This is a genomic window from Bythopirellula polymerisocia (assembly GCF_007860015.1).
Classification (GTDB): Bacteria; Planctomycetota; Planctomycetia; order Pirellulales; family Lacipirellulaceae; genus Bythopirellula; species Bythopirellula polymerisocia.
In genome coordinates, this window is record NZ_SJPS01000003.1 from 288,357 (window position 1) to 346,027 (window position 57,671).

General features: G+C 52.0%; 42 protein-coding genes, 1 tRNA gene and 1 pseudogene (2 of these 44 cut by a window edge). 23 read left to right on the top strand and 21 right to left on the bottom strand.

What is annotated here, in order from left to right; translation table 11 throughout:
* A protein-coding gene (locus Pla144_RS10700) for a hypothetical protein (protein WP_146450666.1) crosses the window boundary here: on the top strand, nucleotides 1-2,978 show its 3' portion. The gene continues 238 nt to the left of window position 1, outside the view; only the last 2,978 of its 3,216 coding nucleotides appear in the window; the start codon falls outside the window, past its left edge; its stop codon occupies nucleotides 2,976-2,978.
* A gap of 281 nt (nucleotides 2,979-3,259) precedes the next feature.
* Entirely contained in the window at nucleotides 3,260-3,643 is a 384-nt protein-coding gene (locus tag Pla144_RS10705) for a hypothetical protein (protein ID WP_146450667.1), read from the top strand.
* A 36-nt stretch (nucleotides 3,644-3,679) separates the two neighbouring features.
* On the opposite strand, the gene Pla144_RS10710 is transcribed toward Pla144_RS10705, so the two are convergent.
* A complete protein-coding gene (locus Pla144_RS10710) occupies nucleotides 3,680-3,973 on the bottom strand; it encodes a hypothetical protein (RefSeq protein WP_146450668.1) in 294 nt (97 codons plus the stop codon).
* A 147-nt stretch (nucleotides 3,974-4,120) separates the two neighbouring features.
* A complete protein-coding gene (locus Pla144_RS10715) occupies nucleotides 4,121-4,459 on the bottom strand; it encodes a hypothetical protein (protein WP_146450669.1) in 339 nt (112 codons plus the stop codon).
* Nucleotides 4,460-4,786: 327 nt separating this feature from the next.
* Here Pla144_RS10715 and Pla144_RS10720 point away from each other — a divergent pair.
* The 4 genes from Pla144_RS10720 (at nucleotide 4,787) to uxaC (ending at nucleotide 10,837) form a co-directional block, all read left to right on the top strand.
* A tRNA-Cys gene (locus Pla144_RS10720) sits at nucleotides 4,787-4,858 on the top strand.
* Nucleotides 4,859-5,255: 397 nt separating this feature from the next.
* On the top strand, nucleotides 5,256-7,550 hold the full coding sequence (locus Pla144_RS10725) for a mechanosensitive ion channel domain-containing protein (RefSeq protein ID WP_197530569.1): 2,295 nt from the start codon (nucleotides 5,256-5,258) through the stop codon (nucleotides 7,548-7,550).
* A 146-nt stretch (nucleotides 7,551-7,696) separates the two neighbouring features.
* Nucleotides 7,697-9,250, top strand: a complete 1,554-nt coding sequence (locus Pla144_RS10730; RefSeq protein ID WP_146450671.1) for an alpha/beta hydrolase — start codon at nucleotides 7,697-7,699, stop codon at nucleotides 9,248-9,250.
* A 180-nt stretch (nucleotides 9,251-9,430) separates the two neighbouring features.
* Nucleotides 9,431-10,837, top strand: a complete 1,407-nt coding sequence (gene uxaC, locus Pla144_RS10735; RefSeq protein ID WP_146450672.1) for a glucuronate isomerase — start codon at nucleotides 9,431-9,433, stop codon at nucleotides 10,835-10,837.
* Nucleotides 10,838-10,917: 80 nt separating this feature from the next.
* Here uxaC and Pla144_RS10745 read toward each other — a convergent pair whose 3' ends face one another.
* Nucleotides 10,918-11,745, bottom strand: coding sequence for a universal stress protein (locus Pla144_RS10745; protein WP_146450673.1), 828 nt, complete (start codon nucleotides 11,743-11,745; stop codon nucleotides 10,918-10,920).
* A gap of 127 nt (nucleotides 11,746-11,872) precedes the next feature.
* Between Pla144_RS10745 and Pla144_RS10750 the strand changes: the two genes are divergently transcribed.
* A complete protein-coding gene (locus Pla144_RS10750; RefSeq protein ID WP_146450674.1) occupies nucleotides 11,873-12,526 on the top strand; it encodes a bifunctional 4-hydroxy-2-oxoglutarate aldolase/2-dehydro-3-deoxy-phosphogluconate aldolase in 654 nt (217 codons plus the stop codon).
* Between the two features lie 3 nt (nucleotides 12,527-12,529).
* On the opposite strand, the gene Pla144_RS10755 is transcribed toward Pla144_RS10750, so the two are convergent.
* Both Pla144_RS10755 and Pla144_RS10760 read right to left on the bottom strand, forming a co-directional pair.
* Nucleotides 12,530-13,264 carry a hypothetical protein gene (locus Pla144_RS10755; RefSeq protein ID WP_146450675.1) on the bottom strand — a complete coding sequence of 245 codons (735 nt, stop codon included), beginning with the start codon at nucleotides 13,262-13,264 and terminating at the stop codon, nucleotides 12,530-12,532.
* A 357-nt stretch (nucleotides 13,265-13,621) separates the two neighbouring features.
* Nucleotides 13,622-14,104 (bottom strand): CBS domain-containing protein, encoded by a 483-nt coding sequence (locus tag Pla144_RS10760; RefSeq protein ID WP_146450676.1) that lies wholly within the window; start codon nucleotides 14,102-14,104, stop codon nucleotides 13,622-13,624.
* Nucleotides 14,105-14,380: 276 nt separating this feature from the next.
* On the opposite strand from Pla144_RS10760, the gene Pla144_RS10765 reads away from it, so the two are divergent.
* Nucleotides 14,381-15,886, top strand: coding sequence for a deoxyribodipyrimidine photolyase (locus Pla144_RS10765; protein ID WP_146450677.1), 1,506 nt, complete (start codon nucleotides 14,381-14,383; stop codon nucleotides 15,884-15,886).
* A 33-nt stretch (nucleotides 15,887-15,919) separates the two neighbouring features.
* Nucleotides 15,920-16,693 carry a DUF1295 domain-containing protein gene (locus Pla144_RS10770; protein WP_231936306.1) on the top strand — a complete coding sequence of 258 codons (774 nt, stop codon included), beginning with the start codon at nucleotides 15,920-15,922 and terminating at the stop codon, nucleotides 16,691-16,693.
* Nucleotides 16,694-16,734: 41 nt separating this feature from the next.
* On the opposite strand, the gene Pla144_RS10775 is transcribed toward Pla144_RS10770, so the two are convergent.
* The 5 genes from Pla144_RS10775 to Pla144_RS10795 are packed head-to-tail and all read right to left on the bottom strand — an operon-like array spanning nucleotide 16,735 to nucleotide 21,567.
* Nucleotides 16,735-17,790 (bottom strand): SAM-dependent methyltransferase, encoded by a 1,056-nt coding sequence (locus tag Pla144_RS10775; RefSeq protein ID WP_231936308.1) that lies wholly within the window; start codon nucleotides 17,788-17,790, stop codon nucleotides 16,735-16,737.
* Nucleotides 17,791-17,800: 10 nt separating this feature from the next.
* The gene (locus Pla144_RS10780; protein WP_197530570.1) at nucleotides 17,801-19,102 is read right to left on the bottom strand and encodes an SAM-dependent methyltransferase; all 1,302 of its coding nucleotides are present in this window, start codon (nucleotides 19,100-19,102) and stop codon (nucleotides 17,801-17,803) included.
* Nucleotides 19,042-19,818 carry a DUF1365 domain-containing protein gene (locus Pla144_RS10785; RefSeq protein WP_146450679.1) on the bottom strand — a complete coding sequence of 259 codons (777 nt, stop codon included), beginning with the start codon at nucleotides 19,816-19,818 and terminating at the stop codon, nucleotides 19,042-19,044. The genes Pla144_RS10780 and Pla144_RS10785 overlap by 61 nt, the downstream gene beginning before the upstream one ends.
* On the bottom strand, nucleotides 19,764-21,065 hold the full coding sequence (locus Pla144_RS10790; protein WP_146450680.1) for an NAD(P)/FAD-dependent oxidoreductase: 1,302 nt from the start codon (nucleotides 21,063-21,065) through the stop codon (nucleotides 19,764-19,766). The genes Pla144_RS10785 and Pla144_RS10790 overlap by 55 nt, the downstream gene beginning before the upstream one ends.
* Before the next feature lie 34 nt (nucleotides 21,066-21,099).
* The gene (locus Pla144_RS10795; protein ID WP_146450681.1) at nucleotides 21,100-21,567 is read right to left on the bottom strand and encodes an SRPBCC family protein; all 468 of its coding nucleotides are present in this window, start codon (nucleotides 21,565-21,567) and stop codon (nucleotides 21,100-21,102) included.
* Between the two features lie 280 nt (nucleotides 21,568-21,847).
* Between Pla144_RS10795 and Pla144_RS24545 the strand changes: the two genes are divergently transcribed.
* The 4 genes from Pla144_RS24545 (at nucleotide 21,848) to Pla144_RS10810 (ending at nucleotide 27,576) form a co-directional block, all read left to right on the top strand.
* Complete coding sequence (locus Pla144_RS24545; protein WP_197530571.1) at nucleotides 21,848-22,264, top strand: hypothetical protein; 417 nt, start codon at nucleotides 21,848-21,850, stop codon at nucleotides 22,262-22,264.
* A 159-nt stretch (nucleotides 22,265-22,423) separates the two neighbouring features.
* Nucleotides 22,424-23,806, top strand: coding sequence for an efflux RND transporter periplasmic adaptor subunit (locus Pla144_RS10800; RefSeq protein ID WP_146450682.1), 1,383 nt, complete (start codon nucleotides 22,424-22,426; stop codon nucleotides 23,804-23,806).
* Between the two features lie 24 nt (nucleotides 23,807-23,830).
* Nucleotides 23,831-27,001 (top strand): efflux RND transporter permease subunit, encoded by a 3,171-nt coding sequence (locus Pla144_RS10805; protein WP_146450683.1) that lies wholly within the window; start codon nucleotides 23,831-23,833, stop codon nucleotides 26,999-27,001.
* A 44-nt stretch (nucleotides 27,002-27,045) separates the two neighbouring features.
* Nucleotides 27,046-27,576 (top strand): hypothetical protein, encoded by a 531-nt coding sequence (locus Pla144_RS10810; protein WP_146450684.1) that lies wholly within the window; start codon nucleotides 27,046-27,048, stop codon nucleotides 27,574-27,576.
* A gap of 102 nt (nucleotides 27,577-27,678) precedes the next feature.
* Here the strand turns inward: Pla144_RS10810 and Pla144_RS25105 are convergent, their stop codons facing one another.
* Nucleotides 27,679-27,942: a hypothetical protein gene (locus tag Pla144_RS25105; protein WP_231936310.1), complete on the bottom strand. Its 264-nt coding sequence runs from the start codon at nucleotides 27,940-27,942 to the stop codon at nucleotides 27,679-27,681.
* 156 nt (nucleotides 27,943-28,098) lie between these two features.
* Here Pla144_RS25105 and Pla144_RS10815 point away from each other — a divergent pair, with 156 nt between their 5' ends.
* Nucleotides 28,099-29,724 (top strand): arylsulfatase, encoded by a 1,626-nt coding sequence (locus tag Pla144_RS10815; RefSeq protein ID WP_146450685.1) that lies wholly within the window; start codon nucleotides 28,099-28,101, stop codon nucleotides 29,722-29,724.
* 894 nt (nucleotides 29,725-30,618) lie between these two features.
* Nucleotides 30,619-31,200: pseudogene (locus tag Pla144_RS10820) on the top strand (3-keto-disaccharide hydrolase); the annotation flags it as partial.
* Between the two features lie 15 nt (nucleotides 31,201-31,215).
* On the opposite strand, the gene Pla144_RS10825 reads toward Pla144_RS10820, so the two are convergent.
* Nucleotides 31,216-33,300, bottom strand: a complete 2,085-nt coding sequence (locus Pla144_RS10825) for a thioredoxin domain-containing protein (RefSeq protein ID WP_146450687.1) — start codon at nucleotides 33,298-33,300, stop codon at nucleotides 31,216-31,218.
* Between the two features lie 353 nt (nucleotides 33,301-33,653).
* On the opposite strand from Pla144_RS10825, the gene Pla144_RS10830 reads away from it, so the two are divergent.
* Nucleotides 33,654-34,736, top strand: a complete 1,083-nt coding sequence (locus Pla144_RS10830; RefSeq protein WP_197530572.1) for an acyltransferase family protein — start codon at nucleotides 33,654-33,656, stop codon at nucleotides 34,734-34,736.
* 289 nt (nucleotides 34,737-35,025) lie between these two features.
* On the top strand, nucleotides 35,026-35,208 hold the full coding sequence (locus Pla144_RS10835; protein ID WP_146450689.1) for a hypothetical protein: 183 nt from the start codon (nucleotides 35,026-35,028) through the stop codon (nucleotides 35,206-35,208).
* Between the two features lie 202 nt (nucleotides 35,209-35,410).
* Here the strand turns inward: Pla144_RS10835 and Pla144_RS10840 are convergent, their stop codons facing one another.
* Complete coding sequence (locus Pla144_RS10840; RefSeq protein ID WP_146450690.1) at nucleotides 35,411-36,067, bottom strand: ATP-dependent zinc protease family protein; 657 nt, start codon at nucleotides 36,065-36,067, stop codon at nucleotides 35,411-35,413.
* Between the two features lie 210 nt (nucleotides 36,068-36,277).
* Here Pla144_RS10840 and Pla144_RS10845 point away from each other — a divergent pair, with 210 nt between their 5' ends.
* Nucleotides 36,278-38,053, top strand: coding sequence for an SLC13 family permease (locus tag Pla144_RS10845; RefSeq protein WP_146450691.1), 1,776 nt, complete (start codon nucleotides 36,278-36,280; stop codon nucleotides 38,051-38,053).
* Nucleotides 38,054-38,064: 11 nt separating this feature from the next.
* Here the strand turns inward: Pla144_RS10845 and Pla144_RS10850 are convergent, their stop codons facing one another.
* The 4 genes from Pla144_RS10850 to Pla144_RS10865 form a co-directional block, all read right to left on the bottom strand.
* Nucleotides 38,065-38,358 carry a hypothetical protein gene (locus Pla144_RS10850; RefSeq protein WP_146450692.1) on the bottom strand — a complete coding sequence of 98 codons (294 nt, stop codon included), beginning with the start codon at nucleotides 38,356-38,358 and terminating at the stop codon, nucleotides 38,065-38,067.
* Nucleotides 38,359-38,418: 60 nt separating this feature from the next.
* Nucleotides 38,419-39,360 carry an NAD(P)-dependent alcohol dehydrogenase gene (locus Pla144_RS10855; protein WP_146450693.1) on the bottom strand — a complete coding sequence of 314 codons (942 nt, stop codon included), beginning with the start codon at nucleotides 39,358-39,360 and terminating at the stop codon, nucleotides 38,419-38,421.
* A 38-nt stretch (nucleotides 39,361-39,398) separates the two neighbouring features.
* The gene (locus Pla144_RS10860) at nucleotides 39,399-41,267 is read right to left on the bottom strand and encodes a pentapeptide repeat-containing protein (RefSeq protein WP_146450694.1); all 1,869 of its coding nucleotides are present in this window, start codon (nucleotides 41,265-41,267) and stop codon (nucleotides 39,399-39,401) included.
* Nucleotides 41,268-41,550: 283 nt separating this feature from the next.
* Nucleotides 41,551-42,591, bottom strand: coding sequence for a 3-keto-disaccharide hydrolase (locus tag Pla144_RS10865; RefSeq protein WP_146450695.1), 1,041 nt, complete (start codon nucleotides 42,589-42,591; stop codon nucleotides 41,551-41,553).
* 383 nt (nucleotides 42,592-42,974) lie between these two features.
* On the opposite strand from Pla144_RS10865, the gene Pla144_RS10870 reads away from it, so the two are divergent.
* Both Pla144_RS10870 and Pla144_RS10875 read left to right on the top strand, forming a co-directional pair.
* Nucleotides 42,975-43,859 carry a hypothetical protein gene (locus Pla144_RS10870; protein WP_146450696.1) on the top strand — a complete coding sequence of 295 codons (885 nt, stop codon included), beginning with the start codon at nucleotides 42,975-42,977 and terminating at the stop codon, nucleotides 43,857-43,859.
* Nucleotides 43,860-45,419 (top strand): CehA/McbA family metallohydrolase, encoded by a 1,560-nt coding sequence (locus Pla144_RS10875; protein WP_146450697.1) that lies wholly within the window; start codon nucleotides 43,860-43,862, stop codon nucleotides 45,417-45,419. It abuts the gene before it with no gap.
* A gap of 1,087 nt (nucleotides 45,420-46,506) precedes the next feature.
* Here the strand turns inward: Pla144_RS10875 and Pla144_RS10880 are convergent.
* Nucleotides 46,507-47,244 carry an SGNH/GDSL hydrolase family protein gene (locus tag Pla144_RS10880; RefSeq protein ID WP_146450698.1) on the bottom strand — a complete coding sequence of 246 codons (738 nt, stop codon included), beginning with the start codon at nucleotides 47,242-47,244 and terminating at the stop codon, nucleotides 46,507-46,509.
* 365 nt (nucleotides 47,245-47,609) lie between these two features.
* Between Pla144_RS10880 and Pla144_RS10885 the strand changes: the two genes are divergently transcribed.
* Entirely contained in the window at nucleotides 47,610-49,556 is a 1,947-nt protein-coding gene (locus Pla144_RS10885) for an alpha/beta hydrolase family protein (RefSeq protein ID WP_146450699.1), read from the top strand.
* 1,729 nt (nucleotides 49,557-51,285) lie between these two features.
* Here Pla144_RS10885 and Pla144_RS10890 read toward each other — a convergent pair.
* Complete coding sequence (locus Pla144_RS10890) at nucleotides 51,286-51,627, bottom strand: hypothetical protein (RefSeq protein WP_146450700.1); 342 nt, start codon at nucleotides 51,625-51,627, stop codon at nucleotides 51,286-51,288.
* Between the two features lie 509 nt (nucleotides 51,628-52,136).
* Here Pla144_RS10890 and Pla144_RS10895 point away from each other — a divergent pair.
* Nucleotides 52,137-52,331: a hypothetical protein gene (locus Pla144_RS10895; RefSeq protein WP_146450701.1), complete on the top strand. Its 195-nt coding sequence runs from the start codon at nucleotides 52,137-52,139 to the stop codon at nucleotides 52,329-52,331.
* Between the two features lie 88 nt (nucleotides 52,332-52,419).
* Here Pla144_RS10895 and Pla144_RS10900 read toward each other — a convergent pair whose 3' ends face one another.
* The gene (locus Pla144_RS10900; RefSeq protein ID WP_146450702.1) at nucleotides 52,420-53,268 is read right to left on the bottom strand and encodes a glycerophosphodiester phosphodiesterase; all 849 of its coding nucleotides are present in this window, start codon (nucleotides 53,266-53,268) and stop codon (nucleotides 52,420-52,422) included.
* Between the two features lie 162 nt (nucleotides 53,269-53,430).
* On the opposite strand from Pla144_RS10900, the gene Pla144_RS10905 reads away from it, so the two are divergent.
* Nucleotides 53,431-54,519 carry a Gfo/Idh/MocA family protein gene (locus Pla144_RS10905; protein WP_146450703.1) on the top strand — a complete coding sequence of 363 codons (1,089 nt, stop codon included), beginning with the start codon at nucleotides 53,431-53,433 and terminating at the stop codon, nucleotides 54,517-54,519.
* A 32-nt stretch (nucleotides 54,520-54,551) separates the two neighbouring features.
* Here the strand turns inward: Pla144_RS10905 and Pla144_RS10910 are convergent, their stop codons facing one another.
* On the bottom strand, nucleotides 54,552-57,671 hold the 3' portion of the coding sequence (locus tag Pla144_RS10910) for a DUF1553 domain-containing protein (RefSeq protein ID WP_146450704.1). 54 nt of this gene lie beyond the right edge of the window; only the last 3,120 of its 3,174 coding nucleotides appear in the window; the start codon falls outside the window, past its right edge — the gene reads right to left on this strand; its stop codon occupies nucleotides 54,552-54,554.

The window sequence follows — 57,671 nt, forward strand, 5'->3', positions numbered from 1 at the left end:
TGAACTTCAACGTGCCGGGCACGGGGCATAAAGTGTTTCAGTTGTCGCTGGCTGACAACGCCACGCTGAACATCAATTCGGGTCGAGATCTGGCCGTTGTGGACGAAGCCTCGGTCGCAGGAATTCTCACCACCGATAACGGCGTCTTCTCCGCTCCCTCGTTGGCAAGCCGGTTTGATGGGACTCGTGGCAGAATTGAAATTACGGGAGGAGGTGACATCACGCTAAATGCCACGAGTTATTCCTCGCTGGGGCTAAACGGGACAGCGACATTGTTTTCGGCGGATGGCACGGGGACAGTCCTCAATCTGTCAAGCGTGCAGAGCATTAATGCGGGTTGGGACGACTTCTCGGGGGGATCCCGGGTTAACACGATCCGCGCCACCAACAACGCCGCCATCAATCTCTCGGGCGTCGAAACAATCAACGCTCCCTCGCGGGGGGAAGATCGGATCGATTTCGTCGTTGGCGCCAATTCGACGATTAATCTGTCAGGACTTACTACGACCACTAGCGCCAGCGGAGGAGACACTCGGTTCGACGTGCAGGCGGCCAACTTTAGCTTGCCCGCCTTGCTGAATGCCAGCAATACCCAGTTTGACGTGGCGGCAGGCTCGACCTTGGACCTGCCCATGCTCGTGACTCACAACTTGGGGACTTATCAGATTCGAGCCGCTTCAGTGGTCACAGCCAACGATCTCACCAGTCTCAACAACGTCGATCTGACGATCGACCCCGATGGCACTTTCAACGCCGAGGACCTCACCGACTTCCAGGGAAGTAGTGTCACCTTATCCCCCAGTCGCACCTTCAACACAGGGGTCTTGAGCAACATCGACAACGCCCAATTTTTCGTCGAGGGAGGGCTCGAATACGGCACGGCCCAAGGAGAGGTCTCGGCCACGAGTTATTCCTCGCTGGGGCTAAACGGGACAGCGACATTGTTTTCGGCGGATGGCACGGGGACAGTCCTCAATCTGTCAAGCGTGCAGAGCATTAATGCGGGTTGGGACGACTTCTCGGGGGGATCCCGGGTTAACACGATCCGCGCCACCAACAACGCCGCCATCAATCTCTCGGGCGTCGAAACAATCAACGCTCCCTCGCGGGGGGAAGATCGGATCGATTTCGTCGTTGAGACTGGCGGATCGATCGATCTAGAATCTTTGCACCTGATTACTAATGCAAGTAGCGGTCAGACGAGATTCACCATTGGTGGAGCAGGGTCAATCAAGATCGGCGATCTCAATGCGGCGGAGAACGCCACGTTTACGGTTAATGATCTCAACTCGAATCTGGACGTGGATGGCAGCTTTAACGTGGATTCAGGGAGTGTGACGGTAGGTGCCGGGGCTTCAATCGAGGTCTCGAAGAGCTATTCCTTCGGCATGACCACCGAATCCAGTCTCAACCTTGATTCCGGCGTATTACGATTCGACGGTATCGGCGGTCAACAGATGGAGGTAGGTGGTGAAGACGCCGGTGTAGGTGGGTTCATGAGCGGCAATTTTGGCATGGGACAGTTGCGGATCGGTACGACGACTCAGAGAACCTCGGTGGACCTTCTGGACGTTATCGACAATGGCAACCGTGGCGGTGGAGGAGAGGCCGAGGCACTGTATCTGTTCGGCCTCGGTGGACCCGCGGGACTGCGAATCCTCAACAATTCGGCCTTGGTTCTGAACGGGATCAACGTCTATGCCTGGGATCCCGTGGCCGGTTCTCAAGTGCATCTCAATAGCTTATTCAATCCAGGTGAATTGCGAATTCCCTACGATGATGGCTTCCTGCAGTTGGCTCCGCTTGATTTCCAATGGGATAACAACGCGGGAGGAGATTTCAATCTCGGCGGCAATTGGAGTGATGGATTGGTTCCATTGGGGAGTGATTCCGCCATCTGGAATCTGGGCAGCGTTGCAGGCTACACGGTCCAGTTCGGCACAAATGTCGCCACCGACAGCGCGATCATCAAGAGCGATACGGTCAATTTCGATCTGGGTGGTTTTCAGTATAGCCTTGCTGCACTTAACGCTACTACCGGCCTGGTCATCGGACAAGATACAATTGACAATGCCAAGCTAACAATCAGCAACGGAACGCTCCACTCCAAAGATGTGCGGATAGCCGCCGCAGCGGGATCACAGGGTATTCTTACTATCGGTCCAAGCGGGAGCTTGCAAGTTGATAGCGACGTGGTCCTTGGAGTTGGCAGCGGCACCTTGCGTGTCATTCCTGCTAATCAAGTGAATGTCGGAGGAAATGTAATCATATCCGGCGATAGCCGTTTGGAAGGTGGGGGACTCATCGCCACGCTAGTCGAAAATCAAACGGGCACCCTCGCACCCGGTGTATCTGCAGGCATCATGAGTCTCAATGCCAATTACACTCAGCAATCTACCGGAAAACTTGAGATAGAAATCGGAGGAGTAGACAATTCTAATGCGAACGCTCCTCAGTTCGATCAACTTATCGTATCTGGCTCGGCAAATCTTGCTGGTGGGCTTGCCGTGTCGCTTATCGACGCGGGCGCTGGGCTCTTTGTTCCCAATGATGGCGATTTCTTTGAGATCGTATCTGCCTCAGCTGAGTTGGCAACTTCCTTCACTAACCTCACTCTTCCGGCACTGGTTGACGACAGTTGGCTAATGGGGCAATTCGGCAATTCTTTATTCTTGCGAGTTGCCGAGAATCTGGCAGATTTCGATGGTGATCTAGACGTCGATGGACGCGATTTTACTCTCTGGCAGCGCGGTTTCGGCATCACTTCCGGGGCAACCAAAGCCAATGGCGATTCCAATGGTGATGGTGCCGTAGATGCCGCCGACCTGGATAATTGGAAAATTCAGTATGGCTACCAAATAGTTGGCGGCGGCAGTCCATTCTCTTCGACAGTGGCTGTACCGGAGCCTGCGGGATTAAGCTTCCTACTGCTCGGAATGCTTGGATTGACTGGATCGGCTAGATTTTGGCGGCCGTGAGACTTTGATGGCTCAGTGCGACGCATTGCCGTCTGCGATAAGGTTTTGTCGTAGTCACAGAGGATGCTGCCTTTTTCTCTGCAGACTCTGCGGAAGAGATAAGTCTTCGCCCCCGCAAAGTTTCCACAACATGATTTTTCAGCAGCCGTTGCGCTGAATGCGCGTGAACCTGGCCGCTCTGGCTCAATGCCCTGCAGTTTCACTGCCGAAGGGACATTCAAGGGACTAACTCTGCGGCAACTGGCCGTTTGTCTATCCACCCTGCAATAGAAACGAAAATCATGAAACGACGAAGCCTGATATTCTCTGCCTTGTTGCTGGCATTTTCGCTAACCCAGGCGTGGACAGTTGCCGACGTTAAGGCCCAAAGAACGGCCAAAGCTGATACTTCAGCCACCGACCAGAACGACTGGTATTATGGTAGCGAACAACCAGAGCCGGCGAAAAACATAGCCCAGCAAAAAGCCCAATTGCGGGCCGAGCAAAGGATGGATCGCCTGGCGTCGCTCCGCTGGTACGGATTCCAACCAGGACGTCCCACGGCTTCTGGAATGCCGTTTACCACAATGTACAGCCCTGCCTGGTCACGCCCAGGAGGTCGGCCATTCAGCTGGTACACAGGCTACCCCACGAACGTCTACAACGTTGGTTACCGCTATTGGTAACGATATTTGCCCGGCTCTCTGAGGCAGGTAATTCGTTTATTTCCGCGTTCGACTTCGCACCGCTCGGCAAGCTGTCAATAATTGTGCCAGATGCTTGGGTGCACGCAATTCGCTCGCAGGATGATTCATCTCTTCGTAGACAAGCCGCGCCTCGTTGATCACCTCGGCACCGATTTCTTCCGGTGTTAGTTCGGCCAACAACTTCGACGCCTGGGCAACCCCGAGCCAGTCCTCAGCCGTGGTAGCGTAAAACAAGTGCTCAATCACATCGAGTTGCGCGTCAATGTGTGCATTCACTCGGCGACTATCCGCCGCCAGTTGAGAATGCATCCTTGCTAGATTCGGCAATGAAGGATAGTCGGTAGTGTCCATGAGAAAGAGACTGGAGGCTAGGAGTTAGATGCTAGAGGATTGGCTAAGAACGAATCAAGCAATGTTATTCCCCAATTCCTGCATTCCCCCAATTCCTTCCATTGGTCAAGCAGCTTGACGATATACAGGCATGGCGGGCACTCCAACGCGAGCCTGGCGAAGCACCTGGGGCACCAGTCGCTCGGTAGCCAGTCGGGCGATCCTAGACATCTGTGCGGAATCTATTTCCGGAGACTTCGCAATCAAAATCCGAGTGCGGCGGAGAACAATTTTCGTGGCACGGGCACGCAGGTATCCGCGGGCTTCCGAGAAGTTCATCCCTTCCGTGCGACCTACGACCCGCTGACAAACCTCGGCTAGACAATCCTCGGTCACCTGGCGAACCACCGGGTCCAGGTTTCCATTCGAGTGGACGCCCAACAAGTTCATGAGTTTCTCGATCATCGTAGGTCTCCTCTCCTTATCGACGCTGCAGACTGCTCTCGCTGAACAGCTTGCTGGCGCGTGAACCGCTATCTATTGAATCGAGTCTTATTGGCTAGTTTCTTCAACTGATTTGCTATCGCGGCGAGGATTCCCCTGGACTGTGGCGACCTGCTCCCCTGCCTAGAATACCGAGCCCTCAAACTCCCTGCACTTGACCGAAATTCACTGATTGCTTAACTTTACAGGCATTGAGCGGGACAAAATTGAGACCCTTCTCAAGTACCGTGTAAGGATAGTCCGATTATTCCTTGCACAGCGTCTCGACCAGAGTTTGAGCGCACCTAGGGCGCCGTGGCCAAGTGGCTAAGGCATCGGATTGCAAATCCGACATCCCCGGTTCGAGTCCGGGCGGCGCCTCTTACTAAAACCCCCGTGAAACACTTTGTTTCTCGGGGTTTTTCTGTGCTTGGTCCGAGGACTGCATCGCGATTGCAAGATGCCACTGTCTCGTCCTCTTCTTCAGTACTTGAGTCGGCAGTCAGAACGTCTTTCTGTCCAACGCTTTACCTGGATTCCATAGGCCGGCCATTTTCCGGGCACTTAGATTGATGTAGCCTCGTCTACGTGGTGCTAGCAGTACACGAGAAGTTACTTGTTTCGAGCCTTCGCTTTGACGAAACCGACTTGTCGTTTTTGGGGCCGAAAGAGTAAGGTAACTAACTCGAATTCGCTTGAGTTGGTTTGATAGCTCGGACCAACCGAATTCATGTCTGCAAGGAATGCAGATACCGACAATCCATGGAAGGATTTAGCGATGTGGCATCCCCCACAACTCAATGAGCGTTCTGCGCTTTCGCTGGCCGTTTTCGACGACATTTCAGGCCCTGTTTACAAACGGATTCGCCCTGCGTGGGTGGTTGCTTGGGTTTTTCTACTTCTCTTTGCCACCACGCAACAACAAAGTTTCGCCAGTCAATCCGGATCGCAAAAAAGCAATTCTCCAAGTCGAGAAAGCCTTATTCAATTACAGGCCGAGTGCTCTCATGCGCTCGCACAACTCAAAACAACTATCGATAATCTGAAAGAGAAGAGCCAACTCAATACTCTTGAACTTCTCAGGGAGGAGCTTGAGCTATGGGAACGATATGAGCTTGTTGTGGCTCAGCGGCTCTCCACTTTAGATGATCGCGAAGAAGTGAATCGACAGTTTCAGCTGATTCATGAACCGCAGACGGAAGAAGAGCACTCCGGGAAGCCCTATTCTTTCTTAAAGCTTGACGAGTTGAGAAACTCTTTGCTCGGAGTTCGAGACGACGCAGCAATGCTGGAACTGGAACGGCAGGCTGAGCAGGCTTTGCTTATAGATGCGAAGCAGCAACTAAGTGAAGTCGAAAGCAAACGCAGGATGAAGCTGGAGGCAGTTGCCACCGGTCCAAGTGAGACAACTCCTCAGCAACACGAGGTTTCCCTATTAAACCTCCGTTGCCGAGTTTACGGATGCATGACAAGCCTCCACAGAGAACGAGCTGACATACTAGAACTACAAGTTGAATTGACCAATTCGCAGATTCAAGCCCTCGAATCGCGTGTGAAAATGATTGCTCAGAATGTCAGGTTTTCCTCAGAAGAACTCGACGAGCGACTTGGGATGATTAGCAATATTCAAGAAGCTGCGGAGAAACAGTTGAAGGAGGCGGAAGGGCGCATGCGTCGGCTGGCCCAACGACATTCTCAAGATGGATCCTCCTTGCCTGAGGATATAGAATTCCAGACCGCCCGAGACGAATCTGAGCTTCTCCAGCAACTATTGACTGAGATCAGCGCAGTTCGTGACTGCTGGCGTCACCGATATCAGTTCGCTAACAAAGATTTTCAAGTCAGTGAGCCTGATCAATGGCTGGACGATGCGATTGCCTCCAAACGAAGAATCGATCGGCTTGCTGAGAAACTGAATCTCCACCGAATGCATTGGCAAAATACTGCCATGTCTCTCCAAAGAAAAGCAAATCTAGGTGAGGTCGAGGGAGAACAACTTGCGCTGCTGAGCAACCAGATATTGGATATCGAAAAGGCAATCGATTTCTACTCCTCCACTCAGGTGCTAACTGCTGGTGGCCAGCGACTCTACGAACGCTTTATTGATGAATTGGAAGATCACCTCGATAAAATTACCTGGAAGGAAGCCACTCACCGATTTGCCGTCTGGCTAGATACGATTTGGAACTTCGAAATAACTTCCATTGATGATAGACCAATTACCATCAGCAAGATATGTCGCGGGCTTATCCTATTGCTAGTGGGTTATTGGTTCGCACGCTTCTTATCAGGTGCCATTGCCAAACGCGTTATGCCTCGATTTGGGCTGAGCCCGACGGCAATCGCTCCGCTGAGAACGGTCCTCTTCTATTCGTTGTTGATTATCACCGCATTTGTCTCGTTGGAAGTTGTCAATGTTCCACTTACTGTATTTACTTTCCTGGGTGGAGCAATCGCGATCGGGGTTGGTTTTGGTAGTCAAAATATTCTCAACAATTTCATCAGTGGCCTGATCTTGCTCGTGGAACGGCCTATACGCATTGGCGACTTGGTGAACATCGAAGGTATCGACGCGAACGTGGAGCACATTGGTGCCCGCAGCACAAGAGTTCGCACCGGTGCCAACTTGGAGATCCTTGTTCCTAACAGCAAGTTTTTGGAAAATAATGTAACCAATTGGACGCTCTCTGACACACGGTCTCGCACTTCGATCACCGTTGGGGTCGCATATGGATCTCCTGTTAGAAAAATCATTGAAGTATTAGATTCGACGATTAGAAATCATTCGAAAGTTATCACTGAACCAGCTCCGATAGTGCTTTTCAAAAACTTTGGCGACAGTGCTCTGGAATTCGAAGTGCATTTTTGGATTCATATGCAGCGCATGATGGAGGCTGCACGAGTTCAGAGTGATATTCGTGTCGCAATCGATGACCGATTCAGAGAAGAGGGCATCGTGATTGCTTTCCCACAAACCGATGTACACCTCGATCTGCAGAAGCCCATCGAAGTCCGGCTCAATGACCAGACGCAGTCGGCACCAAAAGCCTTCTTTCCTCGGAAGGCAGCGTAGTAGGGACCGAGCTACGCAAGGCGTCGCAGTAAGCCGAAGTTAGCCCGTGTCCTGAAGGTTTGTAGGCTTCTTGCCTGTCGTTCGAGGGTAAGGCTTTTGAAAAGCAAGTTCAATTAATTCGATTATATGTGAGGCGCCAGCACCAGATGTTGACTCTTAAAAATGCTGAATGTCCAGAAACGGAAGAGTTGGCCATTCTTGTACACGGCACATTTTCTGGTAACAGCTCTAGTACTGGTGGACAGTGGTGGCAGGCAGGCAGTCAGTCGGCAAACGAGTTACAGAGCAGGCTGCCTGACGGTGTCCGTGTAGCGACTGATAGTGAGGTCTTTCATTGGACTGGAGAGAATGGTGAACGGGCCAGAAGCAAGGCCGCCGCACAATTATTAAGGCATCTCCAGCCACTGGAAAAAGCAAACAAATCCTACCATCTCGTGGGACATAGTCATGGCGGTTCGGTCATCTGGAATGCCTTGCGACTAGCAACGCTCACAGGGCGTCCACTCCGCAATCTCCGCAGCTGGACAACTGTCGGCACACCATTCCTTCATCAGAAAGGACGCAGTCCTTGGCACCTAACCAACCTCATGGGTGCGATTCTTGGCCTGCTTCTCATGCGGCCCGTCTTCAATGCGGGGCACAGACTCGCGACTCTGATTTGGGATGCTTACTCGGGTGAAGACGCGGTGCTGTCACTTCTGCCGGATGAAGAGGTGGGTTACTTGGCTGTTTTACGTGCACCTTTTATCTCCTTCGGTGAATGGCTCGGATTATCAGTGCAGCGGAATGCGAAAGGTATCCACCTAGGCACCTTCGATCCATCGGGCGATCTGACACTGTTCGAATACCTCTACTCAACTCGCGAAGGAATCATCCTGGTGGCCCTGACAGGTTTCTGTTTCTATCTGTGTCTGCACTTTGCAATGATGTGCTTCCGTCCAGCACTGGAGTCACTACGAATTCGAGCGGATACACGTTTAGAACGAAATGCATTCAGTCGCTATGGGGCTCGTTGGCTAGGGCTGTGGTCTCCAGATGATGAAGCTATCAATGGACTCCGAGCCACTCTTGATTTGACTTGTACCTTTGTTAAGCAACTCACTCCAAGAGAACGAGTTTATTTTACCGATAATATTTCAATCCTATCGAGACCCTATTACTGGCTTTTGGCGCCGTTGTTCAACTGGGTGTTTCGACCAGCGATTGACTCACTAGTGAAGGGATTGGTGATACGTTCCGCGCAAGGAAATGATCGCCCCTCGGCTCACGTTGTCGCTGTGCTCCCATCTCCAGTTATGAATGAGACTATTCCAGCATTGCCGGAACATCTCAGCAAGAAGATGCTTAACGAGGCAGACCAACATGCGGGGCAGGTCGTACCAAAATTTCGTCAGCTCTTGGGATGTCCTTCGTTCACTTCCGGGTTGGAAAGCTTCTCCGAGCAATTGTCCGGCAAGGAACTCGTGCACACGTCTTATTTTGACCATAGCGAAGTGCTTGATCTCATTGCTATGAATATTGTCTCGAGCACCATAGAAAACAACGAACGATCGACTGCGAATTCTGAAAATTGCCTTCTTAGTTCTTGGTTTCTGGATTTCAAGGCACGCCTCATTGGACGTGCGCCTCAGTCGCTACTTGGCGAAGTTGACGTCCCGCGCCGAGCAGGTATCGCTTCCCCAAAAAACAATGCAGCTTAACTCGAATTGCAATAGAAATATCTGTTGTTAAGTGTGGAAATTTGACTACACTGAGTTGCCAAGTGGTGGTTCCATTCGCAGTGCCATTCGACATGCATTGTTGAGAAATGCCCCATACGCGTGTCAGATAGAGCATTTGGCGGCAAGAGCATTTCAATTCTACGCAAAGGGACGATTTCGATGTCATTCATTCATGACGATTTCCTGCTCCAGACCAAAACCTCTCGTCGGCTCTACCATGAGTTTGCCGCTAGTGAGCCGATACTTGATTACCATACGCACCTCCCTCCGGCGCAGATTGCGACCAATCATCGCTTTGCCGATCTAGCGGAGATGTGGCTTGCCGGGGACCACTACAAGTGGCGAGCTATGCGGGCCAATGGTGTGGCAGAAGAGTTCTGCACCGGTGGTGCAGAGCCTTACGATAAGTTTCTCGCCTGGGCCAAGACAGTTCCCCACACCCTGCGGAATCCGCTCTATCACTGGACCCACATGGAACTCAAACGGTATTTCGACATCGACGAACTTCTCAATGAAGATACCGCCCCAGGAATTTGGCGGGATGCTAACGAGCAGTTACATCAGGGCTACGAGCTAACCGTCCATGGCATCTTTCACAAGTTCCAGGTTCGCGGTGTTTGCACTACCGACGATCCCACCGACAACCTGACCTACCATCGTCGAATCGCCGACAGTAGTCTCACAACCGGCGTGTTTCCGACATATCGTCCCGATCGGGTTTTGGAAATCGACCAGACTAAGCAGTTCAACACTTGGGTCGACAAGCTGGCCGAGGTAAGCGATGTCCATATTGTTTCGTTTGCCGACTTACTTTCTGCACTTCAAAGTCGACACCAGTTTTTCCATGAAGTTGGTTGCCGACTTTCCGATCACGGACTCAGCCATGCTTATGCGGACTTCTGCGACGATCATCAAGCCGCTGCGATATTTGCCAAGGCCCGCACTAGTGGCGCGGTGAGCCCCGCCGAGCAGAGTCAATTCGCCACGAATCTGATGCTGCACATTGGGCGTTGGAATTATGAAATGGGCTGGACAATGCAACTCCATCTGGGAGCACTTCGGAATGCTAACGCCGGACTAATGGAAAAGGTTGGCCGTGACGTGGGAGGCGATTCGATCGGCGACTGGCCCCAGGCGGAAACGTTGTCGCGATTTTTGGGCCGTCTCGATAGCGAACATTCCCTTCCCAAAACAATCGTTTACAACCTCAACCCGGCCGACAATTACATGCTCGCTACGATGATTGGCAACTTTCAAGATGGCTCGGTCGCAGGCAAGATCCAGATGGGCTCCGGCTGGTGGTTCTTAGATCAGTGGGAGGCAATGCAATGGCAGATGAACGCACTCTCGAATCAAGGCCTGTTGTCGCGATTTATCGGCATGTTGACCGACTCTCGCTCGTTCCTCTCCTACCCCAGGCACGAATATTTCCGTCGTTGCCTATGCGACCTCTTAGGAACGGATGTAGAGCGCGGAGCGATCCCCAACGATGATTCCCTCTTAGGGCCGATGATCCGTAACATCTGTTACGGCAATGCGCGGGAGTATCTAGGACTGGGGGTGTAAAACCTGATCACTCCGAATACGAGCAGATCGGCGCTAGCCGCCGTTAGTCACACTCATACCGGCGGCTAGCGCCGATCCGCTCACTGCGCCAAGAAAAGTGGCAGCGCCGAATTGCGCATCACATGTAGCGCTGTCTCTCCCAGAATGCGACGCAACAGCAAGCTCTTCGAACTATTGCCAAGCACGATCAGATCGGCTCCCCACTCATTCGCGTAAGGCAGCAACGCTTCGATAGGTGGCTTAGCCACACATTCGGTTTCCGGCTCGTAGCCATGTGCCCGGCAATACTGAGCTATTTCAGAAAGTCGCTCCGCGCCGATTTCACGATCATCGTGAAACGTGACAATTTTCATCTTGGCCTTCGGCCAGAGCCTTAGGTGGGCATATTGCTTGATCGTCTTAGCCGACTCCATCGATCCACTATAGGACACCAGGACTTTGTTAATCTGTCGATCCTTTTCAGCGACGGCCAACAAGGGGCGAATCCCTTCTTGCACCAGTTTGGCCAATTCATCAACAGGCTCGTCTACCACACCATGTTCGAAAAAGCTCTGTAATCCACAGATTACCAAGTCGTGATATCGGGTAAGCGACACCAGGGCGGACAGCGGGTCTCCCAATTCACTCTGCAATCGATAAGTGACACCCGCCTTTTCACAGGCCTTAGCGAATTCTTCTTGCTCGGTGCGGATAATGTCTTTCGCCGTTTCAATTCGGCTTTCTTTCAATTCTCGTGCCGCATCACCCGCCCCCATGGGAATCGGTCCCAAGTCGTCCAAGCGATCGATGTCCAGTAGAGTTACCCCCGTAAGTTCCGCATCGTGGACCTTGGCCAATTCGATGGCTTTGGCTGTCGCTGAGCGGGCATACTCCAGGCTGCCCAGTCCGACCAAGATTCGCTTCATCATAAGACTTCCACTCCACCTATTGTCTTGTTTTCCGAGTTAGTTCGGGGTGCTGCTGCACGATGACAAATGCTCCCTGTTAGATTAAATTATAGCATCTTGACCCTTTCCCAAATAGGATTGCCCGAGAATGAAAGTTCCGCCCATTTTTGAGAAGCTTGAATCCGCAGGAGTACTTGCGGTCGTGATTCTGGACGACATAGACACTGCGGTCCCGCTGGCCAAGGCCTTACTCTCTGGTGGTGTCAATGCCATGGAGCTTACTTTGCGGACTGAGGCTGCACTGGATTCGCTGGCTGCAATTCGTCAGGAAGTGCCCGACATGTTGGTCGGCGCGGGAACGATTCTCAAACCGGAGCAGGTCAGCCAGGTTATCGAACGCGGAGCACTGTTCGGGGTTTCACCCGGGTTTAATCGCCGGGTGGTTGACTCCGCCGCCACCGAAGGCTTGCCATTCGCACCTGGTATCGCAACCGCTTCTGACATCGAGGCGGCCATCGAATTGGGTTGCCGTCTGCTGAAATATTTCCCAGCCGAAGCGTTAGGTGGGCTAAAATATTTGCGGGCAATGTCACCTCCCTACCATCATCTGGGAGTAAAATACGTTCCACTCGGAGGGGTCGGCCGGGAGAATCTGGCTGAGTACATTGTTGACCCCCTCATCGCGTTTGTCGGCGGCTCATGGCTTACCCCCAAAGACAAGATTATTGCCAAAGACTGGAAGGCCATCGAAGAGCTTGCCTGCCAGGCCCGCACGACTATTGACGCGGCCAGAAAAAAGTAATCGTCACTCGATCGGCGAGGATCTTGGCGGTAGTCGGGCCCCGGCGGGGACTGGCTCGATCGCGATACCTCGCAACTTGAAGTCATCGAAGTTGCCGTTGTCATCAAATGTGCCGAGTCCGACTCGGCCCCAGGAAAACTTCTTGTCGGTGGCGGTCATCACTGGTTCAATCATGTCGTCGAAAAAAACGTTCATGCTTCCAGACTCGGTATTGTGAGTCACTTTCACATCGTGCCAATCGCGATCCCATGGTGTGCCTGTCGATTCTTTTTGAGTGATCGCCTTGCGGTCGGCACCGTTGACGATGAAAATCTGACAAGAATGAGGATCGGGCACCGCCCCTAGATGGACATAGTAAAAGTGACCCGGGTCCTGGTATCCCCAGAAGATACATAAGTCTCGGTGACCGCCAGCGTCGTAATTGGTATTCAGCACCCGCACTGAAAGTTCGAAATCCGACACGACCGGAAGTTTTAGCAATGCGAGATTCCAAGGACTGCGATAGGGGGGCTCGTACTTGCTGCCGCCGTTGGAGCGGAGCATCATCTTCTCAACAGAGCTTTCGTTTGAACTGATAATCTCCCAGGTGACAGGTCCATCCGTCGGGTCGCTCGTATGCCAATGTGACAGACCCTCTTCGAACGAATCCTGTACCAATAGCGGTAGGCCCTCAGCAAGGGAATAGGTGAAAGGTCCGCTAAAAAGGGCGAAAAGCACAAGCAGCGAACTACTACGCATAGTTTCTCCAAGAATGAAGTCGTGACTGGGCACAACTTATTAGACGACACTTGGTCTCAACGGGCAATACCTGCTATCGAACAATCGACCAGTCGGTTATGGCTATCAGTGAGAAACCCAACGTAACGAAAGCAATCAAGACTCCAGCTACTCCGTAACCAACGTCGAGATCTCCGTCGACCAGGTTTTCTTGTTCGATATCAGAAAAACTCTAAACCATATTGGGTGTCGCTATTGCGGATGCCACTTGAAGAGTTCTTCCATCGCATGATGAACAGAGGATGCCTTGTATGGTTCTTCTTTTCAAAGAGGTAGACGCAATTTCAAGAAGGTACCGAGAAACGATTGAATGCTCACTTATGATTCAGCCCCATGGACGAGTGCCGACACGAGATCGAGGCTGCTGACGATACCTACTGGGCGTCCCTGACGATCGACAACAATTAGGCGGTGAATATGATCTTGGCACATGAGCCGACCTGCTTCGACAATGGACAAATGCTCCCGAATTGTCTGCACAGTTGCAGACATGTGGGCGCGAACCAATGTTTCATCGCTTACTTCTGGAAGTGATACCTCTTTTTGAGCAAGAGTGGCATCAAAATGAGCGGTTGGGGAATGAGTGTGTGATTCCTCCGATTCCCACCCAACAAAATCAGTGGCGCTCAACACACCCACACATCGCCCACTGCTGTCGACGACGGGCAAACCAGTGACACCATAGGTTTTCAGCATGTCAGCGGCCGCAGACATCGTATCGTCAACGCCGACCGTTACAACGTCCCGCGCCATCACTTGTCCAACCCTGAGAATCGTGAGTTGCTCAAGAGAACTTGACATGGAACTGCTCCTTCTTGCGTAGTACACACTCAGGTCCGTGCGAGGATCAAAGAATCCCTTCCGTGGTAGAAGGGTGCAAAAATCGCGCCATCACCTCTTTGGTTGACATCCCCGAGCAAACTGGACAAATTCGACGGTAAAGACTCACTGAAGTGTGCGGTTTCGCACAGATTGCGTCGGGTTTGGATAGAATGCGGAGGTTACAATGCCCGGCGTTAATCTATAGGACTAAATCCGGTAATACGGTGACCAAAAATCGAGCTTCTCGGAGTCAATATGAATACGGCAAAACTCATCCGTGAAGTTCCAAGTTTACGTATCCGTGTACCAAACGAACGCGACGTCCAACCAAATGGCCGATTCGTGCTGTATTGGATGATCGCCAATCGCCGCACGCGGTGGAACTACAGCTTGCAACGTGCAGTTGAGTGGGCACAGGAGTTAGGCAAGCCGCTGGTCATCCTCGAAGCCCTGCGGTGTGATTATCGCTGGGCCAGCGATCGGTTGCACAGGTTTGTGATTCAAGGAATGGTCGACAACGAAGCGGCTCTGGGGAAATCTCCTGTAACCTACTATCCTTACTTGGAAAGAGAGCCGGGGGAGGGGTCGGGCCTATTGGCCGCACTTGCCGCGAATGCCTGCGTGGTCGTGAGCGACGATTTTCCCTGCTTCTTCCTGCCGAAGATGATCTCAGTGGCGGCGAAACAGATCCCCTGCCGATTTGAGTTGGTCGATTCAAATGGCCTGTTGCCAATGCGGGCAACCGACAAGGTGTTTCTGCGCGCCTACGATTTTCGCCGCTTCTTGCAAAAAGAGCTCAAACCGCATTTATTTGAACTTCCCACTGCCAATCCTTTGATCGAAGTGAAGCTCCCGCAACTCGAGAATTTGCCAGTCGATGTAATCAAGCGCTGGCCACCCGAGGACGATGTCTCATTGAAACAGGTAGCAGACGACCTCAGTGAATTTCCTATCGATCACTCCGTCGGCAAGGCGCTTCTTAGTGGTGGTCAACGCGCGGCAGACCGGCAGGTGAAAATATTTCTTGATCAGCGACTCTCGCGATACGCTGAGGCACGTAACCAACCCCAACAAGAAGTTGCTAGCGGATTGTCTCCTTATCTCCACTTCGGCCATATTTCTGCCCATGAGATCTTTGCCTCCGCAATGGAGCACGAGCAGTGGTCTCCCGACAAACTCTCTGAAAAAGCTACCGGTAGTTCCACTGGCTGGTGGGGCACCAGTGAGGCTGCCGAGTCCTTTCTCGACGAACTGTTCACCTGGCGAGAATTGGGCTACAACATGAGTTCCAAGCGTGGTGATTACAATCGCTACTCGTCGCTCCCCGATTGGGCACAAGCAACTCTTGCCGAGCATGCCGAAGATCCCCGCGAGCACACTTACTCTCTCGCCGAATTCGAAGCAGCCCTAACACACGATGAACTCTGGAACGCAGCCCAGCGCCAACTGGTTCGTGAAGGTCGCATGCACAATTATCTGCGTATGCTCTGGGGCAAGAAAATCCTGGAATGGTCCCCTACCCCGCAAGATTCGCTTGCCGTTATGATCGAGCTGAACAACAAATACGCCGTCGATGGCCGCAACCCCAACAGCTACAGCGGCATCTTCTGGGTCTTGGGCCGCTACGACCGTGCCTGGGGACCTGAGCGTCCTATCTTCGGCAAGATCCGTTACATGTCGAGCGACAATACGGCACGCAAGGTGAAAGTCAAAGAGTACATTGAGAAGTACGGCCCCAATGGGCAACGCGACCTATTCTAGATTGATCACGACCGGCGAGATGGTTCGAAAACTATGATGACAATCGTTTCTGTACTCGGCCTGAACTTCGGCATCGTGTTAGTGATGTTTGTCTTGCTTTGGCTTGTAAGTCTCAAGCTGGAGGACGCCAGCATAGTCGATCCCTTTTGGGGTATGGGGTTTGTAATCGTCGCCTGGGCAACCTATGTAGAACTGGAATCGCCTGGCCAACGGGCAACCTTAATGCTGGCATTAACAACCTTGTGGGGACTTCGTTTGTCGGCATATCTGTTCTGGCGAAACTGGGGGAAAGCCGAAGATCGCCGCTATAAGGCGATGCGTGAAAAACACGGCGAGCGGTTTTGGTGGGTAAGCTTATTCACAGTGTTTTTGCTGCAAGCGGTTCTCTTGTGGTTTATCTCCTGGCCTGTGCAACTGGGAATGCTATCTGGTAAACCATTTGGCCTACTCGACGCAGTAGGAACGCTAGTCTGCCTCTTGGGGATAACTTTCGAATCGGTGGGCGATTGGCAATTAGCCCGCTTCAAAAGCAATCCGGCAAACGAAGGCAAGGTTCTCGATCAGGGCCTATGGCACTACACACGGCATCCAAATTACTTTGGCGACTTCTGCGTCTGGTGGGGACTCTATCTGGTAGCCGTAGCGGGGGGAGCATGGTGGACAATCGCCAGCCCACTGGTGATGAGCCTATTTCTCATGCGTGTTAGCGGCGTCACGCTTCTCGAAAGCACCATCGTCGAGCGCAGGCCCAAGTATCAGAATTACATTGAGCGAACGAACGCGTTCTTTCCCGGTCCTCCTGGTTAAGGGCCTTCAATAGCAAGCTCTCGATCGGCGACCAGCTCCCGTCAACTTCTCCTTGAGGAGTGTTTCATCAAATAGTGCGCGACAAGCCATTCGTTCCCACCGCGATAGCGAAATAGTTCTGAACATGCCAGAAAGAACATCCGCCACTTCTGCAAGCGCACTTTCGCCGTGGTGCGGTCAGTCTCCTGTGAGAACAGTGGCAGAAGTTCATTGTACGAGGTGTCAAGATTCTTAAGCCATGCCTCACAAGTCCGGCTATAGTTGATGCCGTTCACATTCCACTGCGACTCGACACTCAAGTGTTCATCATACTCAACCAACAGCGCCACCGAGGGCATAATTCCGCCTGTGAAAAAGTTTTGGGCCATCCAATCGCTGGAAGAATTCGATTCAAAACAGTAGGGAGTTTCGCGATGACAGAACACATGCACGAAAAGTTTTCCTGCGGGCGAAAGCCAACTCGCGATCCGTTCTAACAGGAGTGCGTGATTGCGAAAGTGCTCGAACATCTCGACCGAGACAATTCGATCGAACTGATCGGGAGTGTCAAATTCAGCCACATTGCAGGTGACAACTTGCAGGTTGGCGAGTCCCCTCGCCTCGCACTGCGCTTCGATGAATTCTCGTTGGCTGTGCGAATTCGATACGGCAACGATCTGGGATAGTGGGTAATTCTCTGCGAGCCAGAGCGAAAGTGAGCCCCAACCGCAGCCGAGCTCCAAAATTTTCATTCCATCCTCGATCTCGGCGCGCTTGCAAGTTAGCTCTAACATGGCCTCTTCGGCCCGGTCGAGCTTGGTCGCTCCCGACTCCCATAACGCACAGCTATATTTCAAGTGCGAACCAAGCACTTTACGGAAAAAATCACTGGGCACTTCGTAGTGCTGTTCGTTTGCCTCGCTCGCAGCTTCGAGTAAGGGTCCATTTCGCATCCGCTCGGCAAACTCGCGATTGGCACTCTCCGCTGAGGAAGAATCCTCGACACTCACTTGGAGACGCTTTTTCAATAACCCGCGAATACCCAGTCGCAGTAACCAGTCTGGCAGCCAACCAGCTTCAGCAAGTCGAATCATAAATTGAGTAATTTTCTCCAGCATGAATGGTCTCTCAATCCATAGATTTGATTAGCAGTATCTGTTTGAGCCCGGTCATCTCTTCACGAAAACCCGCCTCGCAGTAGCTAAAGTAATAATGCCACATGAGGATGAACTGCTCAGACATTCCCAGGTTCTTGATACTTTCGCAATTTTCTGTAAATCGCTGGTGCCATCGAGCAAGTGTTTCGGCGTAGTGCCCACCAAATTCATCGAGGGCAACCACTCTGAGCTTAGTGCGACCAGCAACGTTTTCCGACAAAGTAGTGACTGAAGGCAAACATCCACCGGGAAAAATGTACTTCTGAATAAAGTCAACTGAGTGCAAATACCGTTGCTCACGCTCTTCAGGAATGGTAATGGTCTGCAAGGCAAACCGACCGCCCTTTCGAAGCAATGAGTCACACTTTGCGAAATAAGTACCTAAGTAGTTGTGCCCGACAGCTTCGATCATTTCGACAGAAACGAGCTTGTCGTATTGCCCACTCAGTTCTCGATAATCCTGCTGGAGCACCTGAATACGATCTGCAAGTCCTGCCTCCAAGACTTTCCTGCTGGCATACTCGTACTGAGCCGGAGAGATTGTCGTTGTCGTAACGCGGCACCCGTACTCCCTCGCTGCATAAAGTGCCAGCCCTCCCCAGCCCGTGCCGATCTCAAGCAAATGATCGTGAGCAGACAGTTCCAGCAACTGGCACAATCGTCTAAATTTTGCCTGGGATGCCTCCTCAAGCGACACATCAGGAAGGTCAAAAATCGCGGCAGAATACGACATAGTAGGATCAAGAAATGCAGCAAAGAATTCATCGCTTAGGTCGTAGTGTGCTGTAATATTGCGTTGGCTTCCCCGCTTCGTATTACGTCTGAGCCAATGAATCCAACGCCACAATGGCTTTAAAAGCCGAGCACTCCCCAGGTCTAAGCCAGTCAACACATGTGCATTTCGAGCCATTACGCGCATCACCATGGTCAGATCTGGTGAATCCCAATACCCTCGCATAAATGCCTCGGCTGCCCCCATGCTTCCTCCCCAAGCAACACTCCGGTAAAAGCGAGGATCCTTGACTTGGATAACGCCCGACAACTCACAAGGCGAATCATGCCCTAGTGCAACGATTCCTGTGCTGTCTTCCAAGAGCAAACTGCCGTGCTCAATGTGCAGTAATCTCTCAACAAGGAGCTCACGACACCATTGCTCAATTAGCGTGAATGGTTTGCGATTGCTTGCGAGCCTGGTACCTGTAGCTTCTTGAACTACCTGACGAGGTTGTCTGCTGGAGTGGTGCGTTTGTTTGGGTGAGGATAAAAGGGGCATCGTTTCCACCATAATTTCAAGGCTTGCCAATAAATATTCGCCACTATCCGGGCGGTTGACCAGGGACTGCGCCAAAGAGCTCTTGCAATCTCTCGGTCAGTGAACCCTCTCCGGGAAAGTTCCAAATGTGCTGTAAATAGATGTTCGTGAGACTGAACCGACTTGATATTCACGAGGAGTGAATCACCTGGCGCAGTACAGTGCCATTGGTAATGCATTGTCATGTCCATGAATGGGGAGACGTGGAATTCCTTGGGCTGTTCACAATCGATCGCCTCTCGACCCCTTCCCTCTTCTGGTTTCAGCAAGTAGCGATAGGTTTCTCGCCAGGGGGTGTTGGAAACTTCGGCTACAATCCCTTCGATTGCCGTCGCTTCCGCATTAAATAAGTAGTACATATTGATCGGACTGAAGTAATATCCCCAACTTCGAAGCAGAGTCAACAATCGGATTGGCCCCAGTACTTCTTGACCAGTTTTTGAATGATACCAACTGCGAATGTCCTGATCGAGACTACCGACCTCGGTTCTAGTGTGATCTTTTTCCAGGAAACTTGCTGGCCCCCAGCGGTTGCCGGTGAACAGATTGAGGCTTTTGCGCAGCGCAGGGACCTCGGACAGATCCAAAAAAGCCATCGTAACGGGATAACGAAACGAGTGCTTTATCGGACTGGTTCGAATGTGCGTAACAAATCCTTGGTACAAGCTGCTGTGCATGCTTCCAATCCAATGCCAAACTGATCTGCGACTGCCAGTGCGCTCACAACTCCATCTTCGTGAAAGCCGTTTCCCCAATATGCCCCGCAAAAGTAGGTGCGTTTTGTGCCGCTGATCTCAGGCAAGCGGTATTGAGCGGCAATTCCCTCGGCATTAAAGATGGGATGGCTATAAGCGAATTCCCGCAAGAACTTCGACTTGGGAATTCTCCTATGGGGATTCAGTGTCAATAGTATTCGCTGCGGTGAGTCAATTCGTTGAAGCCGTGTAAGGTCATAAGTCACACAGGTCCGTTGTGTCTCAGAATCTGAGATGCGATAGTTCCAGCTTGCCCAGGCAGTCTTTCGCGAAGGGAGCCAACTCACATCAGTATGCAGCACGGCACTGTTTTGTTGGTAGAGAATTGCAGAAAGTATGATTCTTTCGCGGTCATCCGCATCGGCCAGCAGGTTGAGCGTGGTATCTGCATGCGTCGCCATGACGACGGCGTCAAAAACTTGCTTTTTGTTTGTATCTGTCTCGACCACTATCTGATCAAGACCACGAGTCACCGCACGCACAGAGCAACCGAGTCGTATTCGATCTTCCAAACCAGTCGCCAAGGCCCGTATGTATCGACGCGAACCACCGGGAATTGTTTGCCAACGCGGTCGATCGCGAATTTGCAGTAGGCCATGATTCTGCATGAATCGCAAAAGAAAATGAGCTGGAAAATCCCGTATTGATTCCGTCGGACTAGACCAAATCGCGGCGGTCATCGGCAAAAGGTACTTTTCGCAAAACGCTTCACTGTACTGAGCATCCCGTAAGAACTGGTCAAGCGTAATTGAGAAATCTGCCTTCGCTAGGAACTCTTTAGCATCTCGGTTGAATCGCAGAATGTCGACAATCATCCTTAGAAAGGCTGGGCGACAAATATTTCTCGTCTGGGCGAACATGCCGGAAAGCGAGCTTCCCTGATATTCCCAGCCAGTTCGCTCACAGGTAACACTAAAGCTCATGTCGCTCGGCTGGGAGAAGATGCCGAGTAGATCCAAGAGTCTCAGAAAGTTGGGATAGGTTCGCTCATTAAACACCATGAAGCCAGTATCCACAGCAAAGGTGCGTCTATCGATCGACACATAGACCGTATTGGCGTGCCCTCCCAGAAAATCACTTGCCTCGAGCAGTTGCACTTCATGGCGCGTAGACAGCAGCCGGGCTGCCAACAGCCCGCTAACCCCAGCACCAATAACAGCAATTCTCATAGACGTGGTTCACCCCAGATTAAGACTTGATCCCTTAATGAGATACGAGTTCCGCCGCCGCCGGGATTGTACCGTTTGCGAAAATATCTTGTAGTACTTTCGTCCGATACGTGAAAATCTTTGTCAAGTCAGGCTTAACAATGAGTTTGTGAACCAGCCCACCTCCAAAAACATTGTAGTGAACCTCGTCACGACAAATCGTACCGTCACCGTCTTCTTCAAAGGTGTGAAGATGTTCCCAAAAACGATAGGGTCCGCGCATCTGCACATCCGAAAATTGCAGGGGGGGGTCCCAGCAGTCGATCCGCGATTGCCACTTAAGAGGGATGCCATGCATCCGCAACCGATAGTCGATCAGAGTCCCGACATGCATGTCTATCGGAGGAGGTGTTAACACGGAGAAGTTGAGCCAGGATGGGGTCAATCTCTCAAGTTGAAACGCGTCAGAAAAAAAGTCAAAGACTTGATTCTGCGCCGCCGGCAGTCGCACTTCGCAGGCCATACGATACCCTCCGCGACCACCACTCTCTCTCGTGAATTGTAACATAATCTAACGGTTTTATTGAATGTAGCAAGATGTCCAGTGGATATAAATGCGCAGGCTTAGATTGACCGTAACCTGTTTGCTCTATTAACTGACCAAGTTTCAGACCAGGAAATCTGTCAGGTTATCGCCAACCTGAGTTCAATCCACTTGAAAGTGCGATATCTGCCATAGACTCGGTCTCTGATGGGAGAGATAATAGAGTCATAGTTACTGTAAAATCTGATCGCCGATCATTATGAACCGCTTGCTTGCAATTCTTACCGTGCTCAGTGTCCTTACACATGCTGTGGTAGGGTGCTGCGCACATACGGTTCATTTCGCTGCCTGTCATACGCTTTCGACAAACCACGGCAAACATTGCAATCACGAGCCTTCGCATTCGCATCATAATGACTGCGACGACTCGACACCGCCAAGTGATCATGATTCTGGCGAAGACCACTCTTGTCACCATGCAAAGTGCCAGTGGTTGCCATCTTCGAATAATATCGATCGCGCGGCCGTTTCGCCGTTTAATTGTGATTGCCTTATAGGTGAGATTGCCACATTGCAGGCAGTTGACATTCTCTCGCGTCGGCCTGCAGACCCCACCCAGTCACCTCCCCGTGTGCCACTGCGCTCGCACCTTGCGCTAAGCGTTCTCTTGATCTGAATCCTGCGACTCTTCCGCATCGCCATGAGGCAATACTTCTATAGTAGCCTGCGGCGAACCACACCTGTCGGTGCTCCGCTCAGGGTTCCATTAAATCGTTCCTTTAGTCCTCAATAGTCGTATCTACATGGTCACGATTTGAGAGAAGCATACAATCACATGTCCAAGATCACAAATCGAAAGCAGAATCACTTAAAGTCCTATTCGCTTGGTCTTCTCCTTATCGGTGTCGCTTTAATCGCTTTCATCAGCCGAGATCAATGGTGGCCAGATTCGGAACAATCGGAAAACCATTCTGAGCATCCGACTACCACGCCAGATCATGATGACCATGACCATGCCGGCCACAACAAGGCGACCTCAATCGAATTAAGTGAGAATGGCCTCAAAAACATTGGCTTCGAGCCAATCACTGTTGAGCCGACCCGTTATGAGAAGCTGCTCACCCTGCCGGCAATCATAGTCGAACGTCCGGGACGTTCTCAAATAAACGTCACGGCGCCGCTGACAGGTGTGATCACAAAAATCTATGCAGTCAACGGAGAAGCGATCACGGCCGATCAGCCGCTCTTTGAAATGCGGCTGACCCATGAGGAACTTGTCGCAGCCCAACGCGACTATCTGCGCACAACCGAAAACCTTGCCGTGGTGAATCGTGAGATTGAGAGATTAGAATCCCTCGACGCCGGCGTTATTGCGGGGCGCCGTGTACTCGATCAGGAATACGACAAACAGAAGCTTGAGGCGTCGCTTCGAGCCGAATCCCAGGCCATGCTGCTCCATGGACTCAACCAAGAACAGGTCGATCAGATTCGCAACACGGGACGCCTACTACAGGCGATCACAGTACGAGCTCCAGAGCACGTTCATAGCGAAGGCAACTGCGACGATGATCACCCGTTTCAAATTCAACGGCTGAGTGTTACACAGGGGGAACATGTTGATGTCGGTCGAGAATTGGCGACAATCGCCGATCATTGTGAACTCCACATTGAAGGACTGGCCTTTGAAGATGATGCCCCTTTGATCCGAAAGGCGGCTGAAGAAGGCCGCAAGGTGAAAGCCAGCCTGCTCGCCGACGAATCGCCGGGTACTGAAGTCAACGGCCTCGAGGTGATGTACGTCGCAGATCAGATCGACCCTGATACTCGGGCCTTCAAGTTTTATCTGAGACTGCCGAACAGAATCGCCCTCGACAAAACTACGCCTGCAGGCAAGCAATTCGTGGAATGGATGTACAAGCCCGGCCAACGCATGCAGATCAAGGTGCCGATCGACTCCTGGGAAGACCAGTTGGTGTTGCCCACGACCGCCGTGGTTGACGAGGGTGCTGAGGCCTATGTCTACCGGCAGAACGGCGACCATTTTGATCAGGTATCTGTAGAGGTTCTAAATCGAGATCAAGACTCGGTTGTTGTTGCGAATAACGGAGCTCTATTCAGAGGGGACATCATTGCAGGCAAGGGGGCCTACCAGATGCACTTGGCTCTTAAGAACAAAGCGGGCGGTGGAATTGATCCCCACGCTGGCCACAATCACTAAACGCCGACGAGCAGGTCCTTCACTATGCTAAATGGAATCATTAGATTCTCACTGCAAAACCGGCTTCTCGTGATCGCGATTGCGCTTTTTCTCCTTGGCTATGGCGCCTGGCAGGCTTCCCAGCTTCCCATCGACGTGTTTCCCAATTTGAATCGCCCTAGGGTGGTCGTCATGACCGAGGCCCCCGGCATGGCACCAGAAGAAGTGGAGACGCTCATCACGTTTCCGATTGAGACCGTACTCAACGGGGCAACCGGCGTGCAGGCTGTGCGGACCTCGTCGGGCATTGGCCTCTCAGTGGTGTACGTTGAATTTGACTGGGGCACGGACATCTACAACGACCGACAGATTGTGGCTGAGCGATTGGCCTTGGCGACCGAGACACTTCCACCTCGCGTCAAACCGCAATTGATGCCGATTTCCTCGATCATGGGTCAGATCATGATGATCGGCATGACCGCTGACGCCGACACTACGCCGATGCAACTCCGCACGCTGGCCGACTGGGTTGTGCGGCAAAGGCTCCTCACAATCCCCGGGGTCTCGCAAGTGATTGTGATGGGCGGAGAGAGAAAGCAGTTTCAGGTGTTGGTCGATCCCGACAAGCTCCTACGGTTCGGTGTGTCGCTCCACGAAGTGAAGATAGCGCTCAAGCAAAGTAACCAAAACACTGCGGGGGGTTACCTCGACGAGCAGGGCCCCAATGAGTTCCTGGTTCGCTCACTGGGTCGAGTTAAAAGTGTTCGCGAAATCGGCGACATCGTCGTCAAACAACGAGATCGGCAATCGGTGACGCTTTCGCAGGTCGCCCGCATCGTCGAAGGAGCCCAGGTTAAAAGAGGAGATAGTTCCGCATTCACTCGCAATGCTTCAGGCGAGATGACAGGTGGAACCGCTGTCGTGCTGACGATCCTCAAACAACCCCAAGCAGACACCCGCGAGGTGACCAAGCGGGTTACCGACGCCCTGGAAGAAATGCAAGAGACACTTCCTGCTGATGTTCACATTCTTCCGGAACTCTATCAGCAAGAAGAGTTTATCGATCTGGCCATCGAAAATGTCGTAGAAGCACTCCGCGATGGTGCCGTCCTGGTCGTCATAATTCTGTTCTTGTTCCTCATGAATGTGCGGACCACCTTGATCACGCTCACGGCGATCCCGCTCTCTCTTGCCGTCACAGCCATCGTGTTCGCGGCCTTCGGGTTATCTGTCAATACGATGACACTCGGCGGGTTGGCGGTCGCTATTGGCGAGCTGGTCGACGACGCGATCGTCGACGTCGAGAATATTTTCCGCCGCTTGCGCGAGAATCGCCACGCGGAGTCACCACTCCACCCTCTGCTGGTAGTATTCAAAGCCAGTGTCGAGATTCGAAATTCAATCGTCTACGGCACGATCATTGTCATGCTGGTGTTTGTTCCCCTCTTTGCCCTCTCCGGCATGGAAGGCCGATTGTTCACCCCCCTAGGCATCTCCTATATCGTCTCGATTGCTTCGTCTCTCTTGGTCTCCTTGACAGTAACGCCCGTACTCAGTTACTGGCTCTTGCGTGGATCGAGTCATCCCAAGGAAGAAAGAGACAGCTTTCTGCTCCGCTGGCTCAAAGGAGTGGTCGGCATCATGATCCGCTTCAGCTTGCGCTTCGCTTGGCAGATTCTCGCTATCGCGATGATTGCAGTCGCTATCTCTGGTTGGGCATTGCTACGACTGGAGAGCGATTTCCTTCCTCCGTTCAATGAAGGGGCCGTGCAGATCAACGTTCTCTTGCCCCCCGGAACTTCGCTAGCCACTTCCAACGAAGTGGCAGCCCGCGTCGAACAACGACTCGGCCAACTCGATGACTTGACGGCCTTTGTGCGCAAGACTGGCCGTGCCGAACTTGACGAACACGCTGAAGGGGTCAACGTGTCCGAGATCGTGGCAACCGTAAACCCCACTACCAAGCGTTCCCGCGAAGAAGTGATCGAAGAAATTAGTGAAGCGCTCGCCGATATCCCGGGGATCGTGACTTCCGTGGAGCAGCCGCTGGCGCATTTGATATCTCACATGCTATCGGGAGTGAAGGCCCAGGTTGCAATCAAACTTTATGGGGACGACCTCGATGAATTGCGCCGCGAGGCGCAGCGTATTCAGACCACTATTGCCGACATCCCAGGAGTTCGTGACCTTCAAGTCGAACAACAAGTAATCATTCCCCAACTTCGGATCGAAGCGGATGGCGAAAAACTCAAGGCGTTTGGTCTACGGCGCGGCGACGTCAATGAGTTTGTCGAGACTGCTATGCAGGGGGAAGTGGTCTCGCAGGTGCTCGACGGACAGCGTACATTTGATTTGATGGTGCGATTGGGAGAAGAGTTTCGCGAGGACTTGGATGCCCTCAAGCGACTCCAGATCGACTTGCCCGGTGGGGGGAGCGTGAAACTCGAAGATGTCGCCAGAGTCTACAAAGCCGGCGGGCCTAACATGGTCAATCGCGAGCAAGTCCGCCGCCGAATTGTCGTGCAGTGCAACGTCTCGGGACGCGGGTTAGTGGACGTGGTGGACGATATTAAGGAGCGATTGCGACCTCTCGTGGCTGAACTGCCTCCAGGATACTTCGTCGAATATGGCGGTCAGTTCGAGAGCCAACAGTCGGCATCGCGACTCATCTCGATCCTGTTCGCATTATCGTTAGTCGGTATGTTCCTGGTCCTCTACAAAATGTTCCATTCTGCAAACCTTGCCTTGCAAGTGATGATCGCACTCCCCATGGCTTTTATTGGTAGCGTGGCGTCGCTCTATCTGACCGGTCAGACCCTCACCGTGGCGAGCATGGTCGGTTTTATCTCGCTATGTGGCATCGCCTCGCGCAATGGCATCTTGCTGATCAATCACTACCTGCACCTTGTAAAGTACGAAGGAGAAACATGGACTCGCGAAATGATCGTCCGCGCGGGCAAGGACCGCCTGGCACCAGTCTTAATGACTGCGCTCACTTCGGGCATCGGACTCGTTCCCCTGGCCCTGGCCGCAGGCGAACCGGGCAAAGAGATATTGTATCCCGTGGCTACAGTCATCATCGGCGGGCTCGTGACCAGTACCTTGTTGGAATTCCTGGTCCGCCCTGCCCTGTTCTGGACCACTGGAATGGGTTCTGCCCGCCGGGTGGTGGAAGAGGAACAAGAGCGTGTTGTGCTCGAAGTTGAGGAGGATTAAGTGCCTACTCACCAAATCTCTACAACCTTTCAAAGGAGTGTGTAATGAAAACAACTAGATTGTTTCGCATGCCAACAGCATCAGCTAGCCTCGCTATCTATGTCTTGACACTTTTCGGATGTAGTCAACCAACCGAGCTAGAAGGACCAATGCTGTCTGCACCTGCAGGATCTGAAACCGTTGACGCCCATCCCACGGAGGGTCCACATCAAGGCAGCCTGATTGAATTGGGTGAAGAAGCATATCACGCCGAAATGATTCACGACGAGGACGCTGGTTCAGTGACAATCTATTTGCTCGATTCCAAGGCAAAGATCAATGTGCCAATCGAAGCCGCCGAACTCACGATCAACCTCAAGCAAGAGGGCCAAAGCAAGCAGTTCCTCCTTGCATCCTTTCCCGATGCGAGTGATCCGTCTGGCAAATCGTCAAGATTTCAATCCACCGACGCCGAACTAACAGAAGCCTTGGACCAGGAAGGCACCGTCGCACAGCTTGTGGTCAGCATCGATGGCAAGCAATATCGAGGGACGATTCAGCACGAACATGATGAAGATTCACACACGAACGAGTAGGCTGGAACAAGCAGCGCGCAATTCCGGCATTACGTCACAATACACTTCTATTGCCGGAGTTCGGGTATTAAGTAGATTAATGCGTGATAGCTGCTAAGCGGTTTACCCGAAACTTAACGGTTCGCTTTGTAATCGAGTGGAAAACAAAACACCAGCATCCCATCCGGTGACAGCCCCTGGATATTTAACAGCAATTAATATCTCTCCCAATAGATAAGCGGATAAGGGCGAACCGATAGCCGTGATGGAGTGCTCGAAGCTTCCCGGTGATTGCGGAAGAAAATGCAATTCCCAGGGTCTCAAAACAAGTTCAAATTCAATCGGGTTCCGGGTGGTGGCGGTAAGGACTAGCGCGCTGACGGTCATATTGGCACTCTCGTCGCGGGCTGAAAAATATCCTGTTTTTTTGCAAATTCTTCATAGACTTCTGGTATTTAAGTATTTTCTATTATATTTTTTAGACGGGGACAGCAACTTGGTTGCGTCCGGCAAGTCATCATAGCTCATCCATGGGAGGCGAAAATGCGATTTTCCAAGCAAATTTCGCAAGTGGCGACCGTCGTCGTCTTCGCGGTATTCCAATTATTCACTTCTTCACAACAGGTAAAGGCCCAGGACTCGAAGAAGCCGAACATTCTCGTCATCTGGGGCGATGACATCGGCACCTGGAACATCAGCCACAACAGTCGCGGCATGATGGGCTACGAGACGCCCAACATCGACCGCATCGCCAATGAGGGCATCTCGTTCACCGACTACTATGCCCAGCAGTCTTGCACCGCCGGCCGCGCGGCGTTTCTCAGTGGCAGTGTGCCGGTCCGCTCAGGGATGACCAAGGTCGGTCTACCTGGTGCCGCCCAGGGGTGGCAGAAGTCGGACATCACCGTCGGCGGCGTAATGAAGTCACTCGGTTACGCGACGGGTCAGTTCGGCAAGAATCACCAGGGCGACCGCGACGAACACCTGCCGACCATGCACGGCTTCGACGAATTCTTCGGCCCGCTCTACCATTTGAACGCATCGGAAGAACCTGAGAACCGAGATTATCCAAGCGACATGAAGCTGCCCAACGGCAAGACCTTCCTCGAAACTTACGGTCCGCGCGGCGTGCTCAAGACCAAGGCCGACGGCAAGGGGGGACAGTCCATCGAAGATACCGGCGCTCTCACGAAGAAGCGGATGGAAACCATCGACGAGGAAACCCTCGCCGCCGCCAAGGACTTCATCAAGCGGCAAAATGATGCTGGTAAACCTTTCTTCTGCTGGTGGAACGGCACCCGCATGCATTTCCGCACCCACGTGAAGGAAGAGCACAAGAACCTGGCCGGTCCGAACTCCGACGAGTACTCAGATGGCATGGTCGAACACGACATGCATGTCGGCGAGTTGCTGACACTGCTGGACGAACTCGGCATCGCCGACGACACCATCGTCTACTATTCCACCGACAACGGTCCGCACTACAATGCCTGGCCTGACGCGGGCACCACGCCATTCCGCAGCGAGAAGAACTCCAATTGGGAAGGTGCTTACCGCGTACCCGCGTTTGTTCGCTGGCCCGGCCATTATCCTGAGGGCGCGACGGTGAATGGCCTAGTTGCGCACGAAGACTGGATGACTACGTTCGCCTCTGCCGCTGGAAAGAAGGACTTGAAGCAAGACCTGCTTGATGGCTATCAGGCGATCGGCCGGACGTATAAGAATCACCTCGACGGCTACGACATGAACGAGTATCTGTCGAACGCGGACAAGTATAAGACACCGACCGAAAGCTATCAGGCTTCGCCGCGCAAGGAGTTTTGGTACTTCAACGACGACGGCCAGTGCGTCGCCATCCGCCTGAGTGACTGGAAAGCCGTCTTTCTGGAAAACCGCGCTAAGGCGTTTGAAGTTTGGCGCGAACCGTTCACCGAGCTACGCGTGCCACTGCTGTTCAATCTGCGTCGCGACCCGTTCGAGAAGTCACAGCATAACTCCAATACGTACAACGATTGGTTCCTCGACCGTCCGTTCATCATCGTACCGATGCAGCAGTTGGCGGCCAAGTTCGCTCAGACGTTTGTTGAGTTTCCACCGAGCCAGAAGCCGGGATCGTTTAATCTCGATGGCATCGTCGAGAAGTTGAAGGAATCGACAGGCAGCGAGTAAACATGACTTGTGATAACATGGCTGGTGGGGCGGTCTTTCGGCCGCCCCATTTTTTTATTCGTGACAAAGCTGGCCTTTGAGCAAGCCACTCCCCAACATCCTAATCCGACCCAATTGCCCCAAGTCGCTGCAAGCGCTACAGTTTCTAAATCGGCTCAGATGCGTGTTCTCAATGCCATTGCTAAGCAGCCTGTTCAGGTAACATATGGCGATTCGAGAGCCAGAGATGTCTTTAATGCTTCGATCATCGAGATAGTTACCTGAGTGACGACTGCCAATTAGGCTTTACCTTTCTGGCACCGTGGTTTTCGCAGTAATTTTGCCATCCTTAGCGGCCTACTTAATTGAAGTCACATCTATTTTGGATTATTTTTTCTCCGGGTATTTTCTTGTTCTTTTTGTTCTGCAGCCGGTTAATTAGGCATGACCAAGATGCTCAGGCCGGTCCGAAGTGACTCACCAGTCAACTGCTGGAGTACAACTTTATCTTAGTCTAGAAAAATAGTTGGTTAACGTGCCCAGTCGTGAAACTTCAACGCACTTTCCAGTTCTACTGGCGTCGCTAGTATTCACAACGATCGCAATATGAATAATAGCCGCAACTCGCAAAACTCGCTCTGGCCTGGAATTTCAAAAGACTTGAACAGGAACGAATAGAGGGAACTGAGATGAATTTATTCAATTCTCCGTTGACTCAGTTTCCTCATGTTCCAATTCTTCACTACGATGCTAAACTAGGCGTTGCCGGGATTCCTCGGTACTTACCCCTGGCCAAGACTTGATTACCCACTTTTAGGATTTGTAATGCATCTCAAATTATCCTCTCTCGTAACAATTGCTCTAAGTCTGTTCTATGTAACTTCCTGCCACGCAGAGGAAGAAAACTGGATCGAACTCTTCAACGGCAAGGACACCAGCGGTTGGAGGAATCCCTACGATTGGGGAAATGCTGAGGTGGTCGATGGCGAGATCCATCTCACCGCCGACAAGAAGTTTTTTCTTCTTACCGAGGAAGACTTTGGCGACTTTGTGTTTGAAGGAGAAGTAAAACTTCCGCAAGGGGAAGCCAACTCCGGTTTCATGTTTCGTTGCCATGTCGAGCCGAATAATGTGTATGGCTACCAGGCAGAAGTGGATGGCTCAGATCGCAATTGGTCAGGGGGTCTCTATGACGAAGGCCGTCGACAATGGATTTGGCCAAGCCAGTCGGGACGAACTACTGATAAGGAATTTCTAAAGTACGAGCAGGAATCGCACGACTTTTTTGCCCGGCCAGAAATTGCCGCTGCTTTTGACCGCGATGGCTGGAATCGCTACCGAATTACCTGTCAGGGAGATTCGATCAAAATCGAAGTCAATGACGTCGTGACGACCGACATTCACGATGATCTCGACAAACGCGGGCCAATCGGTATCCAGCACCACGGCGAAAAAGGCCAAACCTACTCGTTCCGCAATTTGAGGATTCGAGAATTGGAGTGATGGAGGGATTCACTTTGTTGGCAGTCTCAATTCATTCGTGTTAGCTGCCAAGTCCCCTAAGGCGTGGAGAATCTCCTCTTTACCTTGGGCCGGTGCCTGACAGGTGAATCCTTCGCAAATATAGAGCGTCGGAGCATCGCCTAGAACCGTTTTTCCGCGCAGCAATTCCGCAAGTTGCAGGAGAGGTTCTTCCGTGGCAAAGGCCAAGACCTTGTTCGGGAGAAACCGGCTATGAATCTCGGATAGCACATGCTCTGATTCCTCGGACTCAAGGTCCGCGGCTAGAACCATCTCATAAGTCGGACCTACCAGGAGATCGACGGCCAGCAACGTTTGCGCGGTCGCCGAAGGATAGCGTTTCACAAGCTCTGCGGGAGTCTGCACGGTTCGGGTCGCCACGGTAAGGTATCGCTCGCTGCCGGTGAGTTTGCCCAGCTTGACCAGGGCGCAAGCGGCCATTGCATTTCCGCTGGGGACCGCATTGTCGGTGAAATCCTTGTTCCGCACGAGCAGTTGCTCCTGGTCGTCGGCCGTGAAGAAGAACCCCCCCTCCCCTTCATCGGCAAACCGCTCCAACACGACATCCATTAGCGTGATCGCCTCCTCTAGATAACGTGCCATGAACGTGGCTTCGTAGAGCGTGATCAATCCGTTGGCTAGGTAGCTGTAATCGTCCAAATAAGCGGATACCTTGGCCTGGCCATCTCGCCAGGTGTGCAGCAACCGCCCATCCGCATCGCGCAGTTCAGAGAGCAAGAAATCGGCGGCCTTCTCGGCGGCGGCCAGATATTTTTTCTCGCCGAGAACTGCGCCTGCCGCTGCTAAGGCCTCAATCATCAGGCCATTCCAGGCGACCAACACCTTGTCGTCTTTATGGGGATGAATCCGCTCTTCACGCGCGGCAAACAGCTTTTCCCGACTGGCAGCAAGCTCATGACGGAGGTCAGCGGGGTCGCGGCCCAGGATATTTGCCAGTTGGTCGATGGTTTTAGGAAGGTTAAGGATGTTTGAGTGCTCGAAATTTCCCGCAGCGGTCACGTCGTATACCTTGGCGAACGTCGCCGCCGCATTTTCGTCCAACACCGTGTTGAGTTGCTCTTGCGTCCACGTGTAAAACTTTCCTTCAACTCCTTCGCTGTCGGCATCTTCGCTGCTGTAAAACCCACCGGCGGGGTCGGTCATGTCGCGCAGCACATAGTCTAGGGTTTCGCGCACCACCTGGGCATACGCCTCGTCGCCGGTGATCTGGTACGCTTCCAAATAGGCAAGTGCCAATTGAGCGTTGTCGTAAAGCATCTTTTCGAAATGCGGAACTAACCAACGCTCATCGACACTGTAGCGGGCAAACCCACCGCCGAGATGATCGTAGATCCCCCCTGCTGCCATGCGGTCGAGCGTGCCACGAACCATTTCGAGCGACGATTTTTCTTGACGGCGATACCAATCTCGCATCAACAAACGTAGCGACATGGGTGCCGGGAACTTAGGAGCGGCGCCAAAACCACCGTAAGTACTATCGTAAGTATGTCTGAAGTGGGCCGCCGCGCCGGTAATCCAGGCTGCTGTGACCTCGCCTTCAGGGGCTGTGGTTTGTGCGGCCCGGCTTAGCTCGGCAGTTAAGCGGTCGGCTGTCTCGACGGCAGCGTCGCGATTGTTGTTCCAGGCGTTTGCCACGGCATCAATGACCTGATCAAATCCCGGCATGCCCTGCTTCGCATGCGGAGGCCAATAAGTACCACCGTAGAAGGGTTTCAAATCGGGCGTGAGAAACACGCTCATCGGCCAACCTCCACGACCAGTAAGCATTTGCACGGCATTCATGTAGACCTGATCTAGGTCGGGTCGTTCTTCGCGGTCGACCTTAATGCACACGAACTTCTCGTTGAGCGACCTAGCGATGGCCTCATTCTCAAAGCTTTCATGCTCCATCACATGGCACCAATGGCAGGCCGAGTAACCGATCGACAAGAAAATTGCCTTCTCCTCACGTCGAGCGCGTTCCAATGCCTCCGGTCCCCAAGGATACCAATCAACCGGATTGTCCTTGTGCTGCAAAAGATAGGGACTAGTTTCGTCAGCTAGGCGATTCGGCATGAGTTTGCTCGGCGGTTAGGTTAAAGAAGTGCACTGGTCAGCATAACAAAATCAGAAAGTCCTGTTACCCACATCTAACATGTCCCCAGGCTCTGCCTCGCCATAATTCCGCGCAGACTTGAACTGATTACCTGTCGCGTAATCTCTAGATTCCCGTCCGCGCGGGAATGACGGTTCTATATGTTGCTTTTTCACAACATCACCGGTCAGATTGTCTCATTCGGTTGCCATTTCTTCCCGCGGAACGCTCTGCATTCGCAGACCGTTGTAAGCTTGCGAATGACCGCCAGCTGGGCATGAGACTTGCTTCAGCAATCCTTATCAAAATTATCGGCGACTTTCTGAGAGCATGTATGACTGTAAAAACAACGAATAAACTGCTCGGAAATCACTCCGAAAGAATCCTGGAACTTGATGCCCTCCGCGGACTGGCGGCACTGGCAGTTGTGCTATTTCACTTCACCACTCGCTATGACAATTTATTCGGGCATGTGACGACCCTCTCGGCAAGTGTCCCTTGGGGCCACTATGGGGTCGATCTTTTTTTTATGCTCAGCGGATTCGTAATCCTCATGACGCTCGATCGGCAATCCGATCCCTGGAAATTCGCTTGGGGCCGTTTCTCGCGACTCTACCCTGCCTACTGGGCGGCTGTCCTTGTCACTTTCGCAGTTGTCGCTTACTGCGGACTACCAGGGCAAGAGGTTTCATTCGGCGCAGCTTTGGTCAACCTGACCATGGTGCAATCCCTCTTAGATGCCCCCCACGTAGATGGGGCTTACTGGTCCCTGCAGGCCGAGCTAATTTTTTACGCTAACATGCTAGTCTGCTATCGACTTGGCGCGTTCCGCCGCCCTCGGCTCACGCTTGCCGTTTGGGTAGGCATTGCCGGACTCATTCACTTGTTAATATCGTCGTCAGAAAACTCAGTACCGGTCCTGGCCAATCTTGCCAATAAAGTCGCTACGATCACCAGTCTAAAATACATCCCTTTGTTTGCAGTCGGTATGCTCCTCTACCACGCCCGTCAACAAGGAAGGCTGACGCGGCTTGATCTAGTCACTTTACTTGGCTGCTGGGCCACTGTCGGCCTCTTCGACGGGATGGCCCACGCTCTGGTCGCCAGCCTGCTTTCGGTCTGCCTGTTTCTGGCTGTCCAAGGTTACCTGCCGCACCTCAAGTCTCGCGTACTCATTGCGCTAGGTGCCCTCTCTTATCCGCTTTATCTAATCCATCAGAACATCGGCTTTGTGCTTATTCGCTGGCTTGAGTCTCTGGCAGTGCCCCCTAGCTGGGCGATCGGTGCGGCCGTTGTTCTGGCGTTCTTGCTGGCTGCCTTGTTGCACCAATTGGTAGAAAAGCCAGCCTTGGCGGCGCTACGTCGAAGTGGAAAAAGTGTCCAGCGCACCCCTGCGCGAATTCTGAATCCGGCGTGACCTACGTAAGCCTGTCCGCATCACAAATCCCCTGACCCGCATTCACTGCTTCATTTCACTTTAAATTCGCTTCTATCGCAGTAAAACTACCCAGATCGGGATTGCCCGAAACCCTCGATTGCCTAACAATTGCCACAGAGTCGATATTGGCCCGTTCATTCGCTGAGGCGAGAGGCGGGGTTGTTGGCCGGTTTCAAGATTTCTCGAAACTTCATCTCTGGATTCAGCAGCAACAAAGGAAAATTGGGATCGGACTTATTCATTGGTCCGAAATTGCTGAGGTTGTGTCATGGATCGCGCGACCGTCTATGAAGACGAATTACCGGAAGATGACCGCACGTCAAAAGGGGGCTCTCGCCCCTTAAGCAAATGGAAGAAACGACGTGGCTTTACCCGCAAGAATCGTCGTCCCTCTCGCCCCACCACTCATATTGGTCAGCGGAATAACCACCGATTGCGCCAACTAGGCTAAGTTTCCTATAGATGGCACTTTGAGAGTCTGCGCTTCAAACAAATCGACTCTTAATAGAATCGCATTTTTTCGATTGAGTGAGGTATTTTTTGCCACGGAATGAGGCGGACCGAACAAAGCTAGGACGCCGGCTTCAGTATTTTCCGTGTAAATCCCTGGCTAACCAATAATGTCTTTAGTTGCGGGCAGATATCTTGCTGGACTACTCCAGATTTTCTGCCTTTTGGTCACTCTCGGCCAGCACTGCTTTGGTCGTGGCATGTTTCAGGGCCGGTTTTTCCAGCACTTGCAGAATCTCCGCGTGAGTTTGCTTCTTCAAATCGACGTCGACGACGAAGTCCCCTTGCAGAAAATTGCGGCCTAGAAGCATGGGGTACTTCATGCGCGAACGGTCATTCAGCGTGACCAGCACCTGCTTTTTCACGTCGTTCCAGCAAAGTGTCAACTCGACTTTATAGCGTTCCTCAGCCACGGCGGATGTCTTCACGGTGCCGATTTCCTCGATCCGGCTTTCGATCCATTGCGACTCGTCGCGATGGTTTTTGACTCGTATGCGAATTTTCTTCCCAACATTGTCGGCCATCTGAGGAGACTCGTCCTCGATTGCCCATTCCTCGACGTGCAGCGAAGAGGTCGTTGCTCCCGTATCAACGCGGGCCTTGAAGTCCAACTCGCTCTTCGATTCAGCGATGATGGTCGTGGGACCAATAATTCGTTTTTCTGCAATGCGAACGGGCGGAGTCTCTTCAGCAATCGCATACCAACAGAAAGGCCCTAATCCCACGATCGCAGTGAGAGAAACAGTCTTGGCCGAACGAAGAATTCTTTTCTTTAAAGTCATAGATTTTGCCGAGTCCATGGCGAGGATCCTTCCCTGGATACATATATGGTAAGAGAACAGCCGAATTCAAGCGAATTCGGGTAATTCCCGCAATCCCGATCTACTCGAAACGCTAGCAGCAGAGCTCCCAAGAGACTCTCCTAAGCCTTCCAGAACGGCTATTCCCAGGCCAAGGACCTCGGTAAACTGGGGAACTTTACAGACCTAACGTAAATAGGGTGTGATACGTTGACATTCGAAGCCTGGCTTACCGTTCTTGTCATCGTTGGCATCTTCTATGGACTGCTGCGGAATATTGCGCCGCCAGACCTGCTTTTTGTGATGGGAACAGCACTGCTGGCACTCGCGGGTGTGATCACTCCCAATGAAGCATTTGCCGGTTTCTCAAACTCGGGCATGCTAACGGTCGCCTTCCTCTTTGTCGTCGCTGCCGCACTGCGTGAGACAGGAATCCTCAATTATGTTGGCACACGACTTTTGGGTGGAGCCGCAGATGACCGTGGCGTACTGAAGCGACTCTCCTTAGTCGTGATCCCTACCTCCGCATTCCTCAACAACACTCCCATCGTGGCGATGCTGATGCCGGTCGTGCTGGATTGGTGCCGCCAGCGTCAAGTCAGCCCGTCGAAACTGCTGATTCCCCTTTCCTACCTGGCCATTCTCGGTGGCACTTGCACTTTGATCGGTACTTCTACGAACCTGGTCGTACAAGGATTAATGATCCAGAACGATATTCCCGGCATGGGACTCTTCGAAATTGGTTGGGTCGGACTCCCATATGCCATTGTCGGTGTTACCTATCTGTGGACCATAGGTCGCCGATTGCTCCCCGAACGCACCGAACTACTTGAACAGCTTGGCCAGTCGCGGCGCGAGTACGTGGTTGAAATGCAAGTGCGTCCCGGCAGTAACATTGTCGCTAAGACGGTCGATGCAGCCGGACTCCGTCGCCTCCATGGTCTGTTCTTGATCGAAATAGAACGTGATGAAGAGCTATTGTCCCCTGTTAGTCCCGACGAAACTTTGCAAGCTAATGACCGTTTAGTGTTTGCTGGCATTATTTCCAGTGTAGTCGAACTCCAGAAGATTCCTGGCCTGGCATCGGTTGCCGACGCCGCAGAGGAACTATCCCCACGTGAACTATTGCAGCGCCGGCTGGCGGAAGTCGTGGTCTCAGCAGATTCCCGCCTGGTGGGCCGCACTATTCGCGATGCCGACTTTCGGGCCACCTATGGAGCAGCCGTGGTTGCCGTGCATCGTGGTGGCAGTCGCATCGACAGCAAGATCGGAGACATTCGTTTGCAGCAGGGAGATACCCTCCTCCTGCAAACTCAACCTCACTTCGCTCGGGCATATCGCAACGATCCTGCGTTCTATTTGGTCAGCGAAATCGACGACTTCCGGCCACTCAGACACGATCGTGCCTGGATTGCCTTGCCCCTCTTGGCAGTGCTTATCCTCCTGATGGCTACCGGCATCGTCGATACGATGATTGCCTCGGCGCTCATCGCAGGAACCATGATATTCACCGGGTGCATCTCGGCAGGTGAGGCGCGACGCAGCATCGAATGGCAAGTTCTGGTCACGATCGCGGCGTCGTTCGGAGTGGGGCTGGCGCTAGAAAAATCGGGCGTCGCCGCCACGCTTGCGGGAGTCCTGGTCGATTCGACCAAAGTCATGGGCCCCCTGGCGGCCCTGGCATGCATTTATGTCTTAGCATCGATCCTGACAGAGATGGTGACTAACAACGCGATTGCAGTATTGTTGTTTCCGATCTGCCTGGAAACCGCCAAGTTGCTCGAAGTCGACTCAAGACCCTTCTTGATGGCATTGGCATTAGCCGCATCCGCAAGCTTCATGACACCTATTGGCTATCAGACGAACATGATGGTCTATGGCCCGGGTGGCTACAAGTTTGGCGATTACATGCGAGTAGGAGCGCCCTTGAATCTATTGCTGGGAATTGTCGCGATCATTCTGGTTCCTTGGGTCTGGCCTTTCTGAGCCCTTTCGCTCTACATCTTCGCAAACTTGCCAACAAAGCCGGCTGCCGTGGCGTCGGTCTCTTTCAGCGGATCGACGAGCTTCACCGAATCGATCGAGGAGAAATTCATCAGAATATACCGCCCTCCCATGGCATCGGGGTTGTTGCGCTCTAGGAGAATCATCGTTCCCTTGAGCATGAACCCCTTAAAAGGCATCTGTTCATTGAGCGAGTTTGTTACGATTCCCCGACTAGGAATACTCGCTGGCCATTCCTGGAAGAAAGCCTGCCACTGCTGGGCGGTCGATTGGGTGAGTTCGCTCATGGGTCGCATATCCGAGGGTGGTGGGGACAGAATCTTCGAAAATATAGCTTACGTGCTGGCTTACTCCGCTATATTCAACACGAGTTTGCCACTAAAACCGCCTTTTTCGATCCTAACATGGGCCTGCTCAGCGTCCCCATGGGAGAATGTTTCGGCGACGGTCACCTTGAGTTGGTCGGCCGAATACATTCGCACTAGTTCCCGCAAATCCTCGGCTCGAGGGATCGCGAGCATGATGCGACCTTTCTTCTTACAGGGTAAGGTCGCTAGCGACATCACCAACCCTCGAAAGCTTGGCTCAGTGGATACAAAGTACCCGGTTTCGTTCATCACCCGCTTCGCCCTTCTGAAGGAACTCTTTCCGGCGGCATCAAAGACAATATCCCATCGGCGATCCAAGTCGCTAAAATTCTGATCCTCATAGTTGATGAAATCATCGGCCCCCAGGGAGCGCACAAAATCCTCGTGCTTGCCGCTGGCGACTGCGGTTACCCGTGCACCATTGGCCTTGGCGATTTGTACGGCGAATGCGCCGACTCCGCCGCTGCCTCCGTTTACGAGTACTTCGTTACTGGCTTGCATGTGACCATGGTCACGCAGTGATTGCAGAGCGGTCGAACCGGCCAAAGGAATGGCTGCCGCTTCCTCGAATGGCATCGCGGCGGGGATAGCTGCAACGCATCTGTCCCGACAGGTGACGAATTCTGCGTATGCCCCTCCGTAGAGGCGATACAGATACGCAAGAACTCGATCTCCCACCGAGAACGAACCGTTGTCGCCACAGGCCTCGACAATGCCGGCCACATCGTATCCTGGAATCCGCGGAAATCCCCCAGGAATCAAAAACCTCGCCTCGCCACTTCGCAGCCGCGCCTCAACCGGATTGACCCCCGCCGCCATAACGCGAATAAGAACTTCGTCCTTCTCAGGTTTAGGCTGCGCAACTTCTGCCAGTTGGAGTACGCTGGGGTCGCCGTAGTCTTTGTAGATGATTGCCCGCATGCTCGGCATCCTTTCCTGGAATTACTGAAGTGTAAATTCTACTCATTACTCAGAATCGCTCCAGTGCTGCGGATTTGCAGTTCGTGCTGCGGATCAAATTTCGATCCGCGGAGATCGACGAGATAGAAATCGACCCCTTCGATCTTGGCACCACGCAGATCAGCGCCACAAAGGTTTGCCTTGCGGATTTCCTCAGGACGTTTGAAATACATCTCTTCGCGCTCGTCGGTGTAAAAACCTGTCATACTCCCTTCACGTGCGATAGGGCTTCCGACCAAACCGCTCCGCGAAGATCCCATGTGAAATGTTGCCCCCCGCAGATCGGCTCCTCGTAAATTGGCCCGTTCCCATTCGATTTCCGCTAGAAATGCACCCGTGAGATCGGCCTTGCGAAAGTCTGCGTCGGGGAATTTTGATCCTGTTAAGTGAGCACTACAGAGTTTTGCCTCTGCAAACCGAGCCTGAGTTATGTGAATATCTTCCATTTGGGCCTGCCTGAGGTTGGCTCGCTCAAAGCTGGTTCCCGTTAGCTGATTGCTCCGCAGATCGATTCTTGACAAATCGGCGTTGGAAAAATTGGCACCCGTGAAATCACAGTCTTCCAAAAACGTCCCGGTGAGAATAGCTTCTTTCAAAATGGCATTCCTAGCTTCCGTAGATTTGAGTATTGCACCTGACAAATCGGCCCTCGTCAAATCGCTTCCTGAGAGATTGGAATCCATAAACTCTGCACGTCTCATATTTGCATGCGACAAATCGGAATCTCGCAAACAAGTCACGAAGAAGTTAGCCGAGGGGCCATGAATGCGTTTGAGACTTGCTCCAGTCAGATCAGCACTGTTGAAAAAGGTGCCTGTCACGTCTGCTTCATACAGCACAGAAGTTTTGAGGTCTGCTCCACTGAAATCGCAACATGCAAGTTTTGCACCGCTAAGATCAAGAACGGGCCATTTTACCCTGGGAAAATATCCCCCCGCCAAATTCCATCTGCCTGTTCGCCTGGGTACTGGTCGCCAGACGGAATCGGCTTGTACCATAATACTTCCAGCCATCGGATGCGCCTTATCAGTCCTAGTTGACTCCAGAAGCTTCTCGATCCGCCGTAGCACCGAAGGTTGTTCTCTGCAGCTACGACCTACCAACTCAATAAGTTCGAATGGCAATCGCCGAGTCAGTGCTTTATACGTTCTTCGTGAATCCAACGCAGTCATAAGACTTTCTGCGGCAAGAGACAATTGGATCGAAGAATGACGTAGCAGTCTGAGGGTTTCCGGTGAACTACCGGTCTTAGCTGTCAAACGGGCAGCGGTTGCTATTGGCTCGCTTCCACCTACCAGCATGGTCAGACAGGCATAGGCTGCAGCTGAAAACTGTTTTTGTTTGGGAAATCGGTCGTGGATCTCTTCTACCAGCGCGTGGGCAGGGTCTGCAAGTGAGGAATCTTGAGCAAGACGATTAAGGACAATATTCGCCACTTGCGGCGACCAACTCTGGCGGGCTTCCCTACCTAGTCGATTTATCACTGAGTTGCACTCCTGTGGGTAAACCGCCAATAGGTACTCAACGAGTTCATCCATTCCCCAGGGTTGCAGAACCAGAACAACGCCGTTGCGAGCAGCCGAGGTGATCGACGTCGCTACTACGAGCTGCGATGCATCGTGGACTCCGATCCCGAACGACTTGGGCTCATCGTAATAAACAAGTCTATCGTCGTCGGCGATCACGGCTGCCAAATGTGCCAGGGCCGTCGACTTGCCACATCCAGATTCGCCCACGATCCAGACAAGTTCTCTGCAACCATCCTCGGCCAACTCCTGGATCACGTCTTCCAAAGGTCGGGAATCTCCATTCTCGCGAGTTGTCACTCGCGGACGGACTGGCGCACGGGTTGGCACAATCGGTTGCATGAAACGAATAGCCGATGAGAGGGGAGAGAGGTTTCGCCTCCATTATACGCAATTTGACTTGGAAGGAACGCCTTTTTGATGGCAGAGGGTTCGTTGGATCTCAGTTTCCCTCTGTCAGGATCGCCGCTATTCGGCAAGGTGCTTCCGAACTACCGGTGTGTCTAAATCGGTTGACTGACCACGAGAGTGCACTCGAAGATCGAGAATTGAGATTACTCGAAAGATTAATGGAAATCATAGAGAATAAAACTCCCTCGCAAATCCAGACCGTTTTAAGTGACTCCTACTGAGCTTCGACCACCCAGATATTACGAAAGACAACCTGGTCGTGGTGGTCTTGGAGGTAAAGCGGACCTGGTTCGCGATCGTCGCGAACTTCAGACTCGGGGGGGAGCACACGGCGGTTGTGAATGAGTACTCCATTGAGTCTCACACTCATCATGGGTGGTGAGATTTGCTGACCAGTTTTATCGTGACGCGGCATAGAGTAGTCAACGTCGTACGTTTGCCAAGAAAGAGGTGGGTAGGTCAGGTTGACATCAGGCGGCAAGATCTCTTCGATTCCCCCACACCTACCAACCCACGAGTTGCGTTCGAAGCGACGATTAATAATAGTCCAACCAAAGGAATCAACGATTTGAATTTCGTACTTATTGCGAATGAATATGCCGCTATTTCCCCGATGCATTCCTCTGGCGGTCGGCATAAAGGGTGTGCGGAATTCTAAGTGCAACTGATAGTCCTGGAACGATTGCCGAGTCTTGGCACCACGATCTAATAGATCATGTTCAACTATCTTGGCATCTCCCCAAGCCTCGGTGTTTGTTCCATCGAAGAGCACAGTTGCACCCTCAGGCGGTTGATCGCCCAACGTTGGCGATTCTCGCTGCACTTTGTGAAGTACGAATGAAACATCATTCAATTGATTGCGCAGCGACTGATCGCTGCCTCGCATCACACGGTTCTCTATGATTGCTTGCCAGTATTCATTTTTCTCTGCCAGCTTGTAACCATATTTTCCGAAGAATTCCGTTTTGCCATCCGTAGTTTTTCCTTGGAAGTATTGACGCTGCTTGCCATCCCATCCAGCTCCAGGCAGCCCCCCTTGAAACATGACACCTTCAAATTCCTCCTCTCCTAAAGCAATCACTTGGACAGCTATCGGCAGCACTCCGCCAGCCAAGCCCACATATTCACCTTGAACCAAGAAATCAGCTCCAGCCTCTTCGATGCTGGTGAACGTGGGATAACGATCCTCGGCGGCGAGAAGGGAAGTTGCAGAAAAAGCAATGAAAACAAGACAGAGGGTCAGCCATTGCGGCATTTTGATTACTCTCCAATTGGGAACTAATGCGTGAGGAAGTATCACTACGTGGTCGCCGAACGAATCAAGCGACTTTAAACTACACATGGTTTTACACCCCCCATAATACCATTGTTACCTCTCTCTTTCCGAGTGACCTTGTCCTGCCTAAATCACCAGTCAAAGTGACTTAAAATGCAAAGAGGAATCTCGCTATTTCCGGTCCGCTTGATGCGATGACTGCAAAAAAGCTTCTGGTTGTGTCGCAATAACTAACGCCACATAATGTAAAGCGACACACAACCCCCTCCCGCAACGTATCGATTGCCTTGTTCAATATCTAGCTCCATCTTGCAAATCTCACTCCCGTTTTTATCACAGAGCATCAAACGGCACCTGTCGCAATGACTAGGCTTCTAAATCGCCGGGATCAGCTTAAACTGACAGCCTCAGCATTGTCCGTCTTTGGGCTTTGGCCTGAGATTCCTATAGCATGGTCGGGAGAGCCAATCCTGCCCGGACAGGCAGTTGTCCGGCAACCGACAATCGATCTGCAATTCAACGACCATCAGGGTCTTGCCCAATGGTGGCTGCCCGAGCTTCTGCTTTTGGGCAACACCGATGTGCAAGTGGCAACACAGGGACCAGCCGACTGGAAAAGGGTCGATGGCGAGTGGAGTTACAATCGTGTAACACCTGACGGACGGTTGTCCGTAAAAGTAACGGTTCAGCAAATTCAGCTTGGCTGGATGGCTACACTAACGATCTGCAATCGATCGGATACTACCTGGTCAAACGTTGTCGCGCCGGTTTGCCTTCTCCTGCATGCGAGCGGAGTATTTCAAGACCCGCAATGGACTCGCACCTTCTATCGGAGCAATGGTAAGTTTATCACTTACGCAGGTTGCGAAACAGACGGAGGGCGTGATCTCTTTCGGATGACTTTGGTCAAGGGGCAGAAAATGCTTGAACGATCCGACGACCATCGCGAAAAATGGGGGTTTACCAAAAGGCTCAGTGATGATGGTATTATTGCAGTCGTGAGTTCGGATGGCTCTGCCGTGCTGACTACGACTTGGAATCCCTCCCATCATTTGCAGGCAAACAGGAGACGTACCTATTCATGCATTCATGCTAATCCCTATTTCGGCACTCTTGCGCCTGGTGAATCACGGACTAGCCACGGCTACGTCTTCTTGATTAATGGGGATCTCGAGCATGCATGGAGCGAGACTAAACGTGTCGTGCGAGAAACATCCGCAAATCAGTCGAAAACAAGTGAGCGTTGAATGAACTTTGCCAAGGCACTCTTAGTGGCTCTTAGTTTGTCTTCGTTGGCTCAGGCGGAAAAGTTCTTGCTGGAGGTAGTCAATGAAGTGGGGAAGCCTCTCCCGGCTCGAGTCCGAGTACGCGACGAAGCTGGCAAGGATTATTGTCCGTCCGGCAGTCGAATCATTCCCGTGGGGAATGATGATTGGTTTGTCACTGGTGGGATCTCAGTGCTCGAAATTCCAACTGGCAAGGTCGAAATTCGAATCGAACACGGCCTCGAATACCAACCAGCCAAGCAACTTGTCACCTGCGACCAGAGGCAAACGAACCGGCACACCGTCCAGCTTAAGCGTTGGATTAACATGCGCGATCACGGTTTCTTGTGCGGCGAGAACCATCTCCACGTGCCACTCGACGAACTCGCTCCACAACTTGTCGCCGAGGGACTCGACTTCGGTACCTCGCTGCAATGGTGGAATGCCCGCAGATATGACGTTTCTCCGCCAGGTGGACCGGTGCGCTATCTCGAATACGCAGGCAGATCGATCCCAACGACAGTCTACGATTATGAACTTGAGCACGACTGGGGTGCTGTCTACGTCATCGGCCAGCCGCGGCCGTTGGCTATTGGAAACGAGCCTGATCAACCCAATCTGCCCGTAATATCTAAATCACACGATGAAGGAGCCCTGGTCTGCTATCAGGGAGGCTGGTCTCGCGAGGTACTACTTGATGCTTTGTTAGGTTATGTCGATGTGGTGAACGTTTGTAATAACAATTTTTTACGATATGCATACCAGCCTCGGTCTCGCTACTCCAACTTACTGCAAGTCCCAGGTTTCCCCGTCTATGAAAACAATGCGGATGACATGTTGCGGATGAATACCGACACATATTACCGCCTCTTGAACTGCGGCTTGCATTTAGCTGCCGGGGCGGGTTCCGCAACCGGGCCAAAGAAAACTCCAGTTGGCTATAACCGTACTTATGTCCGAGTAGACAGAGATGCAACCGTGCAGGAATTCTTGGAAGGTTGGCGACAGGGTAAGAACTTTGTGACCAATGGCCCAATGCTATTTTTGGAGATCGACGACCAATATCGACCTGGGGATACGATTGAGATGACTGCCGTAGGAGCTACACTCAATATCGAGGTCGCAGCCCTATTCCCTTATCTGATTTCGAACATCGAGATAGTGCTCAATGGTCAAGTTGTCCAACAAGTCTCCGAACTGGAATCAGGAACCACGACAAAAGTGCCCATTCGAATTGAAGAAAGCTCGTGGTTGGCAGCGCGCTGCACTGCTGAGGACCAATTACTGAGTGATGCCGAGTTGGCGGCCTACGAATGGGGAACGGAAGAAATGCCACGCAAACCGACTCGTTTGCGATTCGCCCATACGAGTCCGATCTACATTAGCCTCGATGGTAAACAGGCTCACGTAGAGGAATCGATTCGTGAAGCACACCAGATGTTGGATGCAATAGCCGTTTTTGCTGAGGAAAGAACCTCCGGTGAGACGCGTCTCGAGACCGCCCGTTGGATTGAGGAAGCGCGCGAAAAACTGAGCGATTGACCGGAAATCCGCCCGAGTATTGAAAACTAGTAGCCCAATAATCGAAACTGCGATAGTTCCTTGAAATGACAGGAACGCCATAGCTTTCGACAAAAAGCCAGTGAAGCCTAGAGACTTCGAACCCCTCACCTCCGGCTCGCAAAGTCGCTTCCCAAATTATTCAAACGCGCTTGGAAGTGATAAGTCTGAAAAGTCTTTCGACCGAAATGCGAGCCGATCATTTCGCTAACTAGTCACCCATATTCCAGGACAAACGTCTATTCTCAATAGATTCAGTGACAGGAAAGTGGGGTTAGCCTTCCCAATTCATGGCCATCGGAAAAGCCAATTCTGGAAGGATTTCTAGCGGCGGATTGGCGCGGGTATGCTGGATAGCAAATTCGTTACTCCGCATCCAAAAAAGGAAAAATCCACTGCTGATGCCAAGATTTCGTTCTCTCTTCCGAATACAATCCCCCAGGGTTCACTTGACTCAGCTAGAAAGGGAAATCGAATGTTTGTTCCTCTTGCAATCTTAGTTGTCGTGGGGGTTATTGGTGCAATCGGTGTTGGAGGCTACCTGCTCATTCGTACTGTAACACGGAAGCACTCTCAATGAGCCCTTCTCAAATGTAGCTGGCACTTGTCCTCTTGAAGTAGAACTGCCGCGTTGTCTCAGGCATGGGCTGACGGTTTTTTGTCGACCGCCGCTACTTACGGCAACCCCAGCTAAGTTCCGAGGTTTGGCACGCCGACGCTCCCAGCCGTCTACCGAATCTGGCGACGGTCAGATTCACCTCCGCGCGCTAGCGAGTACGTAAAGTCGCAGAGGTTGTTCCAACTTCTAGCACGAAGACAAACCGCGAATTGTGGCAAATCAATCTGCCCGAACACTTTTACGTGGCCCAAAGTTCCATCAGGTTGCGACTGTTCACATTGCTTTCAACCACTCAACTACAGTTAATTCATTTTTCCACATCAAGGCTTCACGGCCTAGCCGGCAGGCCTGGAGCCAATTCGCAATGAGCTGGAAATGACTACGACGACCAAGGCGGGAATTCTTCACACTACAAGTGCCCTGCGTTCGAGAAACTTGCAAAGTAACAGTTTACTCTGCTAACGCGTTGGAAATTTTCGTCACGGCTTGCTTGGCAAGTTCCTCCGATCCCTTTGGTGTGAAATGCACATCTCCAGGTCGCTGTAATTCTTCAAGCCGCTGCATGGCGAACGCATATTGATCGTCGATTTCGATGTTGTGCTCGTCCATAATCTTTTTTGCGACTGCATTGTATTTTGCCGCGTCTCCAGGAACACGACCTTGAGAGCCTGGGGGAACAGGCGTCGTCGTTCGCCAAATCAATTTGGCCTTGGTCTGCTTTAAGCGGGTTACTAACTTTTCAAGATTGGTTTTATATTGGTCAATAGGAACTTGTTGCCGACTGTCGGGGGCATTTGGATCAGTGCGATTCTGACCGTCAGGCCCCATGTACTTCAGATCGTGAAGACCCCAGTTGAAGTGAATGACATCCCACTCACCTTTACCCAGCCATCCATCAATCTCAGCAATCCCACGAGTGGTTGGGCCACAGTTCGTGGGGGGCCGATGTACGTTGGCCTTCCCCTCCAAGAGCTTGCGGACCGGAATTGTGTAACCAATCGAAATCGAATCACCAATTAGCAACACACGCGGTAAGCTTGGGATATCCTTAAATTCCACGAATGCCGGGTTTGGCTGAGATTTCGGGCGTTGCTTTTTCTTTTCTATCTCGGCTGCGTGGCCAACGGCTGTCGTAAGCATTAGCACGAAAAGGAAAATACTAGTATATGTTCGCGTCAGGTGATTCATCGTGTAGGTCTGCTGCCTCCAGTATTCAAAATGCGAGGGTTTCCTACGAACGGAGGTCTATTGTAGAAAATTCGGAGCCCGTTCAAATCCATTGCGACAGACATTGTAACGGTTGCAGCGGCCGATCGCACGACGATATGATACAGAGAAAATAAGCGTCCGGCCGCGAGCGTAAGGAATCGGAGCTCACTTGTCGAGAGCCCCTAGACTACGGTTCATGAAACGGTGACTTCGAGGCGCCAGGCCAGACTATGACATCCTGTCAACGCTGGCCCAATTACTTTCAGACGTCGTTCGACAACGCGCCGGACAGATTTGCTTTGTGGTCATTCCGGTGTAACCTACTACCTCTGATGAATACCGATATGCGAACTTTCTTAATTTCGTTGGCCTTGATTTTGACACTGAACGCTAGATCGGAAGCACAATACGTCACGCCTCCGAAATCTCCGGGCGACAAGTTGCTTGCCGATTACTTTAGGAATCAAGTATCGGAACTGACCGTCAAGACGTTCGCCGAGATTGACACCTTGGAAGAATGGACAAGTCATCGACCGGAATACCGCCGTCAGTTACTGGAAATGCTCGGACTCGATCCGATGCCAACCAAAACATTGCTTGATCCGGTGGTGATGGGAACTGTTGAGTCGGAGGGTGTTCTTGTCGAACGTTTGCATTTCCAATCCATGCCCGGCTTGTACGTTACAGCTAACCTCTATCGACCGGCTCAACAACAGGGACCGCTGCCGGCCATTCTTTATGTTTGTGGCCACACAAAGGCGAAGATTGATGGCGTAAGTCTAGGAAACAAAACTCGCTACCAGCACCACGGCCTATGGTTCGCCCGGAACGGTTACGTCTGTTTGGTTATTGATACGATCCAATTAGGTGAGATCGAGGGTATTCACCACGGAACGTATCGCAAAGGGATGTGGTGGTGGAACAACCGCGGCTATACGCCGGCGGGAGTTGAAGCATGGAATTGCATCCGCTCGTTGGATTATTTGCAATCACGTGACGAGGTGGATGGTGATAGGATTGGCGTGACTGGACGTAGCGGAGGTGGTGCCTACACCTGCTGGATCGCAGCGATCGACGATCGCGTCAAAGTCGCCGTACCGGTGGCCGGTATCACCAGCATGAAAAATCACATCGTCGATGGGTGCGTCGAAGGGCATTGTGACTGCATGTACATGGTAAACACATACCGCTGGGATTTTTCAATGGTCGCCGCACTGATTGCGCCGCGACCTCTGTTGATCGCGAATAGTGATAAGGACCGCATCTTCCCTCTCGACGGCGTTGTCGATGTCTACTCGAAGGCGCAGAGAATCTATTCGCTTTATGGTGCGAAAGAAAAGCTTGGGCTCTATATCACGGAAGGACCTCACAAGGACACCCAGGAGATTAGAATCGGAGCCTTCCGTTGGCTCAACCGTTTCCTGAAAGGGGATGAATCGTTAATTGAGATGGCTGCGAAGCCAGCCTTCGATCTTCCTCAGTTGAAAGTATTTGAAACATTGCCAAAAGATGAGATGGTCACCACCATTCAAGAGTCTTTTATATCGAATGTTGGCCAAGGTGACGTGAAAACCGATTCCCAGGCCGATGTCGAGAATCTGATTAACGAGCTCAAACAACGCACTTTCGGAGGCTGGCCACAACACCCCGCCCCTTTGAATACTAAGGTAACAGCGACTAAGGGTCCGAACACAGACGCGCGAATGATTGAGTATACAAGCCAGGATCCTTATCGCCTGTCGATGTATTATCTAAAAGGTTCAAGCGGAGATCACGCTCAGGTAAATGTTATTGTCTTGGATGAAGCCGCTTGGCGTCGATATTCAGCGATGTTTGTGGGATTCTTCCCGAAGCAGTTCCAGGATACTGAGCCGGACCAATCGCGCACGGAGCAAGGAAACACAATACCTGAGGCTTCGACGGTATTCATTGTGCCTCGAGGAGTCGGGCCTACCGCCTGGACGGGACAAAAGCGCGAGCGTATTCATATTCGTCGGCGTTTCATGCTACTAGGCCAAACCCAGGCCGCGATGCAGATTTACGACGTCCGTCGCGGGCTAGAATCGCTACGGCAACTGCCTGAGTTTCAGGGGGAGAGGATCAACCTCGTTGCCAACGGAGAAGCCGCAGTTTGGGCAGTTTACGCTTCTCTATTCGTCGATGGAATTGCATCGCTCGAAGTGACAGATGTCCCGATCATGAATCGAGATGCACCAGACCTTTTGAATGTCAGTCGTGTCGCCGAGTTGTCCGACGTCTTGAGAATCGCCAAATTGCGTCTTGAATTATGATTAGGAGGAGGACAGGGTTAGCTCTAACTATAGACAAGAAAATGCAGAACTCCCGATGTGAAAAGTTCAATGAAACCAGCAGGAGTGCCTAATTTCGACACGTCCTGTTAGAGGTATCTGCATACCCAAGTCTGGGTTCGTAATCTTGACCTCTGCGAGTTGATCGGATCACATCGTGACAGCGGTTGCATCAAATGCGCGGCTGGGCAACAGACTTAACTCGCGGCGGTGCTCACGCCCTCTAGCGATAACTGCATTGAGCTAAGTTGCTCGGTTTTATCGACCGCGCAACTTAATAAGGTAGCTTTGACTCCCCAAAATCGTTCTGCGAAGTGTTCCAAATCGGCCTTGTGTGAACCGTTGGGGCATTCCTCCCCTATTGAGGTAGTGCCCCCTGGCTTGCCTCCATCTACCCAGCCAAATAAAGTTCATCCGAGTAAAGCATGCGCTGGGTTCATCGCATTGGGGTGGCTCCGGATCCTGGGCATGCGGGGAGTATTTTCTGCTCTGGCAGTCGGGGCATAACCCAATACGGAAATTTCTCCAATCCCCTCCCCGGCCGCTACCGCGTCCGACCCTCCCGGGGGAGGGTATTGGGAGGGGCAGTTTTTCGTAACTTTGCGCAAGCTTTTGGCCGCGCGATTTGTTAGATTCGGCCGTGCACAAGTTGCCGTGGCCCACGTTCGTGCTGCGCTGTTGTTTGATAATTGAACCCGTTTCTCTCTAGCTCAGGTCGCCACCTCGCGCGCAGCGACTCGGCTAGAGATCCGTCGGTAGAGCGCCTGGCCTTCGATATCGCGAAGCGATTTCTTTTTGTCACGCAGAGACGTAGTTTTGTATTACAAAACTCAAATAAACCCAGAGAGTCGGATGCTACACAAATCCTGACCTGCAAATGAGTTGAAGCGAGCGTGACGAATAGAACAAGAGGGAGTTTTGTTTTGTAAAAAAAGTTTTCTACGAAATGACCGTGACAATACCCCTGCCCCGGTGCACAGTAGCGAGCAAAGATGGTTGGCTTTGCGCAACTCGCGACCGCCCGGCGAGTGCTTTATCCGGAGGATCCCCAAAAAAATCGGGAGAACCAAGGGCCAACAGATGCACCTTTTAGGAGCCCTTTCCGTGGCATTGTGTGTAAAAACGCCACGGTGTTCGACTTAAAGTCAGTGGAGCCGAGGGGTTTCGAACCCCTAACCTCCGGCTTGCGAATGAGCCTCGAAAACAAGCATATCGACCGAATTTCCCCTTGATTGCAGCACAAGATCGTCTTTGAGAAAAATTGCAATCTTCTTCAAACGGTTGCAATAATTTTCGAACTTGAGTTAGAGAGCCTCGTGAGGTTGAATCTGCCTGTAGAGAGGGTGAACTGCAAACGCACTACATTGAGCAGCAACGCCGCATGCAGTGCCACGGCTGTGGGGAGTCGATTGAAATCTACTGAGTGTGCCAAGTTAGAAAAGTTGTTTAGCCGAAGGTTTGGTAGCCACTTCACTATCTTCAATGATGACCTGAATGATATCTAGAAGTGACATCCTTGCCTCCAATGGAGAGACGTGACTTAGTCATTCTTAGCAAAGCAGCTCCGCGAAGATAAGTGTCCAACTGCGATTAGCGAGACCACTATTAGCAGCAACCCCAGCTGTGTGGATGGTTCTGGAACGACGAGAATGTCGAAGTCAATCGGTGTTGATATGCCGGACGTCCTGTAGGACGCCTCCGTCAAGAAGCTCTACACTTGTGGTCCAGTAAAACCTGCTGGCAGGATTCTACCTAACTCGAACACGCCTTCGAATCCCAGGTTCGAAGGATCATCGTAGGTGATCGCTTGTTCGGTTCCACATGCGACTGCTGGGAGAATCAACCCGCAATCCAGGCCCTGGATAACGAACCCGTCGGCGAAATTAAAGGTTTCATCGGTGCTGAGGCTAAACTGAACTACTGGGCCAGTACCTACGAAATCGGGAATTTGCAATCGAAAGTTGCCGCTTGTGGAGTCATAGACTAAGTCGTTGCGGAGGTTGTTGTCATCCAAATTGCCAGCCGCAATGACTTGTGAGCAAAGCGATGCCATGATGCACGCAGATAGACAGCGAGACAGCGATGAATATATGACTGTGAAACGCATTAGGCTGCCTCAGGGTTGTCAGCCGCTTAGACCTAACTGGACTGAATCCTCCTGCAAGCTCGCTCGAGCTGCGGAGACAGATCTTTGGGGGGCTGGTAGCATCTCTTTTTTGATGGGTCCCCGTTCGACCAGTCTCTGGATTTCAGATAATTGACGACGCATGCCAATAATCTTACCGGAGACTGCCAAGGCCCACCAATTTTCCGAGTCGCTGCCCATTTTCGTTTTGTAAGGGAAGAGTTTTGCAGAACTTCCGAGGTGCTGCTTTGCGAGGGATTCAACTTCTTTGAGTTCTTGAGTCATTAGGTCCTTTCGGGTTTGGGAACCCCTACCCTATCTCATATGCACGCCACACGCCAGTGGAACGATGAAAAGGCACTTACAAGGTCTATTTCGGCGCCCTGGGCTGCTGCAATGAATGGTCTCCAAAGATTCAATCAGCATGAAGAGATTTAATGCACGCATTTTACACATCAACGATACAACTCTTGGACGCGAGGGAAAACCTGGAGGTCGATCTCGCGACCCCAGATCACAAATGCATCTATCGGAAAGTGTTCGACGAGATCAGTGCCAAGTGTGGAGTCCGGGTGAAGACACTTAGCTTTCGATCACCTAAACTCAATGCCTACGCGGAACACTTTTATTAAGTCGATCCAAGTCGAATTTTGGACCAATGTTTAATCTAATTCAGGCAATTTCAAAACACGTTCCAAGACCAAGAAGAATCGTCTGCGTTTACTCACCACTATAAATTGGCTCTTGACGCTCGATGCCTAATGCCTCTACCTCCTGCAACATCGCGTCGAGTTGATCGACCAGAACAAAGTCTAACCCCTCTGCAAAAAGCTTGCGAAGTGTCTTAGCATCATCGGTGCAACAGTAGTTGATGCGAATGTTGTGCTGTTTCAGTTGCTCAATGGTTCCAGCTTCTGTAGGTCGAATCGCTAACAATTGAATGAACGCAGCGTTCTGGTCAATCGTTGCTCTTACATACTGCTTGTTCGTGAGTTGTCGATCCATATTGCAAATCAAGATATTCGGATCAATCTCTCGAGCTGAAGCGGCACCTTCTGCCCCGCAGGCCAGCACGGCTTGATGCAAGCGACTTGCTTCGACTATCTCACGTGCTGCCTTTGAGGCTAGTTCCGCATCTCCTTTTAGGTGAACGTTTATCCAAATGTTGACGGGCAAAACATCCAGGGCTTCCTTGAAAGTGGGAATTCGCTCGTGCTGGAAGTGGGGTGATTTCCACGTCCCTGCGTCAAGAGTGCGTAGTTCGGAGAGTGTCAAATCAGCGACTTCGCCGTGGCCATTTGTCGTGCGGTTAACAGTCGGATCGTGCATCAGTACGATTTGTAAATCTTTGGTGAGTGCCAGATCGAACTCGACCATGTGTGCTCCGAGTCGAACCGCTTCCCGTAGTGCCGCTATAGTGTTCTCGGGGTGTGTCGCGCTTGCTCCGCGATGGGCGCAGATGCCTCGCGACGGCAATACTGGGGGGCTGGCTTCGGCGAAACACAACGATAAAGGAGAGATCGATTGACTAGACAGGATCCAGCACACACTTAGAATTCGAAGTATCATGGCTATTCATCCGCTGTCGGAGGCACTGTAGATTGCAAGGATGAAGCCGATTGTATGCTTTCACGAAGCAATCGGCACGGGACGAATAGAAAATAGTGTCGCGGAATACTCAAAGAATCCAGCAACCAATTAGCAGATTCGGAAATCAAGAGCGAGGCATTTATGCTACACAGTTCATCGCGACGTGAGTTTCTGTTCCAGCGTTTCCCCCTTGCAGCACTTGCCACGACGGCAGTCTGCTCATCTACATCGACGGCAGCAGCAACTACTCCTCGGCGGATAAAAGTCGGACAGATAGGAGTCGGACATAGTCATGCCGCAGGAAAAATACAAGTTCTGCGCGGTTCGCCTGACTGGGAAGTCGTCGGAGTTGTGGAATCTGATCCCGACTTAAGGGCTCAGGCACAGAAGTCGGAAGAGTATCAAGGATTGCCTTTCATTACAGCCGAGCAATTACTGAATACTCCCGATGTCGAAGCAGTGGCAGTGGAAACAATGGTCGAGCAGCTACTCCCCATAGCCCATCAATGCATAGCGGCTGGCAAACACATTCATTTGGACAAACCCCCAGGTTCATCATTGGAGAGTTTCCGAGAGTTGCTCGCTAATGCGGATCGACAACAGCTTGTTGTGCAACTCGGCTACATGTATCGTTACAACCCAGCCATTCTGTTGCTGCGTGACTTGCTAGCCAAAGGATGGCTCGGCGAGATTTTTGAGTTCAACGCAGTCATGAGCAAGGTCGTCGATCCGCCTAAGCGCAGCCTCTGGGCCCAGAATCCTGGTGGGACAATGTTTGAGCTCGGTTGCCATCTGGTCGATCTTTTAGTGCTTACCATGGGCAAGCCGGAGGAAGTCACGCCCTACAGCCACCATTCCGCCAGGATTAACGACACACTTCTTGACAATATGCTGGCCGTTTGCAGCTATCCTCGCGCGACCGCAACTATTCGTTCGACCGCATTGGAAGTTGACGGAGGGGATCGACGTCACTTAGTTGTGTGCGGCACGGAAGGCACGCTGCACATACAGCCGCTTGATGAACCTCGAGTTCAGCTCGCGCTATCAGAGCCGCGGGGTGAGTATCGCGAAGGATATCAAGAAATCAACTTCGGCAAGTACAACCGTTACACAGCCGACTTAGCAGATTTAGCCGCAATAATTCGCGGTGAAAAACAAGCGGACTTTGACAGCGCACATGATCTAGCCACTCAAGAGACTTTACTGAGGGCTTGTGGTTTGCCGTGTTGAATTGCAATCGAGGTGTGTGACCCGGTAATCGGTCAATGTTGGGTCACGACCTCGTCTAGGTTCAGCAGCATATTAGCAACTGCGGTATACGCGGCTACCTCTACTGCGTCCAATTGAGTCGCTGGTAAGTGCTCTCCGACCGCTGCCAACTGCTTAGCCTCTTGTGGATGCTTAGTAAAATGTGCGAGATGTGTTTCTAGGGATTGTTGCATCACAGACAATTCCTGCGGCTTCGGATAGCGGGAAGTGACAAGACGGAATGCGCTTTCCAAACGGTCAGCAGAGGAGTCGTGCCCACCTGTCAGGACGCGTTCGGCTAAGACTCTCGCTGCTTCTACCAGGCCTTCTTCGTTTAACAGGGCTAATGCCTGCATGGGAGTGTTTGTACGCTCTTCGCGAACGGTACAAATCTCGCGGCTAGGTGCATCGAGCGCCGTCATGAGAGGATGCGTGACGGTACGTTTCCAGAACAGGTACAGACTGCGTCGGTAAAGCTTCTCGCCGCTATCTTGAACATACTCGTCATCGGCGATCTCTTCCCATAAATCCGGTGGTTGATAGGGTTTTACTGATGGTCCTCCCAATTGTTCGACCAATAATCCGCTGGCAAAGAGTGCCGCATCGCGAATCTCTTCAGCTGCCAGCCGGAACCGAGGACCGCGTGCCAACAAGCGATTCTCAGGATCGGCAGCCACAAGTTCCGGCGTCGCTTGAGACTGTTGTCGATAAGTGGCACTAGTGACAATCAACCTGCGAATCGCTTGCAGATCCCACCCGTTATTCATAAGTTCTGTAGCAAGCCAATCGAGCAAGTCTGGATGACTAGGACCTTCGCCCTGGACGCCAAAATCTTCGACCGTTTTGACCAATCCGAGATCAAAAGACATTTGCCATAGTCGATTCACAGCGACGCGGGCGGTGAGTGGGTTGTCGGGATCGAGAAGCCAGCGTGCAAGCCCTAAGCGGTTGTGAGGCAGTCCCTCTGCCAATCCGTTGAATACAGCCGGTATTTCGGGCTCAACTTCTTCCCCTGGTGCATCGTATTGTCCGCGATTCAGTAGAAATGTCGGCTTTCTCTCTGCGAGATCCTCCATAATCATCAAGGTTGGAAAACCCCGACGATGTTCGTCTAGTTCTTGCCGCAAGCGGGTTGCCAACGCCGCAGCCTGCCGATATTCCTTGGAGGCAACCCTGTCTGTGAAATACGTGCGGAGCTTGTGTTTTTGATTCTCCGTACGATCGGATTCGAGTATCTGTAGAATATCGGAGACCGATTCTTTCACGGCTAGGAGCTTTAGTTCGCTGTCGGAGAGCTGTTCGCCGTATATTCTTACATCGTCGATCGCTCCCTGAAACTGACTCTCGGGGTCACCGGCTGTTCCCAGTCTCAGCGGTCCATGATTGCCAAAACCTTGAAATAGGGAGTCAAATTCGATGTCAATCGGCTGCCGTTTTCCATTGAAGTATACCCGGATGCCTTGCGCTAAACTCAAGCCGTCGTAGGTCACCGCTACGTGCGTCCATTGGTCGAGTGGAACGCTCGTTTCTGTCTGAATACGAATTGCGTCATCGAACCATTGCGAAGTGAAATGGACTCGAATCTTGCCTTCGCGTAGTAGTACACTGTAACCCTCTTCCTGGGGGTCATCCGGATTCTCCATCTTCGAAAGCAGTGCCCCATTACAGTCGCTAGGTCGTATCCAGGCACTAATCGTAACTCGATTGTCATCACTGAAACTACCGACATCGCCAACTACGATCGTCTTCTTTCCATCCAACCAGGCAGCCTGCCCCAGCTGTCCAGTCACAAAAGTCGCGGCACCATTTTTAAAGTTACCGAAACTGTCCCCACTAACCGACTCGGCAAGATTTCCATCGAGTTTGAAATAAATATCCAGATCGTGCGTCACTCCCTGTAGATCTGAGATAGTTGTGACATCAGCGTTTCGCTGCCACTGGTCGAAATCAGCCAGGAATTGTGGCTCCAGGCCTTCCAATTGAAGTTGTGCCACTTCAAGTTGCATTTCAAGTTCTTGTTGTCGGTTGAGCTGTGCGCGAGTTGGTGCTGTCATCAACGGCGGCGTATTGCCCACTTTGCGGGCTCTGCCATCTTCCGGCACATTATTGAAGAATGCGAATAGCTGGTAGAATTCTTTTTGTGTGATCGGGTCGTATTTGTGATCGTGGCAGCGTGCGCATCCCAGGGTGAGTCCCAACCACACCGTACAGGTGGTGTTCACCCGATCGACAACATACTCGACTCGAAATTCTTCGGGAATCGCTCCTCCCTCAGAATTGTGCCGATGATTTCGATTGAAACCGGTAGCGATTCGTTGTTCGAAGGTCGGGTTGGGAAGCAGATCCCCTGCAAGCTGTTCGATGGTGAATTGGTCGAAAGGCATGTTGTCATTAAAAGCCTCGATGACCCAGTCGCGCCAACGCCACATGCTTGTTTCACCGTCGTCTTGATATCCATAAGAGTCGGCATAGCGTGCAGCGTCGAGCCAAGAAGCTGCCATCTGTTCACCATAGCGGGGTGAGTGTAGTAATCTCTCGACCAGAAGCTCATAGGCGTTGGGCCGATCGTCTGCAAGAAAGCAATCGACTTCTTCTGGAGTCGGTGGCAATCCGGTCAGATCCAACGTAACGCGGCGGATCAGCGTCTGCTTGTCGGCCTCTGGAGAAGGCGTTAAGCCTTCTTGTTGCAGTCGCTGCAGAATGAACCAATCAATCTCGTTCTTAGACCAACCATCATCTCTGCTTGTACGCAATTGAGGTCGTTCAGGCTTAGTAAAGGACCAATGTTGTTGCCAGACTGCACCTTCATCAATCCAGCGTCGAATCGTTTCAATTTGTTTGGCAGATAAAGGCCGGTTGGCTTCCGCAGGAGGCATTTGCATGTCCTCGTCAGTAGAGACAATCCTGAGAAATAGTTCGCTTTCATTCGGATTACCTGCGACCACGATGCCCACGGATTCTTCACTATCTAGAAAAGCATCTTGCGAGTCGAGTCGCAAATCAGCTTCCCGCGTATTCGCATCTGGCCCGTGGCAATGATAGCAATGCTCAGAAAGAATAGGACGAACGTCGTGGGCAAAACTAATGGGGCGATTCGATTCGAATCCTAAACAGAGGGCCGGGTAGCATATCAA

Excerpts from the sequence above, each read along its gene's own strand:
- Pla144_RS10705 (WP_146450667.1), top strand. The coding sequence starts at position 3,260 with ATGAAACGACGAAGCCTGATATTCTCTGCCTTGTTGCTGGCATTTTCG.
- Pla144_RS10710 (WP_146450668.1), bottom strand. The coding sequence starts at position 3,973 with ATGCATTCTCAACTGGCGGCGGATAGTCGCCGAGTGAATGCACACATT.
- Pla144_RS10715 (WP_146450669.1), bottom strand. The coding sequence starts at position 4,459 with ATGATCGAGAAACTCATGAACTTGTTGGGCGTCCACTCGAATGGAAAC.
- Pla144_RS10725 (WP_197530569.1), top strand. The coding sequence starts at position 5,256 with ATGTGGCATCCCCCACAACTCAATGAGCGTTCTGCGCTTTCGCTGGCC.
- Pla144_RS10730 (WP_146450671.1), top strand. The coding sequence starts at position 7,697 with ATGTTGACTCTTAAAAATGCTGAATGTCCAGAAACGGAAGAGTTGGCC.
- uxaC (WP_146450672.1), top strand. The coding sequence starts at position 9,431 with ATGTCATTCATTCATGACGATTTCCTGCTCCAGACCAAAACCTCTCGT.
- Pla144_RS10745 (WP_146450673.1), bottom strand. The coding sequence starts at position 11,745 with ATGATGAAGCGAATCTTGGTCGGACTGGGCAGCCTGGAGTATGCCCGC.
- Pla144_RS10750 (WP_146450674.1), top strand. The coding sequence starts at position 11,873 with ATGAAAGTTCCGCCCATTTTTGAGAAGCTTGAATCCGCAGGAGTACTT.
- Pla144_RS10755 (WP_146450675.1), bottom strand. The coding sequence starts at position 13,264 with ATGCGTAGTAGTTCGCTGCTTGTGCTTTTCGCCCTTTTTAGCGGACCT.
- Pla144_RS10760 (WP_146450676.1), bottom strand. The coding sequence starts at position 14,104 with ATGTCAAGTTCTCTTGAGCAACTCACGATTCTCAGGGTTGGACAAGTG.
- Pla144_RS10765 (WP_146450677.1), top strand. The coding sequence starts at position 14,381 with ATGAATACGGCAAAACTCATCCGTGAAGTTCCAAGTTTACGTATCCGT.
- Pla144_RS10770 (WP_231936306.1), top strand. The coding sequence starts at position 15,920 with ATGATGACAATCGTTTCTGTACTCGGCCTGAACTTCGGCATCGTGTTA.
- Pla144_RS10775 (WP_231936308.1), bottom strand. The coding sequence starts at position 17,790 with ATGCTGGAGAAAATTACTCAATTTATGATTCGACTTGCTGAAGCTGGT.
- Pla144_RS10780 (WP_197530570.1), bottom strand. The coding sequence starts at position 19,102 with ATGCCCCTTTTATCCTCACCCAAACAAACGCACCACTCCAGCAGACAA.
- Pla144_RS10785 (WP_146450679.1), bottom strand. The coding sequence starts at position 19,818 with ATGCACAGCAGCTTGTACCAAGGATTTGTTACGCACATTCGAACCAGT.
- Pla144_RS10790 (WP_146450680.1), bottom strand. The coding sequence starts at position 21,065 with ATGAGAATTGCTGTTATTGGTGCTGGGGTTAGCGGGCTGTTGGCAGCC.
- Pla144_RS10795 (WP_146450681.1), bottom strand. The coding sequence starts at position 21,567 with ATGGCCTGCGAAGTGCGACTGCCGGCGGCGCAGAATCAAGTCTTTGAC.
- Pla144_RS24545 (WP_197530571.1), top strand. The coding sequence starts at position 21,848 with ATGAACCGCTTGCTTGCAATTCTTACCGTGCTCAGTGTCCTTACACAT.
- Pla144_RS10800 (WP_146450682.1), top strand. The coding sequence starts at position 22,424 with ATGTCCAAGATCACAAATCGAAAGCAGAATCACTTAAAGTCCTATTCG.
- Pla144_RS10805 (WP_146450683.1), top strand. The coding sequence starts at position 23,831 with ATGCTAAATGGAATCATTAGATTCTCACTGCAAAACCGGCTTCTCGTG.
- Pla144_RS10810 (WP_146450684.1), top strand. The coding sequence starts at position 27,046 with ATGAAAACAACTAGATTGTTTCGCATGCCAACAGCATCAGCTAGCCTC.
- Pla144_RS25105 (WP_231936310.1), bottom strand. The coding sequence starts at position 27,942 with ATGACCGTCAGCGCGCTAGTCCTTACCGCCACCACCCGGAACCCGATT.
- Pla144_RS10815 (WP_146450685.1), top strand. The coding sequence starts at position 28,099 with ATGCGATTTTCCAAGCAAATTTCGCAAGTGGCGACCGTCGTCGTCTTC.
- Pla144_RS10825 (WP_146450687.1), bottom strand. The coding sequence starts at position 33,300 with ATGCCGAATCGCCTAGCTGACGAAACTAGTCCCTATCTTTTGCAGCAC.
- Pla144_RS10830 (WP_197530572.1), top strand. The coding sequence starts at position 33,654 with ATGACTGTAAAAACAACGAATAAACTGCTCGGAAATCACTCCGAAAGA.
- Pla144_RS10835 (WP_146450689.1), top strand. The coding sequence starts at position 35,026 with ATGGATCGCGCGACCGTCTATGAAGACGAATTACCGGAAGATGACCGC.
- Pla144_RS10840 (WP_146450690.1), bottom strand. The coding sequence starts at position 36,067 with ATGGACTCGGCAAAATCTATGACTTTAAAGAAAAGAATTCTTCGTTCG.
- Pla144_RS10850 (WP_146450692.1), bottom strand. The coding sequence starts at position 38,358 with ATGAGCGAACTCACCCAATCGACCGCCCAGCAGTGGCAGGCTTTCTTC.
- Pla144_RS10855 (WP_146450693.1), bottom strand. The coding sequence starts at position 39,360 with ATGCGGGCAATCATCTACAAAGACTACGGCGACCCCAGCGTACTCCAA.
- Pla144_RS10860 (WP_146450694.1), bottom strand. The coding sequence starts at position 41,267 with ATGCAACCGATTGTGCCAACCCGTGCGCCAGTCCGTCCGCGAGTGACA.
- Pla144_RS10865 (WP_146450695.1), bottom strand. The coding sequence starts at position 42,591 with ATGCCGCAATGGCTGACCCTCTGTCTTGTTTTCATTGCTTTTTCTGCA.
- Pla144_RS10870 (WP_146450696.1), top strand. The coding sequence starts at position 42,975 with ATGACTAGGCTTCTAAATCGCCGGGATCAGCTTAAACTGACAGCCTCA.
- Pla144_RS10875 (WP_146450697.1), top strand. The coding sequence starts at position 43,860 with ATGAACTTTGCCAAGGCACTCTTAGTGGCTCTTAGTTTGTCTTCGTTG.
- Pla144_RS10880 (WP_146450698.1), bottom strand. The coding sequence starts at position 47,244 with ATGAATCACCTGACGCGAACATATACTAGTATTTTCCTTTTCGTGCTA.
- Pla144_RS10885 (WP_146450699.1), top strand. The coding sequence starts at position 47,610 with ATGCGAACTTTCTTAATTTCGTTGGCCTTGATTTTGACACTGAACGCT.
- Pla144_RS10890 (WP_146450700.1), bottom strand. The coding sequence starts at position 51,627 with ATGGCATCGCTTTGCTCACAAGTCATTGCGGCTGGCAATTTGGATGAC.
- Pla144_RS10895 (WP_146450701.1), top strand. The coding sequence starts at position 52,137 with ATGCACGCATTTTACACATCAACGATACAACTCTTGGACGCGAGGGAA.
- Pla144_RS10900 (WP_146450702.1), bottom strand. The coding sequence starts at position 53,268 with ATGATACTTCGAATTCTAAGTGTGTGCTGGATCCTGTCTAGTCAATCG.
- Pla144_RS10905 (WP_146450703.1), top strand. The coding sequence starts at position 53,431 with ATGCTACACAGTTCATCGCGACGTGAGTTTCTGTTCCAGCGTTTCCCC.